This window comes from Pseudosulfitobacter pseudonitzschiae, assembly GCF_900129395.1.
Lineage (GTDB): Bacteria > Pseudomonadota > Alphaproteobacteria > Rhodobacterales > Rhodobacteraceae > Pseudosulfitobacter > Pseudosulfitobacter pseudonitzschiae.
In genome coordinates, this window is sequence record NZ_FQVP01000005.1 from 451,043 (window position 1) to 506,982 (window position 55,940).

A 55,940-nucleotide genomic window follows, 5' to 3' on the forward strand; every position below is an offset into this window, starting at 1 on the left:
GTCTGCGGGTGGACCCCAGCGATCCGCACGAAAATCTGGAAGGCGGCGCACGTTATCTCAGCCAGCAATACCGCACCTTTGGAAGCTGGCGGTTGGCGCTGGCTGCATATAACGCGGGTCCTGCGGCCGTGAAACGCCACAACGGCGTGCCACCCTATAAGGAAACCCAGAATTACGTCAAAGTGATCTGGGGCAGCTAAGCGGTATCTTCGGGACGCTTTGGTTGTGACGCGCTGCATTTCGGCGCGTGACGCCTGACGTGCGACACAGGCAGGTTCCCGCCGCCGTCAGAAATCACCGCTTTGTTGTCAGGAATGGGCTCATCCCTCGGGCTGGTTTCTGAAAAATCCTTTAGTTTCAGGTTTTTGAGCGCACTTCCGCTGGCGCTGCCCAGGGATCGCTGCCGTTTTGCCTCCCGCTTCGGAACCAAATCAACGCGCGGCCCGTTGTTCAGCACAACCTGGGCCATAACGGCCGTTGAAGGAGCAAGACCATGAAAACGACTTTTGCAAAACTGACTGCTGTGACCGCGCTCGCCCTGCTGCCAATTGGGGCTTTCGCCGAGACGCCGATTTCTGAAGTGAACGTTCATGCGAATTTGAATGAAAACGTCGACGCCAACGCGATGCAATATTATCCGCAGATCGAAACGGACGTTCAGCGCCTGATCGCCGAACGTCTGGACCTGACCGGCGACGCGGGCGATCCGATGATTGATGTCGAGATCAAGGGCGTGCTGCTGGATGGCGATTCCGTGCTGCCTGAAAGTGCTGAGTTCAACGAACTTCGCGCCACGATCAACTACACCGATGACAACAACGAGATCAACGCCGAGGCCTATCCCGTCTGGATCAAGGCATCGACAGGCGAAACACCGATGGACGGCGTGATCTATCTCGCACCCGGCCAGGATGATTTCTATGTTGCGATGATCTCGACGTTGGCCGACACGGTTGTCGACAACATCCCCGAGATTTCCCGCATCGATAAATCTAAATAATCGACGTACGTCAGTACCTTAAGGGCCGCAGTTCATGCTGCGGCCCTTTTCGTTATTCGGCGGCGATCTGGATCACGGGTTCCATTTCCGCAAATCTCTCTGCGCTCAGGTGGCATTTGACCTGATGTCCCGACGCCAGGTCCCGCAGGGGCGGCACCTCTGTTTCACACAAGTTCCCCGGCACCTGTGCCTTCCAGCCACACCGCGTCTGGAACGGGCAGCCGGACGGCGGGTTCATGGCCGAGGGAATTTCCCCTTCCAACACGATGTGTTTCTTTTTCACCTTGGTGTCCGCAATCGGCACGGCGGACAGCAGCGCCTCGGTATAGGGATGGTAGGGGGGCGCAAACACCTGCTCCGTGGTGCCCAGTTCGACCACATGGCCCAGGTACATCACCATGACGCGGTCCGCGAGGTATCGCACGATGCTCAGATCGTGGCTGATGAACAGCAGCGTTGTCTTTTGTTCGCGCTGGATCTCCATCAGCAGATCGGTCACCGCCGCCTGTACCGACACATCCAGCGCCGATACGGGTTCGTCCGCCACCACGATCCGCGCGTCGCCGGCAAAGGCGCGGGCGATGCCGACCCGCTGTTTTTGCCCACCCGACAGCTGTCGCGGCATCCGGTCGGCAAATTCGCGGGGCAGTTTGACCAGATCCAGCAGCTCTAGCATCCGCTGCCGTCTGTCGGCTGCGGTCTTGCCTATCTTGAAAATCTCCAGCGCCCGGATGATCTGGCGGCCCACGGTCATTGACGGGTTCAGCGTGTCAAAGGGGTTCTGGAACACCATCTGCACGTCGGCAACGGTCTGCGTGTCGCGCTTTTCAATCGGCGTGTCCTGAATGTCGTGGCCGTCCAGGGTGATCGTCCCCTCGGTCGCGGTCTCCAACCCCATCAGAACCTTGGCAAAGGTCGATTTCCCGCATCCGCTTTCCCCGACAATTGCCAGCGTTTCGGATTCGCGCGCCTCGAAGCTGAGCGTTTCGTTCGCCTTGACGACCCTGGTCGCAACACCACCGAACAGCGCGTTGGCGGCGACCTCGTAATATTTCTTGAGGTTGTCCATGCGCAGCACGACATTGCCGACCTCGCCCTTTTCCTTGACCTCGGCCTGCAGGGGCGGGGCCTGCCAGTCGATTTCCTGAAAGCGCAGGCAGCGGGTGTTGTGCACATCGTCGCCGGGCACGGGGAACATCGGGATATCGCCTTGGTCACAGCGCCCAGCCTGAAAATAGTCACAACGCGGGCCAAAGTTGCAGCCCTGGGGGCGTTCGTGGGGCAGGGGAAAATTGCCGGGGATGGCGATCAGGGGGCGCGTGTTCTTGTCGGCACCGGGCAGCGGGATCGAACGGAACAGCGCCTGCGTATAAGGGTGCTGCATTTCGTCAAAGACATCCTCGATGCTGCCGCGTTCGACGGCTTCGCCGGAATACATCACACAGATGCGGTCACAGGTCTCGAGCACCAGCCCGAGGTTGTGGCTGATGAACAGCATCGAGGTGCCATATTTCTTGCCCAGATCCTTAACCAGCTCCACCACCGCAGCCTCTACCGTCACGTCCAGCGCCGTGGTCGGCTCGTCCAGGATCAGCAGCGACGGCTCGGACATCAACGCCATGGCGATCACGATCCGTTGTTGCTGGCCGCCCGACAACTGGTGTGGATAGGCATCCAGTATCCGCTTGGGATCGGGCAGCTTTACATCCGTCACCACCTGCAGGGCCCGCGCGCGCGCCTCTTTCTCGCTCATGCCGGCGTGGATCATCGGCACTTCCATCAGCTGCCTGCCGATCTTCATCGCCGGGTTCAGAGAGGCCATCGGCTCCTGGTAGATCATCGCGATGTCCGACCCGCGAATGCGACGCAATTCCTTTTGTGACATGGTCCCCAGATCCTGGCCCTTGAACTTGATCGAGCCACCCACGACGCGCCCGTTCACGCCCAGGTCCTGCATGACCCCCAAGGCCACGGTGGATTTTCCGCATCCGCTTTCACCCACCAGCCCGACGGCCTCGCCCGGCTGGACGCTGAGGGAAAAGTCCATGACCGCAGGAATTTCACGCAGGCGGGTGAAAAACGAAATCGACAGCTTGTCGATTTCCAGAATGGGGCCGTCATATGCGTCTTTGACCATTGTCGTTCTCCCTCGCCTCAACGCCCTTTGGGGGCTTGTTTCGGCCTCAAATATCCCGGTGGGCGGGGCAGCGCCCCCGAACCCACCCTGTCCTCAATCGCGCAAGGATTCCTCGCGCAGCCCGTCCGCCAGCAGGTTCAGCCCCAACACCAGCGTCATCAGCGCAAAGGCCGGTGCCATGGCGGCATGGGGATAGATCGACAGCAATTGCCTGCCGGAATTGATCGTGGTGCCCCAATCCGGGCTTTCGCTCTCCAGCCCCAAGCCAAAGAACCCCAGCGTGCCCAAAAGGATCGTCGTGTAGCCGATGCGCAGGCAGAAATCGACAATCAGCGGTCCACGGGCATTGGGCAGGATTTCCCATAACATGATGTACCACGGACCTTCGCCTCGGGTCTGTGCGGCGGCCACATAGTCGCGTGTCTTGATGTCCAGCGCGAGGCCACGCACGATGCGAAACACCGTGGGTGCGTTGACAAAGACCACCGCCACAAAAACCGTCAGCAACCCGCTGCCCATGTCGATCCAGTCCAGCGCCGCGGGCAGCCCGGGAATGCGGTAGCTGTCATTGGCCACAATCGACCCGTTGTTCGAAATCAGCGCCAGATAGGTCCACACCAGCCCGCCCAGGACCACGATCAGCAACGGCGTGCGCAGGGCAGGTTGCGTGAAATAGCGCGCGTTCAGCAGCACCGCGCAGAAAATGATCGGAAAGGCAAAAAGCACGGCAGCCATGAAATTGGGTATGCCTGTTGCCACGATCTCGGGGGTGACCAGCAGGTAGAACAGCAAGATCACCGGAAAGGCGAGGATCAGGTTGGCGAGGAAGGACAGGAACGTGTCCAGCCGCCCGCCGTAATACCCTGCGGGCAGGCCCAGCGTGATGCCCACCATGAAGGCGAACAGCGTCGCCATCGGTGCGATCTTGACCACGATCCACGCGCCCTTGATCAGCCGCGAGAACACATCGCGCGCCAAGTTGTCGCCGCCCAGCAGGAACCACTGGTAATCCTGTTCTCCTGCACCGCTCAGGGGTGTGCCGGGCAGCTTGTTCTTCATGCCCGGGAACTGGCTCAGCGGGTCATGGGTGATCAGCATGTCAAATGCGCCGCCCATGATGCCGGTGACCACCCAGAACATCACCAGCGCAAAGCCGATCATGCCGATGGTGCTGTCAAAAAGCTTGCCGTAAAGCCCCAGCTTGCGCTTGAAGGTGATCGAGACGGCGAACAGCACGATCAGCACGATCCAGACAGGCAGCATGTTGCGCGCAAGCCCACCGACGATACCCGCGCGCGTGCCCAGGATCACACCGCCCAGCACATAGATCAACACCAGCGTCGCCAGCGCGGAGAAGCTGTAGCGTACGGCCTTGGACAGCACGCCGGTCACACCGACCGGTCCTGTCAGCGTGCCATCGCTGTTCACACCCGGCCGTGCGGCGGCGGGTCCGAACACCGCAAAAACCATGCGCGCAACGACCGACACGGCCAGCGCCGCCGCCACCGCGAAAAAGGCGACATTCAGACCGCTCAGGGTGCCTGTCCATATCAAGGGTTCCATGTCTCAGGCCTTCCTCATGAAATGCGTATGCGCGGGTTCAGGAGGACATAGCCGATGTCCGAGATCAGCTGTGTCAGCAGCACAACGATCACCGAAACGACCGACACGGCCAGCAACAGCTCGATGTCGTTGCCGCCTGCAGCTTGTACAAGAACCCAGCCGAAGCCTCTGTAATTGAACAGGGTTTCCACGATAACCACGCCATTCAACAGCCACGGTATCTGCAGCATGATCACCGTGAACGGTGCGATCAGCGCATTGCGCAGGGCGTGTTTCAGCACGATGTTGCCAAAGCTGACACCCTTGAGCCGCGCGGTTCGGATGTATTGCGTGGTCATCACCTCGGTCATCGACGCACGGGTCATGCGGGCGATGTACCCCATGCCGTAGAGCGCGATGGTCAGAACCGGCAGGGTGAAATTCTCGAAGGTAATATCCTCCATCGCCGATCTCGCTGACCCCTTGAACCATTTCAGCCCAAAGGCCGAGGACGAGAACACCGCGATAAAGATCACGCCCGAGACATATTCCGGCGTCGCCGTCGTGGCGATCGAGAATGTCGACAGCGACCGGTCCAGCGCCGACCCTTCGCGCATCCCCGCCAGCACGCCGACAATCAACGAGGCAGGCACCATGACCAGAAGGACAAAGCCCATCAGCGTGCCCGTCTTGCCCAGCCGGTCGAGCACAATGCTGCCGACGTCATCCTTGAACACGGTCGACTGGCCCCAATTGCCTTGCAGCACGCCGCAAAAGGTCGGGCGCTGTTCGGGCGGGGCATCTTTGGCAAAACAACGTCCCGTAACGGTGCCATCCGGGCTTTGGGTGACCCAACCGGGCACGACGCCCAGCCAGCGGCCGAATTTGACCGGCATGGGGTCCAGATAGCCGCGTTTGTCCAGAAAGCTGCTCACCGCTTCATCCGACATGCGCACGTTGCCTTGGGATTTGGCCAGCTTTTCAAGGTTCGGGTAAAGGTTTGTGAGGAAAAACACGATAAAGGTCAGGCACAGCGCCGTGACGATCATGACGCCCAATCTTCTGAGGATGAATAGTCCCATGGATGCCCCTGTTGGTAGGCTGCGACGGTGCGCTGCGTCGCGGATGGTGACCTGCCGTCTGGCGTGGCCGTTCTGATGCTGGATTGGCCTGTTGCGACCGTTTGCGCCGGATGGGTGGCGATCTGGCTCCCTGTTCGAATGCCCATTTTGCAGGTCGGCGTCGATCCGGCGACCGTGCGGTCATCAAGATGGCGCGCGGCGGGCAAATGGCAAATGTGTTCTGCCATCTGGCAACAATGAAAATCCGGGGTCAACGGAAGGTTTCGGATTTGACGGAATAAAAGCGACACGAAAGTTGCACGAAAGCGACATTCGCGGCGGCTGTGTCCCCGAGGGAGGCTCAGATCGCGCGTGGGTTCGCGGCCTTGCGCAACTGGCTTGGGGTCTTGCCGGTCTGCGTCTGGATATAGCGCGTGAAATAGGCCGCGCTGCCGAACCCAAGGTGGCGGGCGATGTCCTGCATCGGCACATCGGTGTCCTCAAGCGCTGCGCGTGCCGCGTGCAGGATGCGCTGGCTCAGCAGTTCGGCGGCGGTGTGGCCGGTTGCAGTCTTGCAGGCACGGGCCAGATGGGTGCCGGTCACGCCCAGGGCGTCGGCGTGTTCGCCCGAGCTCATACCGTTGGCATAGTCGCGGGCAATGCGGGCGCAATAGCGCGCAGACAGCCGCGCGCCGGCGTTCTGTTTTTGCGGCAGGTGGTCATCCTCGGCCATCTGGCGCCGCAGCCAAACGGACACCAGTGCCATATAGCCGTCCAGCGCGTCCTGCGTCAGGCTGCGTTTGGCTGTAGCCTCGCGCGCGGCAGCATCCAGAAAACCGGTCAGTTCCGTGATCGGGCCACTTTCGCGCAGGCGCAGCTGGCGCGGGGTCTGGGGCAGGCGCACTTCGGTGCCGACAGGGATCGTGGCCATCAGCCCGATGCTCTGGCGGCTCAGCTCCAGCGCGAACAATTCGCCCGCAGGCACAAAGATCGCATTGTGCGCGCCGACACCGCGCCGTGTGCCGTTCAACAACAGCCGACCCTGTCCGCGCGTGGTCCAGATCAAAAGGTGTTGGGGCAGGTCATGCACCAGCGTCCAACGCCAGTCGTGCGCCCCGCCTGCAGGGGTGAGCGTGGTGATACGGATGGCATCAAGGGTCATGGTGCCATCTATACGTGTTTGTTTGATAATTGCAATATTTCTGGCGGTTACCCCCTGAAATGCGGCAAGAATATGTTCAAAGTGAAAGCGTGTTCAACCTGCAGACGGGTCAACCCATTGCCAATGCGCCATTTTCGAGCGCTGCCATGTGCGTTGGCGCTTGGCGTATTGCCGCGTGGCGATCACCGCAGCCTCGCGGGCCTCGTCAAGGGTCGCATCCCCCTGCGCATAGGCCATCAGTTCGGGCACGCCAATCGCGCGACAGCTGGGCAAGGCGGGGTCATAGCGGTCGCGCATGGCGGCGACCTCGTCCAGCGCGCCGCCCGCCAGCATCATGTCGAACCGCTGCGCGATACGCGCGTTCAGCCAGTCGGGTGGACTGCTGAGCGCGATGCAGGTGGCGGCCCCTTCGGACAAGAGGGGCGGCGGCGTGTCGTCGTGCCATGCGGCCAGCCCGCGACCCGTGGCCTGCAGGACTTCCCACGCGCGCTGAACCCGCGCACGGTTGTTGGTGTCGATCCGCGCGACGGTCTCGGCGTCCAGCGCGGCCAGCAGGTCGGCAAGTGGGATCGCATCGCCGCGCTTGCGCACATGGTCCGGCGTTGCGGGTATCTCGGCCAGTCCCTTGGTCAGTGCGGTAAAATACAGCCCCGTGCCACCGACGATGATGGGCCGCGCGCCGTCCGACAACAGCGGTGCGACCTCGCGCAGCCAATGACCGGCAGAATAGGGCGCATCATAGGCCACATGCCCGTACAAAAGATGTGGCGCGCGCGCCAGATCGGCCGCGTCAGGCCGTGCGGTGACCACCTGCCAGCAATCGTAAACCTGGCTGGCATCGGCGTTCACGATCACACCGCCCTGCGCCTCGGCGATGGCCAGTGCCAGCCCGGATTTGCCCGAGGCCGTCGGCCCCGCGATCAGCACAGGGCGCCGGGGATCAACCAAAGACAGATCAAATGACCCCAAAGCGCCCATTTCTTGCCGATACCTTTGTGCAGTGCATTGAACTGAGCGGGGTTTTAGGACAGTTTGCGCCCAAACAAAACTGCCCAAAACCGGAGAACCCCATGAGCGAAGAGATCCAAGCTGCCTCGGATGTCACATTCAAACGTGTGATGCTGAAAATTTCCGGCGAGGCGCTCATGGGTGATCAGGGTTTTGGCCTGCATCCGCCCACCGTCGAACGCATTGCCCGCGAGGTGCAGTCGGTGCAGGAACTGGGCGTCGAAATCTGCATGGTCATCGGCGGCGGCAACATCTTTCGCGGCCTGCAAGGCTCGGCGCAGGGGATGGAGCGGACGACAGCGGATTACATGGGGATGCTGGCCACGGTGATGAATGCGCTGGCGATGCAATCCTCGCTGGAAAGCCTGGGCATTCACACGCGGGTGATTTCCGCGATCACCATGAACGAGGTGGCCGAACCCTATATCCGTCGCCGGGCCGTGCGCCACCTTGAGAAAAAGCGGGTCTGCATCTTTGCCGCGGGCACCGGCAACCCCTATTTCACCACCGACACTGCCGCCGCACTGCGGGCCAACGAAATGGCCTGCGAGGCGATTTTCATGGGCAAGAACGGTGTCGACGGGGTCTATGACAAGGACCCCAAGAAATACCCCGATGCCAAACGCTATGACGTGGTCAGCTATGACGACGTGTTGCAAAAGCGGCTTGGCGTCATGGACGCATCGGCCATTGCGCTGACGCGGGACAACAATCTGCCGATCATCGTTTTTTCGCTGGACGAGCCGGGTGGCTTCAAGGGTATCCTGGCAGGCAAGGGCACTCATACGCGCGTTCAGGGCTAGGCCCACTGCGCGCCATCACGCGAAAGCCTGCTGGCCTTTGGGCCGTGGGTTGATCTATACCCGCACCACGCCCGGGGAAGGGGCGCGCGACCAATAAGGGGAAAACCTCATGTCCGAAGACTTTATGCTGGATACCGACGATCTGAAGCGGCGCATGGACGGTGCCATTTCTGCGCTGAAAACCGAATTTGCCTCATTGCGCACGGGCCGCGGGTCGGCGTCGATGCTGGAACCTGTGATGGTCGAGGCCTATGGCCAGCGCACGCCGATCAACCAGGTCGGAACGGTCAACGTGCCCGAGCCGCGTATGGTCACGATCAACGTCTGGGACAAATCCATGGTCAATGCGGTGGAAAAGGCGATTCGCGAAAGCGGTCTGGGCATCAACCCGCAGCTGAACGGCACCATCATCATGCTGCCGATCCCCGAACTGAACGAAGAGCGCCGCCGCGAACTGTCGAAAGTCGCGGGGCAATACGCCGAACATGCCCGCGTCAGCATCCGCAACGTGCGCCGCGACGGTATGGACCAGATCAAGAAGGGCAAGGCTGACGGCCTGTCCGAGGACGACCAGAAGATCTGGGAAGGCGAAGTTCAGGATATGACCAACGCCTATATCAAGCAGATCGATGATGCGCTTGAGAACAAGCAGGCGGAGATCATGCAGGTCTGACCGGATCTGACTTGCGTCACTGCGGCACCGGGTCCGAACAGTGGCCATCGTTCACCTCGTCACTGCATTAGGAGCCTCGCCATCGCTGATCTGCCCCCAAACGGCCCGCGTCATGTTGCCATTATCATGGATGGCAACGGCCGTTGGGCAACCCAACGCGGGCGGCCGCGCCTGTTCGGTCACCGGGCCGGGGCAAAGCGCGTGCGCGAGGTGGTGGAAAGCTGCCCGGATGTCGGTGTCGAATATCTGACGATCTTCGCCTTCTCGACGGAAAACTGGCGCCGGACCCAGACCGAGGTGGCCGGGCTGATGAGCCTGTTTCGCATGTATATCAGCCGCGAGGCCCGCGCGCTGGACGAATTCGGGGCGCGGGTGCGGTTCATCGGCGACCGGGTCAAGCTGGACGCCAAGCTGGTCAAGCTGATGGACGACCTCGAGGTGCTGACCCAGAATAACACCTCGGTGCACCTGACCATCGCGCTGAACTACGGGGGGCGGGACGAAGTGGCCCGTGCGACCAAGCGGCTTGCACAGGATGTGGCCTCCGGGAACCTCAAGCCCGAGGACGTGGACGAGGAAACGCTGCCCAAATATCTGGACACCTGCGTGCTGCCCGATCCCGACCTGGTGATCCGCACATCGGGCGAGGCGCGGATTTCGAACTTTTTGCTGTGGCAGTCTGCCTATGCCGAATATGAATTTATCGATACGCTGTGGCCGGATTTCACCAAGGAGGAATTCGCGCGGTTGTGCGCCTCTTACGGGGGCCGCGACCGCCGGTTCGGAGGGGTAAAGACATGAACACGAGCGATACGAAATGGTCTGATCTGGCGGTGCGCATGGGGTCGGCAACGGTTCTGGTGATCGTGGGGCTGGCCGGTGTGGCCATTGGTGGACATGCGTTCAACGTGATGGTGGCTCTGATCTGCGGGCTGTCGGTCTGGGAACTGGTGCGGATGCTGACCCCACGCACCCCTGCGGTGGCATGGCAGCTGGCACTGTTGTCGGGTGTGGCGCTGTTGCTGTCGGGCTACCTGCCTGCGGGCTGGGCCTTGCCGGTGCTGCTGGCACCGATGATGGTGGGCTTTGGGCAACTGTCGCAGCATCGCACGATCTTTATGTCCTATGCGGTTCTGGTGCAGCTTGCGGGCTTTGGCATGATGTCGGTGCGCGACGAGCTTGGCTTTGGCTGGATGCTGTGGCTGGTGGTGGTCGTGGTGGTCACCGATGTTGTCGGTTATTTTGCAGGTCGGATGATCGGTGGGCCGAAATTCTGGCCGCGCGTCAGCCCGAAAAAGACATGGTCCGGCACCGCCGCGGGTTGGGTCGGGGCGGCTGTGGTCGGCTGGATCACCATGATCGTGACCGGCGCCACCAGCGAGTTGATCGGGATTTCCATCGCTATTTCAATGGCATCCCAGATGGGCGACATCGCGGAAAGCGCGATCAAGCGGCACATGGGCGTCAAGGACAGCAGCACGCTGATCCCCGGACACGGCGGTTTTCTCGACCGGTTTGACGGGATGATGGGGGCGTCGGTGTTCCTGCTGATCGTGGGACAGATCATCGGCTTCCCGCCCGGATTGGTCTGAGCCGGCATGACGCGCAGGCGTATCAGCATTCTGGGGGCCACAGGGTCCATCGGGCAGAACACCATTGACCTGATCAAACGGGATCTGGCGGCCTACGAGGTCGTGGCGCTGACGGGTGCAGGCAACATAGCGCAACTGGCGACCGACGCGCGGGCGTTGAGAGCGCAGGTGGCCGTGACTGCGGACGCGCACCGTCTGGACGATCTGCGCGCGGCCCTGGCCGGATCGGGGATCGAGGCGGCCGCGGGCCAGGCGGCCCTGTCCGAGGCCGCAGCGCGCCCTGCCGACTGGGTGATGTCCGCGATCGTCGGTGCAGCGGGGCTGGCCCCCGGCATGGCGGCGTTGGAACAGGGCGCAACACTGGCGCTGGCCAACAAGGAGTCGCTGGTCTGCGGGGGCACGTTGATCCTTGAGACCGCGCGCAAGCACAACGCGCGACTGCTGCCGGTCGACAGCGAACACAGCGCCGTGTTCCAGGCGCTGGTGGGCGAGGATATGGCAGCGGTTGAACGCATCGTCATCACCGCATCGGGCGGCGCCTTCAGCGACTGGCCGCTGGCCGACCTGCCCAATGCGACGCTGGCGCAGGCGTCGAGCCATCCCAATTGGGACATGGGCCAGCGGATCACCATCGACTCCGCGTCGATGTTCAACAAGGCCTTGGAAGTCATTGAAACGCGAGAGTATTTCGGCGTTGAACCTGACAAGATCGAAGTGCTGGTGCACCCCGAATCCATGATCCACGCGCTTGTCGGCTTTCACGACGGGGCGCTGATGGCGCATGTGGGGCCACCCGATATGCGCCATGCCATCGGCTATGCGTTGCACTGGCCTGAACGGCGCGCTCTGCCGGTCGAACGGCTGGACCTTGCGGCCATCGGCAGCCTGACCTTTCGCGCTCCGGACACGGCCCGCTGGCCTGCATTGCGGCTGGCGCGCGAGGTGATGGCGCGCGGCGGGCTGGCGGGGGCGGTGTTCAACGCCGCCAAGGAAACCGCGCTGGACGGATTTATCGCAGGCCATCTGAGTTTTACCGCCATGGCCGAAGTGGTCGAACAGGTGCTGACGCAGATGGACGCGGCGGGCGGTCACATTGACGCCCAAATGACACTTGATAACGTCGTCGCTGCTGACCATTTGGCACGCAGGACCGCGCGAAACATAATAGAAAAAAGAGCAGGGTAGAGTTTTGGACATTATCGGATTGCTTCCACAGGCCGGCGGGCTGATCTGGATCGTCGTCGCCTTTGTCGTGGCGCTGAGCATCATCGTGACGATCCATGAATATGGTCACTATATCGTCGGTCGCTGGTCGGGCATCCATGCCGATGTGTTTTCTTTGGGTTTTGGTCCGGTGATCTACAAACGCACCGACAAACGCGGGACCCAATGGCAAATCGCGGCGCTGCCCTTTGGGGGCTATGTCAAGTTTGCGGGCGACGCGAACGCAGCCTCGGGCAAGGACACGGACGCCATGCAGGCGGTGGAAGCCGATGCCGTGGCGCTGCGGCGGACCATGCATGGTGCACCGCTTTGGGCACGTGCCGCGACCGTGGCCGCGGGGCCTGTGTTCAACTTTGTCTTTTCGATCCTGTTGTTTGCTGCCCTGTTCCTGGGGTCGGGAACAACACGCGACCAACTGACGGTTGGTGAATTGCGCGCATTGCCGACCGAGGTGAACGAATTGCAGCCGGGCGACGAGATCCTGCAAATCGCAGGCAAATCGGTTCCCTTGATCAGCGAGGACAGCTTTGGGCCGTTCCTGAGCAGTGTGCCCAAGACAGAGCAACTGGACTACCGGGTCAGGCGCGATGGCGCGGAACTGGATGTTCAGGGGCCCCAGATCTTTCCGCCGCTGGTCGTCGGGCTTGTTCCGCGCAGTGCCGCCTATCAGGCGGACCTGGACGTGGGTGACGTGATCGTAGGCGTGAATGGCACGCCGATCTCCGTCTTTGATCAACTGAAAACCAATGTCGAGGCTTCGGACGGGGCGCCCGTGGCGCTGACAGTCTGGCGAGATGGGGCCATCCTGGACAAGACCCTGTCGGCCAAGCGTGTCGACGAACCGCAGGCCGATGGCAGTTACACAACCGAATGGCGTATCGGCATTGTCGGCGGCATGGCATTCGAACTGGCGACCGAGCCGATGGGCGTCTGGCGTGCGCTGAGTGACGGGGTCATCGAAACAGGCGGCATCATCACCGGCTCGCTGTCTGGCCTGGGTCATATCATCACCGGCGCAATCAGCACCTGTAACCTGTCAGGCCCCATCGGTATCGCGCAAACTTCGGGCGCGATGGCAAGCCAGGGCACGCAGTCGTTTTTGCGGTTCATCGCGGTGCTGAGCACGGCAGTAGGCTTGTTGAACCTGTTCCCGATCCCGGCGCTGGATGGCGGTCACCTGGTGTTTTACGCCTATGAGGCGGTGATGAAGCGTCCGCCCAGCGATGGTGCGCTGCGCATCCTGATGGGGATCGGTTTGACCCTGGTGCTGACGCTGATGATTTTTGCCCTTGGAAACGATATTTTCTGCCCCTGACGGGGCAGGTCGACAGGGGTGCCACAGTTTCGCCACATTCCGACAAACTGACGCCATAATGGCTGTTTATGCACGTTCCGAGAAAAAGGAATATGCATCATGCAAACACTGCAAAACGGTTACAAAGGCCTGAGCCTTTTGATGTTGCTGAACTGGGATCGTGCGCTTTGTCTGGGTACGATAGCGGTCGCGTTGGGCGTTGCCACTTATATTGCCGGCTGATTGCGGGCAACTTCATTACAACTTGTAACAGCCCGCCGTTCACGGCGGGCTTTGTCGTTTTGACAAGCCACCCCTTCTTGGGTACTCAGAAGATCAATGGGTGTCTAAAAGAATGGGTCAAAACCATGAGACTGGGGTTAGAGGGCGGTGCAGCCAAGCGACAAGGTCGTGCCTACATCGCGACTGGGCTTTTGCAAGCCTTCGTTTTTTGTGCAGCAACTGCAACAAGTTATACATATTTTACTGCCGAAGCACAGGCTCAGACCTATCGGTTTGACAGTGTGATTGTCGAAGGCAATGCGCGGATTGGCCAGTCGGCAATCCTCAGCCAGGCCGGAATCGCACGCGGACAAAACCTGTCTGCGGGGCAATTGAACGACGCTTATCAGCGTCTGGTGGCCAGCGGATTGTTTGAAAGTGTCGCAATTGCGCCTCAGGGCAACACATTGCGGATCACGGTGGTTGAACTGCCGACGATCAACCGCATCAGCTTTGAAGGCAACCGTCGCATCAAGGATGACGCGCTGACAGCATTGGTCAGTTCGTCCGAGCGCCGGGTGTTCAATCCCAGCCTTGCAGAAAAAGATGCCGCTGCCATCGCCGAGGCTTACTCGAACGAGGGCCGTTTGGCTGCCCGGGTCACCCCGCGCGTGATCAAGCGTCGCGACAACCGCGTCGATCTGGTGTTCGAAATCTTCGAAGGCGATATCGTCGAAGTGGAACGGCTGAGCTTTGTCGGCAACCGCGTGTTCTCGGACAGCCGTTTGCGTCGGGTTCTGGGCACAAAGCAGGCGGGCCTGTTCCGCACTCTGATCAAGGCCGACACATTTGTGGCGGACCGGATCGAAGCCGACAAGCAGATGCTGCGGGACTTCTACCTGTCGCGCGGCTATGTCGATTTCCGGATCAATTCGGTGAATGCAGAACTGACCCAGGAGCGTGACGGTTATTTCCTGGTCTTCAACGTGCAGGAAGGTCAGCAATTCAAATTCGGGCAGGTGACCACGGTTTCCGAAATGCCGGGCGTTGACGCGGATGAATACCAGGCGGTCACGAAGATTCGCCCCGGTGTTGTCTATTCGCCCGCGCTGGTCGAGCAGGAAATCTCGCGCATGGAGGCGCTGGCGATCCGCAACACGGTTGATTTCATGCGGGTCGAACCGCGCATCACCCGCAACGACCGTGACCTGACGCTGGACATCGAATTCGTGATCAGCCGTGGCCCGCGCGTCTTTGTTGAACGCATCGACATTGAAGGCAACACCACCACGCTGGATCGCGTGATCCGCCGTCAGTTCCCGGTCGCCGAGGGTGACCCGTTCAACCCGCGCGAAATCCGTGAAAGCGCGGAACGCATCCGGGCGCTGGACTATTTTGAAACCGCGCAAGTGAACGCCCGCGAAGGGTCCAGCCCCGAGCAGGTGATCGTTGACGTTGACGTGGCGGAGAAACCGACAGGTTCGCTGAGCTTTGGTGGGACATTCTCGACGGCCAACGGCTTTGGTCTTGCGATTTCCTTTGTGGAACGCAACTTTGTCGGCCGTGGTCAGTCGCTCAAGCTGGACTTTTCCTCTGCCGAAGAAGCAGAAACATACGGTATCAGCTTCCGCGAACCGGCCTTGTTGGGACGTGATCTGGGGTTCGGGTTGCAGTTGTCGTACAGTGAAAGCGAAAGCAGCAGCTATACCTTCGACACCGAAAGCCTCATTTTTCAACCCAGCCTTGATTTCCCGCTGAGCGAAAACGGGCGTCTGTCGGTACGCTATACGGCAGAAAGCATCGAGGTTCTGGGACGCGATCCATCTGAGAACGGTGTTATCATCGATGACGATATTGCCGCAGGTGCGCAATTCCGGTCGTCGGTCGGCTATACCTACACCTATGACACGCGCCGGTCCGGTCTGGACCCGACTGCGGGGGTTCTTCTGCAATTCGGCCAGGACTTTGCCGGTCTGGGAGGGGACAGCAAATTCATCCGTACGACGGGTAAGGTTGTCGGTCAAAAACGTATCTTCAACGACGAAGTCATCCTGAGCGCGACGCTGGAAGGTGGCGTGCTGAGCTGGTCGGAAGGCAACAACCGTGCGATTGACCGCTTTATCCTGGGGCCAAACATCATGCGCGGCTTTGAGCCGGGCGGCATCGGACCACGTGATGCGAACAACGGCGACGCCTTGGGCGGGAACATGTTCCTCTCGGCACGTTTCGAAGCGGAATTCCCCCTGGGTCTGCCGGAAGAATACGGCATTCGCGGCGCGGTCTTCTATGACGTTGGCAACCTTTGGGACCTCAGCGACGTGAACTTGAACGGGGGCTCAGTTCAGGGCGAAGACGGCTCGTTCCGTCACGTTCTGGGTCTTTCGATCCTGTGGGACACGCCCATTGGTCCGCTGCGGTTCAACTTTACCGATGCGATCAAGAAAGAGGACTTTGACCGCGATCAAAGCTTCGACCTGACCCTGTCGACCTCGTTCTGAGGAGTGTGATGCGACGTTTTGTGCGCATCTTTCTGACCCTGCTGGCCACTGTGCTGGCAGGGTCTTTTGTTGCGGCCCAGGAACCACCGGCGCCGACCGCACCCAGCGTGATGCAAAGCCCGATCCTGACCGTTGACACGGACCGCTTGTATTCGCAAAGCGCCTTTGGCCTGAGGGTCGCCAAGGAGATCGAGGAGCGCGGTGCCGACCTGGCCGCCGAGAACCGCAAGATCGAAGCGGAGCTGACCGCCGAAGAACAGGACCTGACCGACAAGCGTGCCAAGATGGACGCCGAAGCCTTCCGATCCCTCGCGGATGCATTCGACGAAAAAGTGCAAAGCACCCGGCGCGCTCAAGAGGCAAAGGGACGCGAGCTGTCGCAATTGCTGGAAAAGGAACAGATCGCCTTTTTGAACGCCGCAGCGCCGGTGTTGGAGACCCTGATGCGCGAGTCGGGCGCTGCGGTGATCCTGGAACGGCGCAGCGTGTTCCTCAGTGCCAATGTCATCGATATCACCGATGCCGCCATTGCGCGGATCGACGCCGCCCTGGGCGACGGAACCAAATAGCATCACAGGGCCGTTTGCTTGCCCCGCCGCGCGCGGCTTGGTACTCTAACAGCCTGTAACATCACCGAAAGAACAACCTATGACCTCCGAGCTTCTGAGTGCCGACATTGATCTGATCCAGCGTATCCTGCCGCACCGCTATCCGTTCCTGCTGGTGGACAAGGTCGTGGACATCGACGGCTATCAGACGGCGCGCGGCATCAAGAACGTGACGATGAACGAGCCACATTTTCAAGGTCATTTTCCAGGCAAGCCGATTATGCCGGGCGTGACCATTGTCGAGGCGATGGCGCAGACGGCGGCGGTGATGGTGGGCACCGCGCTGAACATGGCCGACCGCGACATGCTGGTTTATTTTATGGCCATTGAGGGCTGCAAGTTCCGCCGCATGGTCGTACCCGGCGATGTGCTGGAACTGAAACTGCAAACCGTGCGCGGCAAGCCGGGCGGCAAGGTCTGGAAATTCTCGGGCGTGGCCGAGGTCGACGGCGAAATGGCCTGCGAAGCGTCGTTCACCGCGATGATGGACCTGCCCAAGGACGTAGTGGCATGAGTGGCATCCACCCCTCTGCTGTCGTTGAAGACGGCGCACATATCGACCCCAGCGCGACGGTTGGTCCGTTCTGCCTGGTCGGTCCCGAGGTCGTGCTTGGCCCGAACGTCGAGCTGAAAAGCCATGTGGTTGTCACCGGGCGGACCACGGTGGGCGAAGGCACCGTGATCTTCTCCTTTGCCGTGATCGGTGAGATTCCGCAGGATCTGAAATTCAAGGGCGAAACCTCGGCGCTGGAAATCGGCAAGCGCAACCGCATCCGCGAACACGTCACGATGAACGGCGGCACCGAGGGCGGCGGCGGTGTGACCCGTGTTGGCGATGACGGGCTGTTCATGGCGGGCTGTCACATCGCGCATGACGCGCAGGTCGGCAACCGTGTGATCGTGGTCAACAACGCCGCTGTGGCGGGCCACTGTGTGCTTGAGGATGACGTGATCATCGGCGGGCTGTCGGGCATTCACCAGTTCGTCCGCATCGGGCAGGGCGCGATCATCGGGGCGGTCACCATGGTGACCAACGATGTGATTCCCTACGGTCTGGTACAGGCCCCGCGCGGCGATCTGGACGGGCTGAACCTGGTCGGGCTGAAACGCCGCGGTGTGAAACGTGCCGACATCACCGCGTTGCGGGCTGCCTTCCAGATGCTGGCACAGGGCGAGGGCACGTTCCACGACCGCGCCGAACGTCTGGGGGCCGAGACCGACAGCGACTATGTCAAACAGATCGTCGATTTCATCCTGGGTGAATCCGACCGGTCCTTCCTGACACCCAAGTGAGGCTTTGATGCTGGCACTGATCGCGGGAACGGGGCAGATGCCCAAGGTGGTGGCCGACGCGATGCCCCAGCCGCCGCTGGTCTGTATGCTGGCGGGCAATGCGCCGGACGGGCTGGAACCTGACCTGACATTCCGTCTGGAAACGCTCGGCTCTTTGTTGGTTGATCTTGGCACGCGTGGCGTGACCGATGTCTGCTTTGTCGGCGGCATTGCGCGGCCCACCCTGGACCCTGACGCTTTGGATGCCGAAACCGCGCCACTGGTGCCGCTGTTCCAGCAGGCATTGGAGCAGGGCGACGACGGGGCGCTGCGCATCGTCTTGGATATTTTCGAAAAGACCGGCTTTGCCGTGCGCGGCGTCGAAGATCTGGTGCCGTCCCTTCTGGCCGAGGGCGGTGTCTATGGTGACATATGGCCCGACGCGCAAATGCGCCGGGACGCAGAGGCCGGTGCCGCGCATATCGCCCGCGAAGGTGCGCGGGACATCGGACAGGCCTGTGTCGTGGCGAATGGCGCGGTGATCGGCATGGAGGATGCCGCAGGCACCGATGCGCTGATCGCGCGGATGGCAGGCAAGCCCAAAGACCGCGCCATCCTGTTCAAGGCCCCGAAGCCGGGGCAGGAACGGCGCATCGACCTGCCCACCATCGGCCCCGACACAATCACCGCCTGCGCCGCCGCAGGCTTTGCCGGTATCGTCATTGATGCCGGTGACGTTCTGGTGCTGGACCGCGACGCGTGTGTCGCGCTGGCCGACCGCTACGGGCTGGTCCTGTGGGCGCGGACGGGCGACTGATGCGGGTGTTCATCATCGCGGGCGAGCCGTCGGGCGACAAGCTGGGCGGCGCGCTGATGGCAGGGCTGAAAACGCTGGTGCCGGATGTCAGCTTTGACGGCGTCGGCGGTCCCGAGATGCAGGCGCAGGGGCTGGCCAGCCGCTTTGACATGTCCGAACTCAGCATCATGGGGATCATGGAGGTGCTGCCCAAGTACCGCCACCTGAAACGCCGCATCGCCCAGACCGCACAGGCCGTGATCGATACGGCACCGGATGTGATGATCACGATCGACAGCCCGGATTTCAGCCTGCGCGTCGCGCGGTTGGTCAAGGCGTCCAGCACCATTCGCACCGTGCATTACGTCGCCCCGACTGTCTGGGCGTGGCGTCCCAAGCGCGCGGATCACATGGCCGAGGTCATCGATCACGTGCTGGCCCTGTTCCCGTTCGAACCGCCCTATATGCAGGCCGCAGGCATGGACTGCGACTTCGTAGGGCACCCCGTGGTGTCAGAGCCGCAGCCCTCTTTGCAGGATGTGGCCCAATTCCGGGTGCAATACGGGATGGAACAGGCGGACCCGCTGCTGCTGGTGCTGCCCGGCTCGCGCAAGGGCGAGGTGTCGCGTCTGGCGCCGCGTCTGGGGGCCGCCTTGGCCCCCGTGCTGGCCGCGCACCCGGGCTTGCGCGTCGTGGTGCCCGCAGCGGCGCCTGTGGCCGAGATGGTGATTGCAGCCGTCGCAGACTGGCCGCTGGTGCCCAAGGTTCTGGACCCGCGCGGGCTGGATGTGGAAACGGCGGCACGGGCCAAACGGGTCGCCTTTGCCGCCGCCGATGCGGCGCTCGCGGCCTCTGGCACCGTAGCGCTTGAGCTTGCGGCGGCAGATACCCCGATGGTCAGCATCTATGACATGAACTGGCTCAGCCGCCGGATCGTGCAACGGATGATGCAGATAGATACGACCAATTTGATCAATATCGTATCGGATTCCCGCACCGTGCCCGAGTTCATCGGGGCGCAATGCCGGTCGGACCTGATTGCCCAAGGGATGTTGGATCTGCTGCAAGATCCCGAACCGCAGCGCGACGCGATGCGCACCACGATGGACCTGCTGGGACGCAATGGCGAAAACCCAGGCCTGCGCGCTGCACGTGCGGTGCTGGCGCGTCTATAGGGCCGGACGGCCCCCGGTTACCCTTTGTGAATCCAGCCGCCGCCAAAGATACGGCTGCTGTCGCGGTCATAGAACACGCAGGCCTGTCCGGGGCTGACGCCCTCTTCGGGCAGGGTCAGTTCCACAGTCGCCTCGGTGGCCGAGATCGGACGCAGGATCGCGTCGGTGGGTGGACGTGTCGAGCGGACGCGCACGGCAATCTTCCATGCGTCGCGCGACATCATCGGTTCATCGCCCAGCCAGTTGATCTCGCGGACCGGAACGGTGCGGGTGGCAAGCATCTCTTTGGGGCCGACCACCACGCGGGCGGTGTCGGCGTCCAGCTTGACCACATACAGCGGATCGGCCAGCCCGCCGATGCCCAGACCCCGGCGCTGACCGATGGTATAGTTGATCACACCATCATGGGTGCCCAGAACCGTGCCGTTCATATCCACAATCTCGCCCGGAGCCGCAGCTTCGGGGCGCAACTTGCGGATTACGCTGGCATAATCGCCATTCGGCACGAAGCAGATGTCCTGACTGTCCGGCTTGTCCGCCACGCTTAGCCCGTATTTCGCGGCCAATGCGCGGGTCGCGTCCTTGGACGGCAAGTGGCCCAGCGGAAAGCGCAGGTAATCCAGCTGCTCTGCGGTGGTCGAGAACAGGAAATAGCTTTGATCGCGCGCGGCATCGGTGGCGCAATGCAGCTCGGCCCCGTCGGCACCCATCTTGCGCTGGATATAGTGGCCTGTGGCCATGCAGTCGGCTTCCAGATCCTTGGCGGTTTCCAGCAGGTCCTTGAACTTCACCCGTTCGTTGCAGCGGATGCAGGGCACAGGCGTCGCGCCGCCAAGGTAGCTGTCGGCAAACTCGTCGATCACCGCGTCCTTGAACACGTTTTCATAGTCCAGAACATAGTGGGGAAAGCCCATTTCCTCGGCCACGCGGCGGGCATCGTGAATGTCGCGACCCGCACAGCACGCGCCCTTTTTCGCCAGCGCAGCACCGTGGTCGTACAACTGCAAGGTGACGCCGACCACGTCATAGCCTTCTTCGGCCAGTTGGGCGGCCACGACCGAGCTGTCGACGCCGCCGGACATGGCAACGACGACCCGTGTTTCTGCGGGCGGCTTGGCAAAACCCAGCGAATTCAGCGGGTGTGCAGTATCAAGTGGCATGACGAACTCCGACGGTGTCAGGCGATATATAGGAAAATCCTAATTACTCTCAAGAGGCGGCTTCACCGAACCTTAAGACCGAAACGCGCAGTTGGACCTGTAAAGGCGCTACACGAGACAGTCATGTATCTGAAAAAAGTCGACGGTCCAAGGGCAGTCACATTGCTGGACGGGTCTGTGATGACGCAGGCCGATCTGCCCGACGCGGGCACGCGGCGCTGGGTGGCCTCGCGCAAGGCAGCGGTGGTGCGGGGGGTGCTGTACGGTCTGATCGGGCAGGCGGCGGCGCTGCAACGTTATGACATCAGCGCCGAAGAGTTCGCGGAATGGGTCCGCGCGGTCAGCCTGCACGGTGAAGAGGCGCTAAAAGCCACGGCTTTACAACGGTTTCGACGGCCAAAAGCCGGATCGTGACAAGTTTAATGTTAGCAACCTGCAGTTGCCTGTTGTAACCTCGGTTTCAGTAACGTGTGATTAACCTTTTTTGTACAGTGTGTGATCACTGCCTTATTCTTGACGTGATCCGGAGACTGATAATGCGTGTTCTGCTTGTTGAAGATGATCCGACGACCTCGAAAAGCATCGAATTGATGCTGACCCATGCCAACTTGAACGTCTATGCGACGGATCTGGGTGAAGAGGGGATCGATCTGGCCAAGCTTTATGACTACGACCTGATCCTTCTGGACCTGGATCTGCCGGATATGAACGGCCACGAGGTGTTGCGGCAATTGCGTTTGTCACGGATCGAAACGCCTATTCTGATCCTTTCGGGGGCGGACGACACCGAGAACAAGATCAGGGGTTTCGGGTTCGGCGCGGACGATTACCTGACAAAACCCTTCCACCGCGAAGAGCTGGTCGCGCGCATTCATGCCATAATTCGACGGTCCAAGGGGCATTCGCAGTCGGTCATCGAAACGGGCATGATTTCGGTTAACCTGGATGCGAAAACTGTCAGCGTGGACAACAAATCCGTGCATCTGACGGGCAAGGAATACCAGATGCTCGAACTGCTGAGCCTTCGCAAGGGGACCACCCTGACCAAGGAAATGTTCCTGAACCATCTTTATGGCGGCATGGACGAACCCGAGTTGAAGATCATCGACGTTTTCATCTGCAAGCTGCGCAAAAAGCTGAGCACGGCAACGGGTGGTCAGAATTATATCGAAACCGTGTGGGGGCGTGGATATGTGCTGTGCGACCCTGAACCCGGCGTGCTTTCGGGGGACGACAACCAGCGACTGGCGATCGGCGCTTAACATCGGGGTCTGCCCCAAGGTTTCGGGGCGGATGGCAAACGACCACCACTCACACAGACTTTCTGGCCGGATTGAACTGGACCTGTCCCTGTCACGCTTCTATCTCTAGGGCGCGACATCACGAAAGAGGCAGGTCTGTGTCTGACACCATAAATATCTCTGACATGACCGAAGCGCAGGCGCGCGAGGAATTGGCTCGGCTGGCGGATGTGCTGGCGCGCGCAAACCGCGCCTATCATACCGAAGACGCGCCACAGATCACGGATGCCGATTACGACGCCTTGAAACGGCGCAATGCGGACATCGAGGCGCGCTTTCCACACCTCAAGCGCGATGACAGTCCCAGCGAGCAGGTGGGCGCCGAGACAGCCGAGGGATTCTCTAAGATACGGCACGCGGTGTCGATGCTGTCGCTGTCCAACGCTTTCGAGGCGGAAGAGGTCGAGGAATTCGACGGGCGGGTCCGCAAATACCTTGGGTTGGGGGCAGACGCACCGCTGCAATACACGGCAGAGCCCAAGATCGACGGGTTGTCGCTGTCGCTGCGCTATGAGAACGGAACGCTGGTGTCGGCGGCCACGCGGGGCGACGGGCAGGTCGGCGAGAATGTGACCGCCAACGCGCGGACCATCGACGACATTCCGCAAAACATCGAAAACGCCCCCGCCGTTCTGGAAGTGCGCGGCGAAGTCTACATGAGCCACGCTGATTTCGAGGCGCTGAACGCACGTCACTCCGAACGCGGCGGCAAAACCTTTGCCAACCCGCGCAACGCGGCTGCGGGATCGCTGCGCCAACTGGATGCGTCGATCACCCGTGCGCGCCCGCTGAAGTTTTTCGCCTACACTTGGGGCGAGATTTCCGAACCGCTGGCAGACACCCAAATGGCCGCCATCGACCGTCTGTCGCAAATGGGATTCCAGACCAATCCGCTGACGCAACTGTGTGACGGGCCCGCCGAGATGCTGGTCCATTACGCCAAGATCGAACAGATGCGCAGCGAACTGGGCTATGACATTGACGGCGTCGTCTACAAGGTGAACGACCTGGCGCTGCAAGGGCGGCTGGGCTTCCGGTCAACCACGCCCCGCTGGGCCACCGCGCATAAATTCCCGGCCGAACTGGCCTGGACACGGCTTGAGGCCATCGACATCCAGGTGGGCCGCACCGGCGCGCTCAGCCCCGTAGCGCGGCTTGCCCCGGTCACGGTTGGCGGTGTCGTCGTGTCGAACGCCACGCTGCACAACGAGGATTACATCGCGGGCCGCGACTCAAAAGGCGGAGAGATCCGCGCGGGCAAGGACATCCGCGTCGGTGACTGGGTTCAGGTGTATCGCGCAGGCGACGTGATCCCCAAAGTGGCGGATGTGGACCTGGACAAACGTCCCGACGATGCGGTGCCCTATGTGTTCCCGCAGATCTGCCCCCAGTGCGGCAGCGACGCCATCCGCGAGCCGGGCGACGCCATCCGTCGCTGTTCGGGCGGTATGATCTGCCCCGCGCAGGCTGTTGAAAAGCTGAAACATTTTGTCTCGCGCAGTGCCTTTGACATTGACGGTCTGGGCGCGAAACAGGTCGAACAATTCCACGCCGACGGCTGGATCGCCGAGCCTGCGGACATCTTCACCCTGCGCGACCGCTACGGCAGCGGCCTGCAACAGCTGAAAAACCGCGAAGGCTGGGGGGAAAAATCCGCCAGCAACCTTTTCGACGCCATCGACGACCGCCGCCAGATCGCACTGTCGCGCCTGATCTTTGGTCTTGGCATCCGCCATGTGGGGGAATCGGCTTCGAACTTGCTGGCCTTGCACTATGGCACGTGGGACGCTTTTGCCGCTGCCATGGACGCCGCCGCCGATACTGAAAGCGAGGCCTGGGCCGACCTCACGGGCATCGACGGCGTGGGCGGGGTCATGGCGGGATCGCTGACCGCGACCTTTGCCCAAGAGACCGAGCGCGCCGCCATCGACCGGCTGATCGCCCATTTGGACGTGCAAGCCGCCGAGCGCCCCGACACTTCGGGCAGCCCTGTGGCAGGCAAAACGGTGGTCTTTACCGGCACGCTTGAAAAAATGACCCGCGCCGAGGCCAAGGCGCGAGCAGAATCCCTGGGCGCGAAAGTGTCCGGATCGGTCAGCGCCAAGACCGATATTCTGGTCGCGGGACCGGGCGCGGGTTCAAAGGCGAAAAAAGCCGCCGAATTGGGCATCGAAACCCTGGACGAAGACGGCTGGCTGGCCCTGATCGAGGGCGCATGAGCGGGCGTCCAGAACAGCTTTTCCCGCTTTTCGCCGAAGCGCAGACGCTTGACGGGATCGGCCCGAAAACCGCCGACCTGCTGGCCGCGACCGGCATCACCACGCCGCGTGACCTGCTGTTCACCCTGCCGCACACCGGCATCGACCGCACCCCGCGCGCGACATTGAAAGATGCCGTTTTGCCCGGCACATACACGGTGATTGTCACCGTGGGCCGTCACCAGCCCCCGCGCAACAAGGGCGGCGCCTATCGCATCACGGTCGAAGACGCCGAGACCGCCTTTCAGATCGTGTTTTTCCGTGGGCGCGCCGATTTCCTGTTGGCGCAACTGCCCGAGGGATCGCGGCGCGTGGTGTCCGGCAAGGTCGAAATGTTCGACGGGATGGCCCAGATGCTGCACCCCGATCATATCCTGCCCGAGGCCGAAGCCGCAGACATTCCCGCGTTCGAACCGGTCTATCCGTTGACCGCAGGTGTCACGCAAAAAGTGATGTGGAAAGCGACCCGCGGCGCGCTGGCCCGGGTGCCGGAGCTGGCCGAATGGATTGATCCGGGCCAGATGGCGCAGGCGAACTGGCCCAGTTTTGGCGAGGCGGTGGCGCAGGCACATGCCCCGCAGTCGCTTCGTGACATCGCAATGACATCACCGGCGCGCGAACGGCTGGCCTATGACGAGCTGATCGCGCACCAGATCACGCTGGCGCTGGCCCGTGCCGCGGAACGACGCAAGCCGGGCCGCGAAACCGTCGCAACGGGGGCCTTGCAACGCAAGGTCCTGGCCGCGTTGCCCTATCGGCCCACCAACGCGCAGGAACGCGCGATTGCCGAGATCACGGACGACATGGCACGGCCGCAACGGATGAATCGCCTGTTGCAGGGCGACGTGGGCGCGGGCAAGACCCTGGTCGCCTTCATGGCGCTGCTGGTCGCGGTCGAGGCAGGCGGGCAGGGCGTGCTGATGGCACCGACAGAAATCCTTGCGCGTCAACACCTTGAAGGGTTGCAGCCGCTGGCCGAGGACGCGGGCGTCGTGTTGGAACTGCTCACGGGCCGCGACAAGGGGAGCGAACGCAAGGCAAAGCTGGCCGCATTGGCGGATGGGCGCATTCAGATCCTGGTGGGCACCCATGCCGTGTTTCAAAAGGATGTGGAATTCCGCGATTTGCGGCTGGCGATCATTGACGAACAGCACCGCTTTGGCGTGCGCCAACGTCTGGCCCTGGGCGCCAAAGGCGCGCGTGCGGATGTGATGGTGATGACCGCAACGCCGATCCCGCGGTCGCTGTCGCTGGCGCAATATGGCGATATGGACGTTTCGGTGCTGGATGAAAAACCACCGGGGCGCAAACCGATCCGCACGGCGCTGGTCAGCAGCGGGCGCATGGACGAGGTGATCGACCGGTTGCGTGCGGCGATTGCCAAGGGGCAGCAATGTTATTGGGTCTGCCCGCTGGTCGAGGAAAGCGAAGTCGTGGACCTGACCTCGGCGGGTGAGCGGTTCAAACGGTTGCGCGCGGCCTTGGGCGAAGGGGTGGTTGGGCTGGTGCACGGTCAGATGCCGCCTGCCGAAAAGGATGCTGCCATGGCGGCGTTCCAGGCCGGTGAAACCTCGGTTCTGGTGGCGACAACGGTGATCGAGGTGGGGGTGAATGTGCCCAACGCGACGATCATGGTGATCGAGCGGGCCGAGATTTTTGGCCTCGCCCAGTTGCACCAGTTGCGCGGACGGGTGGGGCGGGGCGATGCGGCCTCGACCTGTTTGCTGATGTATCAGGCCCCGCTGAGCGATACGGGGCAGAAGCGGCTGGAAGTGCTGCGCGAAACCGAAGACGGGTTCGTGATTGCCGAGACCGATTTGCAGATGCGTGGGGCAGGCGATGTGATTGGCACAGCGCAATCCGGTCTGCCCCGGTTCGCCGTTGCCGACCTTGAACGGCAGGCCGGATTGATGGCCATCGCCCAAAGTGATGCCCGCAAGCTGCTGGCCGATGACCCAAAGCTGGAAACACCGCGTGGCAAGGCGGCGCGGGTGCTGTTGTGGCTGATGCGGCAGGACGAAGCCATTCGTTTGATTTCAGTCGGTTAGGTGTAATCCCCGCGTTGATGTTCCAATAAGTTCACAAATGTTCTCATAAAGTTCTTTACAGGTCGTAAAGGATGTGAGAACAAAGGGGCAACAGAGGAACGGGAGATGCAAAGATGACCACCATGCGACTGATCAAATCCATCGCCACCCGCGCAGAAAGCACATTGTTGCAGGATGCGGTGGGCGCTGCGGCCTTGATGGTGATGCTGGTTGTCGGCCTGCACCTGCCTGCCTTTGTCTGATTTTCTGCCTGCGATGTCGTGCCGGCTGTCTGGCGCATCCGTCCCAAATTGATGCGCTTTAACGGGATTGCCTGTCCCGCGTTAACCAAGGTCCCCCTTGGCCGGACAGTCCGGGTCCCACACGACAAACGCTTTTCCTGCGCCGCCATCCCGAACCGGATGTGCGGCGCTTTTTTTATGGGGGTGGTTTCAGAACCGATAGGCCAGCCGCAAGCCGCCCCAAAGCGTGCCGTTGATGAATATCGGGGCTGACAGATCCTTCATCATGGCAAATTCGCCGCCGCCCATGTCGCGGCGATAGACCTGCAACAGGAACGGATCGGTGTTGCGCCCCGCCTTCAGTCCCACGCGGTCGTCAAAGATACGCCTGTTTCGGCAGTTGGCCATATTCCACACCGGATCAGGCCCCTGAGGTTGCGAGAATTTGCGATTGTGGGTGGGCAGATACCCGTTCACATCGACAGCGGCACAAAAGACGACGCGGTCGTCGAAACTCAATGCAGGTTCCTGTATTTCAGGCATCACCTGATCCATGAGCCGGGTAAAACCGGTCACAACCTGTTCTGGATTGCTGCCGGGCACGGGGCGATAGGTGCGGTCGAACATCTGTGCTTGTGTGATCTGCCCCGTGGCAATCGCCTGTTCCAGCCGCGCACCGGCGGTTGCAGCCAGTTGACGCACATAATCGATCATCGGCGCGTCCTTTGTCGTACCACCCAGGGCCGCACTGGATTGCACGATCTGTTCCGACCGGTCGATCAGGCGGTTGATGCGGTCGTGCGTGGACTTGATCCCGTTGGTGGTGTGCGTCACCGCCGCCTCGATCCCTGCAAGGTTCGGCGAGAAGCTGGCCATCGCCGCACCCACCACCTGTGTGCGGTCCGCAATCCGCGCGACCTGGTCAAAGGCCTGCTGCATCGAGCTTTCGATCTGCATCAGAGCGCTGTCGCTTGCCCCGGTCAGGTCGATCACGGTTTCCGCGGTGCTGGAAATCGTCTGTGCTTCGTTGTCCAGCAGCGAAATCCACTCGGTCAGCGATTCGATATTGCGGGTGATACGGGTGGCGGCATCCTTGGTTTTCTGGCTCAGCGCGTTGATCGCCTCGGCCACCACGGCAAAACCGCGCCCGGCGTCGCCCGCACGCGCGGCCTCGATCTTGGCGTTGATGGCCAGCGTGTTCACCTGCATCGCAATGGCCGCGATTTGCGTGTTGTTGTCCTTGACCGCGTCCAGCGTGCCGCCGATGGATTGCGTGCGCTCGCGCAGGTCCTGAACCCATCCCGCCACCGTGGTGGTTTGCGTGCCCAGCCCGCGAATGGTGTCTGCCGATGTTTTGACATCCCGCACCGCGTCGCGGGTACTCCCGGTCAAGGCATCTGTCACCTCGCGCATGTCGGCGTTGGCCGTCTCAACCTTGTTCGCCGATTGGGTCAGTGCGGCCAGGGCCGTGCGCTGTTCACGCGATTGGGTTTCGACCACGTCCAGAAACCCGGCCAGATCGACAATTTCATAGCCCAGTTCCGACGCGCGCGCGGCCAGCCGGTTGATCTGTTGAAGTTCGGCAATTTCGGAATGTGCAGTCATCTCGCCCCGCCAGTTGTCGGACAATGGCTAGCGCAGATTCGTTCACAAGTTCCTAATGCGATTGCATCAAGCGCAGTTGGCTTGCAGGGCCTGCTGCATGGCTTCGGCGGTGGCTTCGATGCTCAGCAGGATCGAGGCATGCCGGTTGCGATAATCGCGGGCGGGTTCTAGCACCTTGAACCCGTCAAAAGGCGCATCCGGCACCGGTCCGCCGTCCTTGAGCATGGCGCGCAGCTGGTCGCGGGCGGTTTCAATCTCGGCCAGCGTGCGCCCGATCACCGCCCCTCCGACAACAGCCGCCGACGCCTGTCCCAGCGCACAGGCTTTCACATCCTGTCCAAAGTCCGAAATCATCCCGTCCTGCACGCTGACATCCACGGTCACAGTTGACCCGCACAGGGGCGCGCGTTTCTTGACCGTGGCACCGGGGGCGGCCAGCCGTTCGCGGTGCGGAATATCCGTGGCCAGCGCCAGAATCTGGCCCGAGTAAAGTTTGATCAGGTCGCTGTCAGCCATGTCCGCTTTCCTTTCGGTCTTGTCTGATACATAAGCGCCCCGGCCCGAGATGCAAAAAGGTTTTGTGAAATGTCCGACCAAAGGTTCGATCCCGCAACGCTGACCTACAACGACGCCGGGCTGATCCCCGCCATCGCGCAGGATGCCACCAGCGGCGAGGTGTTGATGATGGCGTGGATGAATGCCGACGCGGTGGCCCGTACGTTGGCAACCGGCAATGTCACCTATTGGTCGCGCTCCCGCCAGGCGTTCTGGATCAAGGGCGAGACCTCGGGCAATGTGCAGGAACTGGTCGATTTCCGCTTTGATTGCGACAGCGATTGCCTGTTGGTGGTGGTCAACCAGTCGGGGCCCGCTTGCCACACCGGGCGGCAGAACTGCTTTTACCGCGCGGTGCGGGGCGGTGAGGTGGTCGAGCTGGAAGCTGCGCCTTAACCCGGCAATCCGACCATCGCGCGGATGTCGCCGGGCGTGGCCCCGTCAGCCCGGTATTTGGCGATGGCACGCGCGTCATCGCGTTTGGCCAGCCGTTTGCCCGCATCATCACGGATCAGCCGGTGATGATGGTAAACAGGCGTCGGCAACCCCAACAACCGCTGCAGCACCACGTGTATCCGCGTCGCCTCGGCCAGATCGGCGCCGCGCACCACGTGGGTGATGCCTTGGGCGGCGTCGTCCAGGACCACGGACAAATGGTAAGAGGTGCCCATATCGCGGCGCGCCAACACAATGTCACCCAGCGTTTGGGTGAGATCCTCGGCGCTGAAATCAATCATGCCAGCGTCGGTGCCCGTTTCTGTATAGCGCAAATCATCAAGCATAGGCCGCACGCGGACCATGTTCAGGCGCAACGCGGCGGTGTCGGGGATGGGCATATCCGGGGTGGGCACATGGCGGCAGGTGCCGGGATAGATCGGGCCGTCGGGCCCCGTCAGGATCGCACCTTCCTGCGGAGCAGACAGGGCCGCCTGAATGTCGCGCCGATTGCAGGTGCAGGGGTAAATCAATCCTGATTTCCAAAGTTTTTCAATAGCCTGTCGGTAAAAGCTCATGTTGTCCGACTGGCGCAATACAGGGGTTTCCCACGTCAGGCCCAGCCATGCCAGATCGTCGTATATCTGCGCCTCAAACGCAGGACGCGCGCGCGACGTATCGATATCCTCGATCCGCAAAAGGAACCGCCCGCCCTGGGCCTGCGCCATGTCATGTGCCAGCATCGCGGAATAAGCGTGCCCCAGATGCAGCGGTCCCGTCGGCGATGGCGCAAAACGTGTTGTGAATGTCACGCTTTTTCAATCACATATACGGTGGCGTTCAAGTTTATGCCCGGCAGGTGCGGACCGTCCTCGCGAAACAGCAAACGGGCGGCGCCGCAGTCGGTCCATTCGGACAGGGCGCCCCTGAACGCAGGGTCTTTCAGGGTGTGGTCGTTCTGCGTGAGGACCAGCTTGCCACCTTTGGGCAGCTTGCGCATCAACGTGTGCAGCGCGCCCGCCGGGGCTGCGCCTGCGCCTATCACCCCCACGGCGGCCATCAACGCATAGGCGCCATCGGCAAAGGGCAATGCCTGTCCGGGTTCGATCTGTGTCAGGGAGCGATAGACGTCTTTGGCTTGCGCCTCGGCCAGCATCGCCGCGGACAGATCCACGCCGTCGATGACCGTGAAACCGGCATCTTTCAGCGCCTGGCCTGCCAGCCCCGTGCCACAACCGAAATCCAGAACCGGCGCGTTGGTCTCGCCTGCGTATTTCCGCAAGGCGGCCGCACAGCGGGCAGGGGTTGCATAGCCCAGGGCCGTGATCTCGGCCTCGTAGCTGGAGGCCCAGTCGTCATAAAAGGTGCGGGTTTCCGCAGAATCACGCGCTGTGAAGGCTTTGCTCAGGAATGAAGACATGCTCCGAAACTAGGGCCAAGCGGTGCGTGCGTCCAGCCTGTCGTCAGGCAATCGCAGCCTGCGGGGCAAGCCATGCCTGCCAATCGGTCTTGGCGCGGTCTGTATAGGCTTTGTAACGGTCCTTGCGACCGCGACGGCCCGATTTCAATCCGTCTACGGGCGGGAACAGGCCAAAGTTCACGTTCATCGGCTGGAACGTCTTTGCATCGGCACCGCCCGAGATATGCGTGATCAGCGCGCCCATCGCGGTGGTGGCCGGCGGCGTGTCCAGCGAACCGCCTAGCAGCTCGGCGGCGGCCATACGACCGGCCAACAGGCCCATGGCTGCGGATTCCACATAGCCTTCGACACCGGTGATCTGACCGGCAAAGCGCACATTGGGCCGCGAGCGCAGGCGCATCTGGCCGTCCAGCAGCGTGGGACTGTTCAGGAAAGTGTTGCGGTGGATGCCGCCCAGACGGGCAAAGCTGGCGTTTTCCAAGCCCGGGATCATCTTGAAGACTTCGGTCTGCGCGCCGTATTTCATTTTCGTCTGAAAGCCGACGATATTGTAGAGCGTGCCCAGCTTGTTATCCCGGCGCAACTGGACGACGGCGTGCGCCTTGACGTCAGGCTGGTGCGGATTGGTCAGGCCCACCGGTTTCATCGGCCCATGGCGCAGGGTCTCGCGGCCGCGTTCGGCCATCACCTCGATGGGCAGGCAACCGTCGAAATAGCCCGCGGTTTCGCCCTCGTGAAACTCGGTCTTGTCGGCGGCCAGCAGGGCATCGATGAAGGCGTCGTATTGCGCCTTGTCCATCGGGCAGTTCAGATAGGCGGTGCGCTCTTCCTCGGTCTCGCCCTTGTCATAGCGCGACTGCATCCAGGCACGCTCCATGTCGATGCTGTCGTAGTAAACGATGGGCGCAATGGCGTCGAAAAACGCCAGCGCCTCGGCGCCGGTTTCGGCGGCAATCGCCTGACCCAATGTCGACGAGGTCAGCGGACCGGTGGCAAAGATCCAGCTGCCGCTCTGGGGCAGTTCGGTGATCTCGCCGTATTCCACGGAAATATTCGGGTGCTCCATCAGCGTATCGGTGACAGTCTGGGCAAAGGGATCGCGGTCCACGGCCAGCGCGCCACCGGCCGGCAGGCGGTGCTTGTCGGCGGTTGCCATGATCAGCCCGTTCGCGGCGCGCATTTCCCAATGCAGCAAGCCCACGGCGTTCTGTTCGCTGTCGTCCGAGCGGAACGAGTTGGAGCACACCATCTCGCCCAGCAACCCGGTCTGGTGGGCAAAGGTGCCGACCTGGGGGCGCATTTCATGGATCACGACCTGCACGCCCATGTTGGCGGCTTGCCATGCGGCTTCGGACCCGGCCATGCCACCGCCCACGATATGAAGTGTATCTGTCATGGGCCTGATGTAGGGCAGGGCGCGGATATGCGCAACGGGGCGCAGACAGGCTTGTGCTGCGGGGCGCGTTTAGAGCTTTTGCATTTTGGGGGATATTTTGGGGTCGCCGTGGCGGGAACGGTCGGTCAGAGAGAGCTGACCTGGAGGGACCTTCCGCCGACGGCGACCCAAAATCTTCTGGGCCATCTGGCTTGTCGCGTTTGTGACACAGTAATGCCCGATTTGCCAGTGATTCCGTTGATACAATCAAACTCACATTGGAAACAATCGGCGAATTCAGGCGTTTAGGCGATAAAACTCATTTATTTACAACCGCCTACACAGTCCGGTGATTTTCCGCCTACTGTTCCCAACGCGGATCGCGCTTGTCCAGAAACGCCGCAATTCCTTCTTCGGTGTCCCGGTGCAACATGTTCTCGACCATGACATTCCCGGTGTGGGCATAGGCGGCATCGGTGGTCATCGACAATTGGTCATAAAACGCCTGCTTGCCGATCTTGACCGCCGATCCCAGCTTGGACGCAACCGTATTCGCCAGCTCTTGCGTTTCCGCCGCCAGATGTTCGGGCAACACCGCGCGGTTGATCAGCCCCAGCGCCTCGGCGCGGTCGGCTTCGATGAACTGGCCGGTGGTCAGCATCTCGAATGCCTGCTTGCGCGGAATGTTGCGGGTCAGCGCCACCATGGGTGTCGAACAGAACAGGCCGATGTTCACGCCGTTGACGCCAAAGCGTGTGCCCTGCGCCGCAATCGCCATGTCGCAGGTGGCAACCAGCTGACAGCCCGCGGCGGTGGCAATGCCGTGCACCTGTGCGATCACCGGCTGGGGCAGGGATTGCACCCGTGCCATCATCGACGCACAGCGATTGAACAGATCAGCGAAATACCCGCGTCCGCCGTCGGGTTTCTGGCGTCCTTCGGTCATTTGTTTCAGATCGTGGCCCGCGCAGAATGCCTTGCCACTGCCGGACAGGATCACCGCGCGGATGCTGCGCGTTTCGGCGATGTCGTCCAGCGTGCTGTGCAGCGCCAGAATCATCTCGTCCGAGAGCGCGTTCAGCCGCTCGGGTGCGTTCATGGTCAGGTGGGCCACGCCGTCCGTGACCCGACGTTCAAGAATTGCCATCTTGCCCTCCGGATGTTTGACAGGAACCTTAGGTCAGGGATGGACAGAGGGAAAGCCATGCAAACGGTGATGAGCGCAGAAGATCTGATGGCCTTTTTGGTGGTCGAATTCGATCAGGTTGCGAATGATTTCGTGGTCGAAGAGGTGGGGGGCGGCAAGATTCGGGTCCGTCTGGTGGTGGATGAACGCCACTTGCGGCCCGGTGGCACGGTGTCAGGGCCGTCGATGTTCGCGCTGGCCGATGTGGCGGCCTATCTGGCGACGCTGGCTTTGGTCGGCCCCAAGGCGCTGGCGGTGACCACGAATTGTTCCATCGACTTCATGCGCAAACCGGCGGCGGGCGTCGATCTGGTGGCCAGTGCCACGGTTTTAAAGCTGGGCAAGCTGCTGTCGGTCACGGATGTATTGATACATTCGCACGGTATGGACGCGCCGGTGGCCCGTGCCAGCCTGACCTACGCGATCCCGCAAAAATAGCGATCAGAAATGAAAAGACCGCCGGGGCGAACCCGGCGGCAAGGAAGAGGTCTGTCGTGCGTCACAGGGAAGTTACGCGCGCCAGAAAACCCGACGTGACTCAGTATATGCCACGTGCGGGGTCAGCCCCACATCGTTCAGCTGCTGTTGCGTCAACTGGCCCAAAGCCAGGCGCGTGCGGCGGCGAGTGGCCCATTTCGACAGGACAACGGCCAGATTGATCGCAACAACAGAGATGACCGGCAGCGTGCGCGTATCGCGCAGGTGGGCCAGGGCGTCGGCGGACAGGGCAGTTGTCTGTGTCATGGGAAATCTCCTTTGGTTCTTCCGATGAATTGTATTGACACAATTTGGCGTTATTGCCATGATTATTGATACAAAAGCGGGTACAAAGAATCTATGGAAACATTGTAATGGATACAATTTGGCCGGATACGCTCGCGACAGAAGCGGGCCCCAAGTATAAGGCGGTGGCGCAGATCATCCGCGCGGCCGTGGCCGAGGGGACGCTGACCCAGGGTACGCGGCTGCCTCCGGTGCGCGATCTTGCCTGGCAACTCAAGATTACACCGGGCACCGTGGCGCGGGCCTATACGATCCTGACCGACGAAGGATTGCTGAACGCCGAAGTCGGGCGCGGCACCTTTGTGGCACCGCCCGTGGATGACGATGCGCTGTTCGCACCGCCAATCGAGGTCGACAGCGCCGCCCACAACCGCGAGGCGCAGGACTGGCGGGTGAACATGGTGTCACCGCATCTGCCCAGCGTCGGGCAGGCGCAGTTGATCCGCAACTTGCTGGCCGACATTGCCCGCGATCCACCGTCCGGCATGATGCACTATCCCGACCGCACCAACGCCCGTCCTGCACGCGAAGCGGTGGTGAAATGGCTGGCAGGGGCGCAGTTGGGCCATATGGATCAGGGCGATGTGGTGCTGGCCAACGGGGGACAAAGCGCCATCGTGCTGCTCATGCAAGCCCTGTTGAAAGGGCGCAAGCCCGTGGTGCTGGTCGAAGAGCTGTCCTATCCCGGTTTCCGCCGCGCCGCCGATCTGGTGCGCGCCGATGTGGTGCCGGTCGCGATGGACGCGCATGGTGTCATCCCCGAGGCGCTGGCCCGTGCCGCCGCCCAGCACGACGCCCAGATTTTCTGCACCTCGCCCGAAGTGCACAACCCGACATGTTTGTTCACACCGCTACAGCGTCGGCTGGAACTGGTCGAAGTGGCCCGCGCACACGATCTGCAAATCATCGACGACGATTGCTATCAGATCGCGGCGGCCAAGGCGCCGTCCTACCGCAAGCTGGCTCCAGAGCGCGGCTGGTATGTCTCGTCGATCTCGAAATCGCTGACGCCGGCCTTGCGGGTGGGGATGGCCATTGCCCCGCATGGACGTGCGGCCCCGCTGCGCCGTGCGGCGGAACATGCGTTCTTTGGCTTGCCGACACCGATCCTGGACCTGACTGCGGCCTTGCTGACCCATCCGCAATTGCCCGCTCTGACCGCACAGGTACAGGCCGGTATCAACCAGTATGTGCAGGCGGCGGTGAACATTCTGGGCCGCTACGACCTGCGTTGGAGCGAGAACGTGCCCTTTGTCTGGCTGCCGCTGCCCGAAGGCTGGCGCGCCACCGCATTTTGCCAAGCCGCCGAGGCGCAGGGCGTGCAAGTGCGCGCGGGCGAGGAATTCGCCTGTCGTGACGCGCGCAGCCCCCATGCGGTGCGTTTTGCCATCAATGCAGGTGTGCGGCTGGAGACTTTCAGAGACGCCGCGGGACGTTTGCGCATGTTGCTGGACAATCCGCCCGAGCAAATCAACGTCTGAACTGTGGGGTATAATAATACCTTATTTGTAAGTATTTGATTTGCAATGGTTATAAAAGATTTGCGCCGCTTGACCGTGCCTGCGCGTGCTATATAACCCGCCCATCGCATATCAGGGACACGTGCTGCGTGGCCCGCAACAGCAAACAGGAAACTCCTGCAATGAAAACCTTTACCGCAACACCTGCGGACATCGACAAGAAATGGATCCTGATCGACGCCGAAGGCATCGTTCTGGGCCGTCTTGCCTCGATCGTCGCAAGCCGCCTGCGCGGCAAGCACAAGCCGTCGTTCACACCGCACATGGACATGGGCGACAACGTGATCATCATCAACGCTGAAAAAGTGCAACTGACTGGCAAGAAGCGCCAGGAAGAGCATTTCTGGCACACCGGTCACCCCGGTGGGATCAAGTCGCGCACGAAAGAGCAGATCCTCGAAGGTGCACACCCCGAACGCGTGGTCACGCTGGCTGTCAAGCGGATGCTGCCCGGCAACCGTCTGAGCCGTCAGGTCATGACCAACCTGCGCGTCTATGCTGGCGGTGAACACCCGCACGAAGCGCAAAACCCCGAAGTTCTCGACGTCAAGTCGATGAACAAGAAAAACACGCGGAGCGCATGAGCATGGCCGACGAAATCAACACACTCGAAGATCTGCAAGCTGCAGTGACCGACAATGTCGGCGGCGTGCAAGGCACCGAAACCGACCTGACCCCGCGCGAGCCGGTCCGTGACGAATTCGGCCGGTCCTATGCCACAGGCAAACGGAAAGATGCGGTTGCCCGCGTCTGGATCAAACCCGGTTCGGGCAAGGTCACCGTGAACGGCAAGGAAATGAACGCATATTTCGCCCGTCCCGTTCTGCAAATGATCCTGGCACAGCCGTTTTCGGTTGCCGGTGTCGAAGGCCAGTTCGACGTTGTCGCAACGGTCAAGGGCGGCGGTCTGTCCGGCCAGGCCGGCGCGGTCAAGCACGGCGTGTCCAAGGCGTTGCAACTGTACGATCCCTCGCTGCGTGGCGCATTGAAAGCCGCAGGCTTCCTGACACGCGACAGCCGCGTTGTGGAACGTAAGAAATACGGTAAGGCGAAAGCGCGTAAGAGCTTCCAGTTCTCCAAGCGTTAATCCGGCTTACACCGCGAATATTCGGAAAAACCCGCGCCACGGCGCGGGTTTTTTCGTTTTCGGAATTTACGTACAAAAAGGCGCGCAATCTGTACAAGATCACGCGCCAATTGTCTGTCAAGTGGTGGCTGGATCAGCCGCCGAATTCATAGGACACGGTAAAGCCCAGCAGGCCGCCGCTGTCGTTGGTGTCTTCGTACAGAACCTGGAACGCGGTACTGTCGTTGATCGCATAGACCGCACCCAGTTCGCCGTAAACGTTGTCGTCACGGTCCGAGTTGCCAACCAGACCCACCAGCGACCAGCGGTCGTTCAGCGGTGCCTCAAAGGCGAATTCCTGATCGCTCTTGCCGGTGTCCGGGTCGACGATCACGGCAAAGGCCCCATCAATGCTGTCGGTGACGGGGAAGGCCAGCGTGGCGGTGATCTCTTCGCTGTGGCCATCGGTGTTGTTCAGCCAGATATAGCCATAGGTCAGATCCCACGACATGCCATTGCCGAATTCCGCGCCGTAGCCAAGGTTGGCTTCGTATTCCACGTCATCCGCCGGGTCCTGGTAAAGCGTGGTGATGGTCAGCCCGCCGTGAAAGCCGGAATAGGCCAGTTCGACAAAGCCTTCGACTTCGTTTTCGGCATGGTCGAAATCATCCGACGTGGCGAACCGTGCAGTGGCGGCAATGCCTATGGTCCACGACAGGCCGGGGCGGTCCTGAACCGGATCAAAGATCGGGTCGGCGCCAACGGCGATGTTGTCTTGGGCATAGGCGGCACCGGCAAGCAGCGTCGCGGAGAGGCCCGCGCCGAGGAGGGTTTTAGTGGTCATGATTGTGCTTTCAGTGGGAGGTCCCTGGCTGGTCTGGCGACTTGCTAGGACTGGTTTTGAGTGAGTCTTTTACTAAGGTACTGAAATGCATCATGCAATGCGAAACCCCGTCATCCTTGTGTGACAAGGATAGATCAAGGTCATAGCGCCCTAATTCAGTGCAGATTCTCAGCTGCGCGCATCAGCTCTGACGTACCAATCATCAAAGCGCGATACGTCTTCCAATACGCGCGCATAGCCTTTTGAAGTCAGCAGGGCATGGATGTCTTCGCGTTGCGGGGCAAAGTTGTGCTCGACCGTCAAAATGCGGAACGACCAGCGGTCAAAGTCCAGCGCGTTCAGTATGTCGAATTCACTGCCTTCGGTGTCGACTGACAGATAGTCGACCACCTCAGGCGCGCCATGTTCCGCAAGCAGATCGTTCAGCGAAATCGTCGTGACATCGTAGGAAGTGCCGCGCAATTTGCGAGACTTTGACACAAAGGTAGAAATCGCCGAATTTTCGCCACGGGGGGCTTCGGTGAATTGCAACGTTTCGCCCGAGGCGCGCCAGACACAGCGCTTTTCGATCTTGCATGCGCGGTTGGCGGTCAGTTCGGCCTGCCAGTTGCGGGCGGGTTCAGCCAAGATGCCGGTCCAGCCGAATGCGGTTTCCATCAACCAGGTGTTGTTCAGATCAACGCCGTTTGTGGCTCCGAATTCGACGAAGAAACCGTTCTTTTTGAAATCTAGTCGCGCCAGCGAAAACAGATCTTGTCGCAGTTGCGATTTGGACTGGTCCAACAGGTCTATGCAGGCGCTGCGATGTTCCGGCGTGACGGATTTGATGAATTTCAGATCGAAGTAACCTAGCTCACGCCGTTTCAGGTCGCGTAGGCGATCCTTGCGGGTGATCGTGGCGTTGGAAAAGATATTGGTCATGCTAAAGAGAACTCACTAAAATGTGTTTCTCCCTAAGGTTGATAGGTTGGAAACCTTTTTTTCACAAGGATTTACTTTGTGGGGTCACCTATCCGGCGCCACCAGGCCCAAACCGCGCAAGTATATGCCGATACCGCTTTCCAGCAGGTCCTCGGGCGGGAAGGGGCTGGCGCGGCCGGGGCTGTTGCGGGCGAAGAGTTCGACGACGCCGTGGCTCATTGCCCAGATGTGGGCGCTGAACATCGACGCGGGGGGGCGTTTGTCGGCGGGGATGTGTTGCGACAGATCGGCGGCCGCTTTTTCCAGAACGCCGTTGGCACGGTTGGCAGCAGCGGCCAGTTCAGGGGTGCGGTTGATCGAGATGCCGCTTTCGAACATCGAGATGTAATGGCCCGGATGTTTGCGCGCAAAGGCCAGATAGGCGCGCCCCGTCGCCTCGAATGCTGCCAGCGCCGAAGGTTGGCCGGACTGATAGGCATAGTCCATCAGGTCGGCGAACATTTCGTACCCTTGCAGGGCCGCTTCTGCGATCAGGTCTTCGCGCCCCTCAAAGTGGCGGTAGACGGCGGCGGGGGTCACGCCGGCCTGCTTTGCCGCCTCCGACAGGGTAAAGCCGGTCGGACCCCTGAGTTCGATCAGCTCAAGTGCCGCATCGACCAGCGCCTGTCGGAGGTTGCCGTGATGATAACCGCGTTTAGGCATCCCAGATGTCCGGTCCGCCACAGATTTTTTCGTCAATTTCGCCAATGGCCTGGGCGTCCTTGTTGGTATAGTCCAGCCCATGCAGCACACAGCGGATCGCAGCCAGCCGCGCGCGCCGCTTGTCGTCCGAGCGCACGATGGTCCACGGCGCATGGTCCGAATGGCTGCGGTCCAGCGTTTCGCGGATGGCGGTGGAATAGTCGTCCCATTTCTTCAGGCCCTCGACGTCGATCCAGCTGAGCTTCCATTGCTTCAGCGGATCGGCCTCGCGGTCCATCATCCGGCGCAACTGTTCTTCACGACCCACGTTCAGCCAGAACTTGAACAGGTGAATGCCGTCTTCGACCAGCATCTCCTCGAACGGCTGGACCTGTTGAAAGAAATGGGCGCGCTGTGCGTCGGTGCAAAAGCCGAACACCTTTTCCACGACGCCGCGGTTGTACCAGCTTCGGTCAAAGAACGACAGGTTGCCCGCACTGGGCAGACGTCTGATGTAGCGTTGGAAATACCACTCTCCGGCCTCTTTTTCGGTGGGCTTGGGCAGGGCGACCACCTGTGCGCTGCGCGGGTTCAGGTTCTCGCGGAACCGTTTGATCGTGCCGCCTTTGCCCGCGGCATCCCGGCCTTCGAACACACAAGCCACGCGCGCGCCGCTTTCCTGTACCCAGGCCTGCATCTTGACCAGTTCGATCTGCAACCGCTCCATCTGCTTGTCATAGGCTTTGCCCGACATGCGTTCGGAATGGGGATAGCTGTCGGACAGCATATCGTCCTTGTCGGCCCGCGCGATGGTCTTGCGAATATGCTCGGGGGCTTCGCTTTCGGCAAAGGCGCTGATGGCGCCGTCAAAGGGTTTGGTCACGCGGCGTGCTCCCGTGAAGTGATTTCCATTAACATCAATATGGTGCGGCGTGACGATTAACGCAAACCCGCACGTTGCGCAGCACGGTCGATCGCATCGACCACGGCCTGCGGATCGACGTGGTGTGGCATATGTCCAACACCGGGCAGCACGGTCAGATTGGCGCCGGGCACCTGCTGCGACAGCGGGATCGAGTGGACCTCCAGCGGCACGGTGTCGTCGGCATCGCCGTGCACGATTTCCATCGGCATGGTCAGGGTCGGCAGCTGCGGTTTCATCGCGACCATATGCGGGCGCAGCGTGTTCACCTGGCGCACATTGGCGCGCAATGTGGTGCGGCGCATGGACAGACCTGCGCCGATATAGTCAGCGTATCCTTCGGGCGCGGTCTGCGGGGCAAAGATGCTGTCGATCCGGTCCTTGACGTATGGGCGCGGGGTAAAGGCGGTGATCAGCGGCACGACCAGCGCGCCACCCCATGGCGCGCCCAGAACGGTGTAGAACGGCCCCAGATCGCCCGGCCACGGCTGTGCGACGCCCGCGACCATCACGACGGCGGCGGTATCCTCGGGCCGCGCCAGCGCCCAGGCCAGCGCGACAGAGCCACCAAAGCTGTGGCCCAGCACGATGGGATTGCGCACGCCCAACTGGTCGGCGGCGGCCTGCAGCAGGGCGGCCTGTGCCTGGGGAGATGTGCCTTGCGACGCCCACGCGCCGCTGGCGGCATCATCGGGCAGGTCGGTCCAGCCCAGCCCGGGGCGGTCAAAGAGGATCACGCGGTAGCGGTCGGTCAGCCGCTCGGCGAAATCAAAGGTAAAGTCGCGCAGGTTGCCGCCGGCGCCATGGATCAGCACCAGATCGGGGCCCTGGCCCCTCACCATTGCTTGCACCTGCGTGCCGTTCACGTCCAGCATCTGTCCGATGGGCGGATGCGTCCGCGCGGCCCGTGCCTCGCGGTAGCCCGCGGCGATTTGCACGGTGACCACCATGGCCAGCGCAAGAACGGCAATGATTATCAACGCCTTACGTCCCAATTTTGGCCAGATCAAAGGGTGTGGACTGGTAGATTTCGTTGATCCAGTTTCCGTATAAAAGATGTGCGTGACTGCGCCAGCGGTTCTGTGGTGGCTGGCTTGGGTCGTCGTTGGGATAGTAGTTCAGCGGCACGTTGATCTCGGTGCCCGAGGCCACGTCACGGTCGTATTCCTGTTTCAGCGTGTCACTGTCGTATTCAAAGTGGTTGAAGATATAAAGGGCGCGGTGGTCCACATCTTCGACCAGACAGGGGCCGACCTCGTCGCTGCCCAGCAGTGTGCGCAAGGCGGGCACGCTGTCGACCTCGGCCTGACGCATTTCGGTCCAGCGGCTGACGGGGATCACGCAGTCGTCCGAGAACCCGCGCAGATAGGGCGAGGCAGGTGCAAGGTTGCGATGCCGGAAACAGCCGAACGCCTTTTTCTCGAGGATATGTTTTTGCACGCCATGGAAATGGTTGATCATGGCCATCCCGCCCCAGCACACACCAAAGGTCGAATGCACGTTGGTCTGGGTCCAGTCCATCACGCGCTGCAATTCGTCCCAATAGCCGACCTCTTCAAAGTCGAGGTGCTCAATCGGTGCGCCGGTGATGATCAGCCCGTCGAATTTTTCATCCGCCACTTCGGACACGGGGCGGTAAAACGCCTCCATATGTTCGGCGGCGGTGTTGCGGGTGTTGTGGTCGGTCATGCGCAGCAAGCTCAGCTCGATCTGCAAGGGCGTGGCGCCGATCAGGCGGGCGAACTGGTTTTCCGTCTGGATTTTCTTGGGCATCAGGTTCAGCAGCGCGATGCGCAGCGGGCGGATGTCCTGACTGGCGGCCAGTTCCTCGTCCAGCACCATGACACCCTCGCGGGTCAGCACGTCGTAAGCGGGCAGGGTGGCGGGGATCTTGATGGGCATTGGCTTGGGTCCGGTCTTGTTCAGAGAAAGGTCAGATAGGGTTTTGTGTGCGTCGCTCAAGGGCTGTGGCGATCAGGTCGGTGAAATCCGCAGGGGTTTTCATGGCGGCCACCTCGTCAGCGGTCACAGTGACACCCCAGCGCGCCATGGCTTCATAGCGGGGCTGACGATGGGCCAGCGCGCGGGCATAGGTCCAGCGGATAAAGGTGTCAGGGTTCACCTGATGTTCGGACAACCCTGATTCCGCAAGGTATTCCTCCCAGCACTGCTTGAGGAAGGCAGGCAGATAGGCCATCGGTTTTGGGGCCTTGTCAAAGCGGCGGATCAGCTCGGCGGTGTGCGCCTCGCTGCCCTTGATCCACACGGGCAGGCAGCTGGCCGACAGTTCGGTCATCAGCGGATCGTGATCATCGTCGGCATCGACCCATTCGCAGATCGATCCGCCGGTGTCGCAGATGAAATGCGGATAACCATACAGCGCACGGCCCCTGTCCGCGAAATAGGCGGTGTCGCGCAGGGCGTTGATCTCGGCCTTGCGGAACTGTTCCTGGCGGCGGGTGTATTCGTCGATGGTCAGCCCGCCCATGGCCGGATTGCCCGGCTTGCCCAGGTAGGTGGCGACGGGCGACAGGTTGTCGAAAGTGATGTTCGAGCCGATGTAGATGCTGTCAGTCATCAGCAGATCGCGCAGGAAGGGCACTTTCATCGCCTCGGCCTTGGCGTTGTCGGCGATGTATTCGCCCATGTAGCGGGTGCCGATGCGGTAGTCGATCGAGTAGTGGAACCAGTCGCCCGAGGCACGCAGCAGGGTCGACATATGGGTTTTGCCCAGGCCTGACATGCCATAGACAAGCACACGTTTTTCCTTGGCGTTCCGCCAGCTTGCGGCATCGGGGTATAGCATCGATCGGGGTCCGTTATCTGTTTGACCACGTTCCTAACCGAGCGCCGGACAAGACGCCAGTTCAGGCTGTTGTCCCACGAAAAAACCCGCAGCCCGTGTGGGCTGCGGGCTTCAGGGCATTCCCGAGGAAGTCGGATCAGAACGTGTAGCCGACTTTCACGCCGATGGCGACGGCGTGGTTGTCCTCGAAGTTCGATGCAGGCGCAAAGCCGGGGATCGCGGTCTGGGCGTCACCGATATTGATGTAACGGATGCCGGTGGTGATCTTCATGTTGTCCTTGGTATAGACTGCCGCCAGCGCAACACTTTTGAAGCCGTCGGTGGGACCAAGGTTGCTGGCAAAGCCTCCGTTGGATTTTTCGTAGCCGACCGAAGCCGACACCGACCAGTTTTCGTTCAGCCGCCGGCCGACGCCAAGCGTGTAGGTGAACACATCGTTGTCGTAGCTGACCAGGGACGCGCCGCCTGTGGCCCCCTGATAGCCGATGGGCGTGATGTCGAATTCCGACCATTCGGCCCAGCGGATGCCACCGAACAGCAAGGTATCCTGGGCGATGCCGGTCTGGAAATCCAGATTGACCGATTGGGGCGTCTCGATCTCGGTGTTCGAACCCGGAATGGGGACGCCACCAAAGCTTTCGGATGTTTGCACATCGTGCTTGATGCCCGAGTTATAGGTCAGCGCCACGCGCAGCGCGATGTCGGGTCGCTCATAGGCGCCACCGATGACATAGCCGACCCCGATGTCCCGGTCCCCGCTGACACGGTAGCCGGCGACGAAAGGCACCGCGGCAGTTGCCTCGACGCTTTGAACACGAAGACCGCCGTGAACGCTGAAGTTATTCTGGAACTTGTAACGCAACAGGCCGGTGATTGCGTGGGATTCGAATTCGGCTTGGGAGCCGGCCGCGAAATAGCCCGTGCCGGTGGGATAATCCACATCCGCGCCAAAGGGCTGGTCATAGATGATGGCATAGGAGAGCCGGTCGTTGATGTCGGCCTTGTAGGCCGCGCCCAGTTGCAAAAAGCTGGATGTCATGTCGCCCGACCCGAAACCACCCAAGGCTGCCACGGCATTGCCCGAGGTGTCGGGGGATACGGACCCAAGGCTGAATTCGGCGTAACGCCCGCTTTCAAACAAGGCCAGAATGGATTGGCCCGAACGGTCGATGCCGCCCGCTTGCGCCGTGCAAGCCGAGCCGAGAAGCGCCGCAATGGCGATGGTCTTTACTGTCATGTCACTCCTCCCCAGAAGTTGCTTCGCGAAAAACATTTGGCGAAGACAAATGAAATTAAGCGTAGAGAACGGCGTTGCGTCAATGTTGACGCGTGGGCAAGATTGGTTGCCTGACGCAAGGTTAATCTGCCGCAGACTTAGGGCGTGAACGTCGGTCCGAACCTTGGAATAATGCTATCTATGCGGGAGTCTTCGGTCAACCAGCCGCGCATGTATCGCGCGCCAGGTGCGGCCATCCAGCACCACCAACCCCAAGGCAAGCAAGGCAAAGCCGACATAGGCCTGCGGCCCGAGCGTTTCGCTGCGCACCCACGCGCCCAGGGTGATGGCAACGGGCGGGATCAACAATGTCACGACCATCAGGTTGCCGCTGCCCGCCATCTGCAGGATGCGGTAATACAGCAGATAGGCACCGGCCGTTGCGATGATCGCGTAATAGGCGATGGCGACCAGCGTATCGGGCGCCAACGCCAGCGTGATCGGCCCCTCGACCTGCCAGGCCAAGGGCAGGGTGATCAGGCTGGACCCGGTCAGCATTCCCGCAGCGGCCAGCACGGGATGCAAGCCGCCCAGATGCTTGCGCGCCCAGACACCGGCCAGCGCATAGCTGGCGGCCCCCCCGAGGACCGCAAGCTGGGCCAGGCTTTGCAGATCGAAATTGTGCAGGCTGTCCAGACCGATGGCTGTTGCAACGCCCGCAAAGCCAAGGGTGACGCCGATGGCGCGACGCGCGGTCATACGTTCGTCCGCAAAGAACACCGCCGCTGCCACAACCCCAAAGATCGCCGTCGCCGCGTTAAAGATCGAGGTCAGGCCACTGGCGATGTGCAGCTGTCCCCAGGCCATCAGGCCAAAGGGGATCACGTTGTTCAGCAGGCCCATGATCACGAAGGCGCCCCAGACCTTCGGGTCGTGCGGCACCGGAATACGGCGCAGCAGAACCACGATCCACAGCACGACCATCGCCCAACCGGTGCGATGTGCCACAGCGGTCAACGGGCCGATTTCATCCAGTGCAACGCGGATCGACAGGAACGACCCGCCCCAGATCAACCCCAGCAGCAGCATTTCAGCCCATGCGCGGCCTGATATCGATTTTTGTTCAGTCATGATCCCGGACCTAGCAACAAGGCCATGCGCGCACGATCCGAAAGCTGCGCAATCAGCGGCGGCGGGTTTCGAACCAGATGTTCAGATAGTTGCCTGCAAAGATCACCGCAGCACCGACAAACACCCAGATATCAATGCTTTCTTTATACAGCAGCATTCCCACCACAGCGATGGTCGGCAGGCGGATAAAGTCGATGGGGACAACCACGGTGGCCGGTGCGATTTTCAGCGCATTGGTCAGGCAAAAGTGCGCCAGCAGACCGGCCAGCCCGATCAGCACCAGCCAGGGCAGCGTGGTCGCTGAGGGCAGCATCACATCGCCGTCGTATCCGGCCATGACCAGCCCCATGACCAGTTGCATCGTGGTCAGCCAGAACAGGATACAGGTGATCGACTGCGTGCGGGTCAGGCGTTTGGTGAACATGATGGTCAGCGCGAAAAAGATCGCGGCGCTGGCTGCGGTCACCACGCCTGCGTTGATCGCGCCCACGTCGGGGCGCGCCACGATCAGGATGCCGACAAATCCCAAAAGCGCCGCCAGTACGCGCATCGACGTCAGCCGTTCGCCAAGGATCAGAGGGGACAGGACGATCACCCAGATCGGCGAGGTGAACTCTAATGCAAAGACCTGCGCCAACGGGATCAACGTCACCGCGTAGAACCACAGGTTCTGTCCGGTGAAATGCGCCGCGTTGCGGATCAGATGCGTGCCCATCTGTTGGGTGTTGACCTGTCGCCACGTGCCGGTCACCCCTGCCACCAGACAGACGATCACCACACCCACAAGGCTACGGTACATCATGATTTCAAAGGTATCGAGCTGCGCGGCCACTTCGCGCCCGGCCACGGCCATCGCGGAAAACGACGCAATCGACCCGCTCATCCAGAGGGCGGCCTTGAGGATGGGGTTCATGGGATCAGCGCCTTGAGCTTGATGGAAAAGACGGGGCCGTCGATGTGTTTATTCCCACTCGATGGTGCCCGGAGGTTTCGAGGTGATGTCATAGGTCACCCGGTTGATTCCCGGCACTTCGTTGATGATCCGCGTGGCGGTTTCGCCAAGGAAATCATGGGTAAAGGGGTAATAGTCGGCTGTCATGCCGTCCACGGATGTCACCGCCCGCAGTGCACAGGCAAAATCATAGGTGCGCCCGTCGCCCATCACGCCGACGGTGCGCACGGGAAGGATGGCGACAAAGGCCTGCCAGATTTCATCGTACAGCCCGTGCTTGCGGATCTGGTCGATATAGACGGCATCCGCCTCGCGCAGGATGTCCAGCTTGGCGCGGGTGATCTCGCCGGGGCAACGGATGGCCAGACCCGGACCGGGAAAGGGGTGACGCCCGATAAAACTGTCGGGCAGTCCCAGCTCACGACCCAGCGCGCGCACCTCGTCCTTGAACAGTTCGCGCAGCGGCTCGACCAGCTTCATGTTCATCCGCTCGGGCAGGCCGCCGACGTTGTGGTGCGATTTGATGGTGACCGAGGGGCCGCCGGAAAACGACACGCTTTCAATGACATCGGGGTAAAGTGTGCCTTGTGCCAGAAAATCCGCGCCGCCGATCTGCTTGGCGTATTTCTCGAACACGTCGATGAACAGGCCGCCGATGATCTTGCGCTTGGTCTCGGGGTCGCTGACACCCTCAAGTTTGCCCAGGAACAGTTCGGATTCGTCGGCATGGATCAGCGGCAGGTTGTAGTGTTCGCGGAACATGCCGACGACCTGTTCGCTTTCGTTTTTGCGCATCAGCCCGTGATCGACATAGACGCATGTCAGCTGCTCGCCGATGGCCTCGTGGATCAGCACGGCGGCGACCGAACTGTCGACGCCACCGGACAGCGCGCAGATCACCTTGCCGTCCCCGACCTGTTCGCGGATGCGCGCGATGGCCTCCTCGCGGTAGGCGTCCATGGTCCAGTCGCCCTGAAAACCTGCCAGTTTGACAAAGTTCTGGTACAGCGTCTTGCCGTTGGGTGTGTGGTGCACCTCGGGGTGGAACTGCACGGCAAAGAAATTGCGGTCGGTGTCCGCCGTGATCGCAAAGGGTGCGTTGGGCGATGTGCCGTAAACTTCAAAGCCGGGTGCCAGCGCGCTGACGTGGTCGCCGTGGCTCATCCAGACCTGTTCGCGGTCTTCCAGGAACCAGCCGTTCAGCCAGTCCAGTGGCTTGGCGCCCTTGCTGACATAGGCGCGGCCAAACTCGGCGGTGCCGTGGCCGCGTTCGACCTTGCCGCCCAGGCAATGCATCATCACCTGCTGGCCGTAGCAAATGCCAAGGATCGGCACGCCCAGGTCAAAGACCGACATGGGCGGCATCGGCGCACCCTCGGCAAACACGGACGACGGCCCGCCCGAGAAGATCACGGCCTTGGGCGCGAAGTCTTCCAGAAAGGCATCCGTCACGGCGTTGAACGGGTGGATTTCGCAATAGACATTCAGTTCGCGCAGGCGACGCGCAATCAGCTGCGTTACCTGGCTGCCGAAGTCGATGATCAGGAGGCGGTCATGGGAGCTTTGTTTCATGCAGACCTGTTAAGGCTGCACGCCGCCTGTGGCAAGCGTCTGACGGGCTGTGGCGGCGCGGGGCGGTGTAAAATTTGCGCCCGAATGCGGTCACAGCGCGCGTTATGTCGCTTTTTGCCCTTGGCTGCCGTTCAGGGCGTGCGTTCGGGCATGGTGCTGGGCTAATCAGCGGGTCAAGACAAGCACCCGCACAGACGAGGGAATGGAATCATGACGGATACAGAAGCACGTGGACGGCGCGGACGCGGTGGTGGCGGGGCTGCGCGGCGCGCAGAACGCAGCGCAGTGTCGTTCGAGACAGCCAAGTATATCGAACGCAACATTCCCAACCTGGAAATTCTGAACGAAGAAGCGTTGCAGATCATCGAGGCCAATGCCGAGACGATCCTGGAAGAGATCGGCGTGAACTTTCCCGACAACCCGGCTGCGCTGCAGCGCTGGCGCGATGCCGGTGCGCAAGTGGACGGCGAACGGGTGCGTATCCCCAAGGGGCTGGCACGTGAACTGTGCAAGACCGCGCCCAGCGAATACACCCAGCACGCCCGCAACCCCGAGCGCAATGTCGTGGTCGGTGGTCGCAATCTGGTTCTGGCGCCGGTCTACGGCCCGCCTTTCGTGCGCGATGCCGCAGGTGGCCGTCGTTATGCGACGCTGAGTGATTTCCAGAAGTTTGTGAAGCTGGCCTATATGTCGAAATGGCTGCACCATTCGGGCGGCACCGTGTGCGAACCCACCGACATTCCGGTGAACAAGCGTCACCTGGACATGCTGTATGCCCACATGACCCTGTCGGACAAACCGTTCATGGGCTCGGTCACCGAACCCAGCCGTGCGCAGGATTCGGTGGATATGTGCGGGGTACTGTTCGGTGATGACTTTGTTCAGCAGAACACGGTGATGACATCGCTGATCAACATCAACTCGCCCATGACATTCGACGATGTCATGATGGGCGCGTTGGAAGTCTATGCGCAGAACAATCAGGCCTGCATCATCTCGCCGTTTATCGTGGGCGGTGCCATGGCGCCGGTGTCGGTGATGGGCACGCTGACGCAAGTGCTGGCCGAGGTTCTGGCGGGCATCGCCTATAGCCAGCTGTGCCGCAAGGGCGCGCCGGTGATCTTTGGGGCCTTCGTGACCTCGATCGACATGAACTCGGGCGCGCCGACCTTTGGCACACCCGAAGCGGCGCACATCACTTATGGGGCCGGGCAGCTGGCACGGCGCATGGGGCTGCCGTTCCGCTCGGCGGGATCGTTCTGCGGGTCCAAGCTGCCGGATGCACAGGCGGCTTATGAAACGTCGAACTCGCTGAACATGGGGCTGCTGTCGGGCGTGAACTTCATGCTGCATGCCTGCGGCTGGCTCGAAGGCGGTCTGGTGTCTTCCTTTGAGAAATTTGTGATGGACGCCGACCAGTTGGGCACGCTGCATCATCTGGCCAAGGGCGTTCAGATTGACGAAAACGCCCAAGCCATGGACGCGATCCGCGAAGTCGGCCCGGGTGGTCATTATCTGGGCTGCGCCCATACGCAGGCGAATTTCAAATCCGCCTTCTGGAAGTCCGATCTGCTGGACTACAAACCCTTCGAGACATGGCAGGACGAAGGCGCGCGCGATACGCAGGCGCTGGCGACTGTACGTGTCGAGAAGATGCTGAACGATTACCAGCAGCCGCCGATCGATCCCGCGATTGTCGAGGCGCTGGATGCCTTTGTGGCCAAACGCAAGGCAGCCGAGCCCGATTCGTTCATGTAAGCCTTCCGCGCATCGCCCTAGCCTTGGGCGGTGCGCATGATCCGCGCCTCGGCAACGATGGCGATCAGAACTTCGATGTGCCGCGTCAGGCAATAGGCGGCATCATCCCCCTTGCGTTGGGTATTCAGCGCCGATTCCATTTCCATCAACTGTATCAGCGCGGCCCCGTAACGGGGCAGTTTGCCGTAGCCCAACAGGCGCGGCAGATGGACCTCGCGGCGATAGTCCTGGGCGCCGAAACGTGCGGCCCGCATCAACAGGCGCGGGCGGTGAATGGCGGAGAGCATCGACAGGATATCTTGCATGGGGTGGCTCCTTTGCAATGGCAGAACATCGGGCCGGGGTCTGACCGGCAGGTCGCCACAGTGGCACAGCCTGAACGGGTGTTGCGCGTTGTGCCGAAGCACCGTTCGGCCTCTTCACCACAGTTTATCTTTTGGAAACAATGATTGTTTAACCGGCAGTTTGTTAAGGAATGAGTAAGAACTGCACCCCAAGGTTGTGGGGATAAGTCTGTGGATAACCAAGCAGACGTCGCTCAGGGGAACGTTATGAGGATGGACCGATTTTCGGATCAACAATCGCGTATTGCCGACACTCCGGGTTGGGTGCCCAAGGCTGCGCGGACTTATTTGGCACATACAGAAGCAGGGCTGACCATCAGGGAACTGGCGCGCATTTCGGGGTGCCACGCGTCGACGGTGTTGCGGCAGGTCAGGCGGTTGGAAAGCCGTCGTGACGATCCTTTGGTCGATGCGGCCCTGCAGACCCTGGGCGCCCGGTTCTTCCGGCGGCAGGCTTCCAGGGAGATTGCCAGAATTGCCGTCGAACAATGTGATGTTGAACATGAGGACGCCCCGAAGATGAACCAGATCTACAGGAAACCCGACACGCCCGACGCCGACCCGCTGACGCAGGATGCGCGTCGTGTACTGCGGCGCATGTGTGAAAAAGGCGCGGTACTGGCCGTTGCCGGTGACATGGACAAGGCCGTCGTGGTGCGGGACGGAACCACGCGCACGGCGGTGGTGGACCGGACGGTCGCCGAAGCGATGGCGCTGAAGGACTGGATCGCACCGGACGGGCAGGGGCGGATCATACGATACCGGATCACGGCGGTGGGGCGTCAGGCCCTGACACGTATGATCCGCGCGGCAGGCGAGGAAGAGGGGGCCGAAGGCTTTGCCGAAATGCCGACGGCTTTTGCAGGGGCAAGCCGGGTGCCGGACGACACGGCGCTGAACGATGACAGCAGCGGCGGAGCATCGCGGCGGATGCGTTACGGCCTGTCGGAATCGCCCCTCACGGCCTTGGCGCGGCGGCGTGACAAGGATGGCACGCAATTTCTGGGCAACGATCTGGTGCGCGCGGGCGAGCGGCTGCGCGAGGATTTCGAGCTGGCCAATATGGGGCCGAACGTCACGCAGAACTGGGAAAGGTTCCTGACCGCCGGCGTGCGGGGCAGCGGCGCGTCAGACGGCGGCACAGGCCCCGAGGCGGCGCGCAGACGGGTGTCGGCGGCATTGGCCGAACTGGGGCCGGGGTTGTCGGATGTCGTGCTGCGCTGTTGTTGTTATCTGGAAGGTCTGGAGACTGCGGAAAAGCGGCTTGGCTGGTCGGCGCGGTCGGGCAAAATCGTGCTGCGGATCGCGTTGATGCGGCTGAAGCGGCATTATGATGCGGTCTCAGGTGCAGGCGGCGGGCTGATCGGTTAGGCCGCGCCAGTCGTCGGTCGGGGTGCCTTTTGGGGGCCAGCCCCCGCGCCTTGCGGCGCTCCCCCGGAGTTTATCTGGCAAGATGAAGCCGAAGTGCCATGAGAAAAGGGCGCCCCGGTGGTGAATCGGAACGCCCCATGATTGCGGTGGTGGTGATCAGGCCAGATCGAAACGGTCGGCGTTCATCACCTTTGTCCACGCGGCGATAAAGTCCCGCACGAAACGCGGGCCTGCGTCGTCCTGGCCGTAGATTTCCGCCAACGCGCGCAGTTGCGCGTGCGAGCCGAACACCAGATCGGCGCGGGTGCCGGTCCAGACAACCTCACCGCTGTTTGCATCCGTGCCTTCAAAGGCGGATTGCGCGTCGTTCGAAGCGTTCCAGCGGATGTTCATGTCCAGCAGGTTGACAAAGAAGTCGTTGGTCAACTGGCCGGGACGGTCTGTCATCACGCCCGCTTTGCTGTCGCCGTGGTTGGCACCCAGCACCCGCAGGCCGCCGATCAGAACGGTCATCTCGGGCGCTGTCAGGTTCAGCAACTGCGTGCGGTCGATCAACAGCTTTTCCGCCTTAACCGTGATGCCGTCGGCCACATAGTTGCGATAGCCGTCGGCCATCGGTTCCAGCAGGTTCATACCGTCAATGTCGGTCTGTTCCTGTGTCGCGTCGACACGGCCGGGCGTGAAGGGCACCGCGACCTTGTGGCCCGCGTCGGCTGCGGCCTTTTCAATCGCAGCCACACCGCCCAGCACGATCAGATCGGCCATCGAGACGCCCTTGTCGCCACTGTTGAACGCCGACTGTACGCCTTCCAGCGCGTCCAGCACCTTGGACAGTTTCGCAGGCTCGTTGACGGTCCAGTCCTTCTGGGGCGCCAGACGGATGCGCGCGCCGTTTGCACCGCCACGATGGTCCGACCCGCGATAGGTCGAGGCCGAAGCCCAGGCAACGGACACCAGTTCCGACACCGACAGGCCGGTGGCCAGAATGTCCGATTTCAGCTTGGCGATATCGGCCTCGCCCAGCGGCGCAAAGGTCGCGGCGGGCAGGGGGTCCTGCCAGATCAGGTCTTCGGCAGGCACATCGGGTCCCAGATAGCGTGCCTTGGGGCCCATGTCGCGGTGCGTCAGCTTGAACCATGCGCGGGCAAAAGCGTCGGCGAACAGTTCGGGGTCGGCGTGGAAGCGGCGCGAGATGGCGGCAAAGCCTTCGTCCATCTTCATCGACATATCCGCGGTGGTCATCATCGGCGGGTGTTTCTTGGACGGGTCGTGGGCGTCGACGACCATATCGGCCTCTTCGACGTCAATGGGGGTCCATTGCTGTGCGCCTGCGGGGCTCTTGGTCAGTTTCCATTCGTATTTGAACAGGACGTCGAAATAGCCCATGTCCCAAGTGGTCGGGTTGGGTTTCCACGCGCCCTCGATGCCGGATGTGGTTGCATGACCGCCAATCCCGGTTTCGTGGCTGTTGATCCAGCCCAGACCCATCTGGTGCATGTCACCGGCTTCGGGTTCGGGACCGACATAGATCGGATCGCCTGCGCCGTGCGCCTTGCCAAAGGTGTGACCACCGGCAACCAGTGCTACGGTTTCGTCGTCTTCCATGCCCATGCGGCGGAAGGTGTCGCGCACGTCAAAGCCGGATGCGACGGGATCGGGGTTTCCGTCCGGGCCTTCGGGGTTCACATAGATCAGGCCCATCTGTACCGCGGCCAGCGGGTTGTCCAACTGGCGGCCTTCGGAATAGCGGCTGCCCGGCTTGTCCGAGGTGGCCAGCCATTCGGTCTCGGCCCCCCAGTGGATGTCTTCTTCGGGTTCGTAGATGTCCGCGCGACCGCCGCCAAAGCCGAACACCTTGCCGCCCATCGATTCGATGGCGCAGTTGCCGGCCAGGATCATCAGGTCGGCCCAGGACAGGGCGTTGCCGTATTTCTTCTTGATCGGCCACAGCAGGCGGCGCGCCTTGTCCAGGTTGCCGTTGTCAGGCCAGGAGTTCAGCGGCGCAAACCGCTGGTTGCCGGTCGAGGCACCGCCACGGCCATCGGCCGAACGATAGGTGCCTGCGCTGTGCCACGCCATGCGGATGAACAGCGGGCCATAGTGACCATAGTCCGCAGGCCACCACGGCTGACTGTCGGTCATCAGCGCGAACAGGTCCTGTTTGACCGCTTCCAGATCCAGCGTGCCAAAGGCGGCGGCATAATCAAACTCTTCGCCCAGCGGGTTCACCAGAGCGGAATGCTGGCTCAGCACCTTGAGGTTCAGCCCATCCGGCCACCAATCGCGGTTGGTGATTTGTTTCTTGCTGTTGAAAGGGCATTTCATTTCGCCGTCCATGGTGCAGTCTCCGATCTGTTTCGAGCTTTGTCGTTTTGTGATGCGACCCGACAGGCGATGCGGGCCTTTCTAGAATCAATCTAAACTAACGGCGTGCGGGGTGAAATACCTCAGGCGGGATATCCCACTAAAATAATCGTGTTTTTGCGTGGCCCGTTGAAAAATCGGGAAAATCTGCGCGTGCCAACGGCGCAATAATGCACTTTGCACATTAACATAGCTGCCATGCGCAGGCTGGTGTTCATTCCACAATCCCTTATGTTATAGACTGTTCAACGTTAAACCATCTGCCGAAAGCGATGTCTGATGCGCGATCTGAAAATTCCCGAGCAACGCCACCCTGAAAAGGCGCGTCGCCCCGACAATCCGCAGCCGAAGAAACCGGACTGGATTCGCGTCAAGGCGCCGGGCGGCAAGGGCTATGCCGAGACGCGCAAGATCATGCGCGACAACAACCTGACCACGGTCTGCGAAGAGGCGGGATGCCCCAACGTCGGCGAATGCTGGTCACAGGGCCACGCCACCATGATGATCATGGGCGAGGTCTGTACCCGCGCGTGCACGTTCTGCAACATCGCCACCGGCAAACCGCCCGAGGCGCTGGACGCCTTCGAGCCGGGCCGCGTGGCCCATGCGGTCGAGAAACTGGGCCTGAACCACGTGGTCATCACCAGCGTGGACCGCGATGACGTGACCGATGGCGGGGCGGATCACTTTGCCCAGACCATCCGCGCCATCCGCCACCGCAGCCCCGGCACCACCATCGAGATCCTGACGCCGGACTTTATCCGCTGCGATCCGTCCGTCTTGGAAGTCGTGGTCGAGGCGCGCCCCGATGTGTTCAACCACAACCTTGAAACCGTGCCGGGCCTGTACCCCGAGGTGCGCCCCGGTGCGCGCTATTTCCACAGTCTGCGCCTGTTGCAGCGGGTCAAGGAACTGGACCCGACCATGTTCACCAAATCGGGCATCATGGTGGGCCTGGGCGAGGATCGTCAGGCCGTGATGCAGGTCATGGAAGACATGCGCGCAGCCGACATCGACTTTTTGACCATCGGGCAATATTTGCAGCCCACGCCCAAACACCACCGCGTGGACCGCTTCGTGCATCCTGATGAGTTCGCTGCCTATGAAAAGGCGGCTTATGGCAAGGGGTTCCTGATGGTATCGGCCACGCCGCTTACACGCTCGTCCTACCATGCGGGCGACGATTTTGCGCGGCTGCGTGCGGCGCGGCTGGCCAAGTTTGGATAACTCCGAAGGTGCTGCGGCACGGGTTCGGCTGATCGGGGTTCTCTTCGGTCTGTCCGCTGTTGTGATGTGGGCGCTGTATTTCGTCTATGCCCGGCAGGCGGCGCAGGCGGGTTTGCTGCCCATCGACGTGATCGTGCTGCGTTATGGCGTGGCCGGGCTGATCCTGCTGCCATGGCTCTTGCGCAAAGGGCTGGGCGATCTGGGCGGTATCGGCTGGGGGCGGGGCGTTGTGCTGGCGATCATCGTTGGACCGCTGTTCCTGATGTTCGGCGCGGGCGGATTTTTGTTCGCGCCGCTGGCCCATGGGGCCGTGATCCAGCCTTCGACGGCGGCCCTTGTGGCCACGGCTGTGGCGATCCTGTTTCTGGGGGAAAAGCTGCACGCGGCCCGGATTGCGGGCATCGCCATGGTGCTGGGCGGCATCGCGCTGATTGCGCTTGCGGGGGCCAGCGCCAGCGAGCCTGACGCGTGGAAGGGGCACCTGATGTTCATGGCCGCGGGCGGCTGCTGGGCAGGCTTCACGATTCTGCTGCGCCTGTGGCAACTGGGCGCGATTGCGGCGACGGCGGTGGCCTCGGTGCTGTCGGCGGTGGTGGTTGTGCCCGGTGTGTTGCTGTTTGGCACCTTTGACCGCCTGGCTGCATTGCCCACCGAAACCCTGATCCTGCAAATCGTGGTGCACGGTGTGATGGCGGGCGTTCTGGCGATGGTCGCCTACGCGCGGTCGGTGGCGCTGCTGGGCGTCGGCTCTGCCGCGCTGTTTCCTGCCGTTGTGCCCGCCGTGGCGCTGATCATGGGCATTCCGCTGGCGGGCGAGGTTCCCACGGCTCC

At 61.6% G+C, this 55,940-nt stretch carries 55 protein-coding genes (2 of these 55 running past the window's edge); 29 read left to right on the plus strand and 26 right to left on the minus strand.

The annotated features are described in order from the left end of the window. Together BUC08_RS16815 and BUC08_RS16825 are read left to right on the plus strand one after the other, a co-directional pair. Nucleotides 1–200: the 3' portion of a lytic transglycosylase domain-containing protein gene (locus BUC08_RS16815; RefSeq protein WP_051694582.1), read on the plus strand. It extends 385 nt beyond the left edge of the window; 200 of the gene's 585 nt are visible here — the last part of the coding sequence; its start codon lies beyond the left edge, outside the window; its stop codon occupies nucleotides 198–200. A 293-nt stretch (nucleotides 201–493) separates the two neighbouring features. Beyond that, complete coding sequence (locus tag BUC08_RS16825) at nucleotides 494–1,000, plus strand: hypothetical protein (protein ID WP_037928879.1); 507 nt, start codon at nucleotides 494–496, stop codon at nucleotides 998–1,000. A gap of 52 nt (nucleotides 1,001–1,052) precedes the next feature. On the opposite strand, the gene BUC08_RS16830 is transcribed toward BUC08_RS16825, so the two are convergent. From BUC08_RS16830 to miaA, 5 genes are all read right to left on the minus strand, one after another. Further along, nucleotides 1,053–3,137 (minus strand): ABC transporter ATP-binding protein, encoded by a 2,085-nt coding sequence (locus BUC08_RS16830; RefSeq protein ID WP_037928874.1) that lies wholly within the window; start codon nucleotides 3,135–3,137, stop codon nucleotides 1,053–1,055. Between the two features lie 93 nt (nucleotides 3,138–3,230). Continuing rightward, on the minus strand, nucleotides 3,231–4,700 hold the full coding sequence (locus BUC08_RS16835) for an ABC transporter permease (RefSeq protein ID WP_037928872.1): 1,470 nt from the start codon (nucleotides 4,698–4,700) through the stop codon (nucleotides 3,231–3,233). 14 nt (nucleotides 4,701–4,714) lie between these two features. Next, nucleotides 4,715–5,761 carry an ABC transporter permease gene (locus tag BUC08_RS16840; RefSeq protein ID WP_037928870.1) on the minus strand — a complete coding sequence of 349 codons (1,047 nt, stop codon included), beginning with the start codon at nucleotides 5,759–5,761 and terminating at the stop codon, nucleotides 4,715–4,717. Between the two features lie 340 nt (nucleotides 5,762–6,101). Beyond that, nucleotides 6,102–6,902: a helix-turn-helix transcriptional regulator gene (locus BUC08_RS16845; protein WP_037928867.1), complete on the minus strand. Its 801-nt coding sequence runs from the start codon at nucleotides 6,900–6,902 to the stop codon at nucleotides 6,102–6,104. A gap of 93 nt (nucleotides 6,903–6,995) precedes the next feature. Continuing rightward, complete coding sequence (gene miaA / locus BUC08_RS16850; protein ID WP_051694576.1) at nucleotides 6,996–7,880, minus strand: tRNA (adenosine(37)-N6)-dimethylallyltransferase MiaA; 885 nt, start codon at nucleotides 7,878–7,880, stop codon at nucleotides 6,996–6,998. A gap of 92 nt (nucleotides 7,881–7,972) precedes the next feature. On the opposite strand from miaA, the gene pyrH reads away from it, so the two are divergent. The 13 genes from pyrH (at nucleotide 7,973) to lpxB (ending at nucleotide 20,067) form a co-directional block, all read left to right on the plus strand. Then, the gene (gene pyrH, locus BUC08_RS16855) at nucleotides 7,973–8,713 is read left to right on the plus strand and encodes a UMP kinase (RefSeq protein WP_037928864.1); all 741 of its coding nucleotides are present in this window, start codon (nucleotides 7,973–7,975) and stop codon (nucleotides 8,711–8,713) included. Between the two features lie 109 nt (nucleotides 8,714–8,822). Further along, a complete protein-coding gene (gene frr, locus BUC08_RS16860) occupies nucleotides 8,823–9,386 on the plus strand; it encodes a ribosome recycling factor (protein WP_037928861.1) in 564 nt (187 codons plus the stop codon). Nucleotides 9,387–9,467: 81 nt separating this feature from the next. Further along, entirely contained in the window at nucleotides 9,468–10,187 is a 720-nt protein-coding gene (gene uppS / locus BUC08_RS16865; RefSeq protein ID WP_037928859.1) for a polyprenyl diphosphate synthase, read from the plus strand. Further along, nucleotides 10,184–10,978 (plus strand): phosphatidate cytidylyltransferase, encoded by a 795-nt coding sequence (locus BUC08_RS16870; protein ID WP_037928857.1) that lies wholly within the window; start codon nucleotides 10,184–10,186, stop codon nucleotides 10,976–10,978. Before uppS ends, BUC08_RS16870 begins: the two co-directional genes overlap by 4 nt. 6 nt (nucleotides 10,979–10,984) lie before the next feature. Next, a complete protein-coding gene (gene dxr / locus BUC08_RS16875) occupies nucleotides 10,985–12,163 on the plus strand; it encodes a 1-deoxy-D-xylulose-5-phosphate reductoisomerase (protein ID WP_037928855.1) in 1,179 nt (392 codons plus the stop codon). 4 nt (nucleotides 12,164–12,167) lie between these two features. Next, on the plus strand, nucleotides 12,168–13,517 hold the full coding sequence (gene rseP / locus BUC08_RS16880) for an RIP metalloprotease RseP (RefSeq protein WP_037928853.1): 1,350 nt from the start codon (nucleotides 12,168–12,170) through the stop codon (nucleotides 13,515–13,517). A 99-nt stretch (nucleotides 13,518–13,616) separates the two neighbouring features. Next, a complete protein-coding gene (locus tag BUC08_RS25130) occupies nucleotides 13,617–13,739 on the plus strand; it encodes a hypothetical protein (protein ID WP_263481011.1) in 123 nt (40 codons plus the stop codon). Nucleotides 13,740–13,864: 125 nt separating this feature from the next. Continuing rightward, nucleotides 13,865–16,216, plus strand: a complete 2,352-nt coding sequence (gene bamA / locus BUC08_RS16885) for an outer membrane protein assembly factor BamA (RefSeq protein ID WP_037928851.1) — start codon at nucleotides 13,865–13,867, stop codon at nucleotides 16,214–16,216. Between the two features lie 8 nt (nucleotides 16,217–16,224). After that, nucleotides 16,225–16,785, plus strand: a complete 561-nt coding sequence (locus BUC08_RS16890; protein ID WP_037928849.1) for an OmpH/Skp family outer membrane protein — start codon at nucleotides 16,225–16,227, stop codon at nucleotides 16,783–16,785. Nucleotides 16,786–16,864: 79 nt separating this feature from the next. Further along, nucleotides 16,865–17,338: a 3-hydroxyacyl-ACP dehydratase FabZ gene (fabZ, locus tag BUC08_RS16895; RefSeq protein ID WP_037928846.1), complete on the plus strand. Its 474-nt coding sequence runs from the start codon at nucleotides 16,865–16,867 to the stop codon at nucleotides 17,336–17,338. After that, nucleotides 17,335–18,117, plus strand: coding sequence for an acyl-ACP--UDP-N-acetylglucosamine O-acyltransferase (gene lpxA / locus BUC08_RS16900; protein WP_037928843.1), 783 nt, complete (start codon nucleotides 17,335–17,337; stop codon nucleotides 18,115–18,117). The genes fabZ and lpxA overlap by 4 nt, the downstream gene beginning before the upstream one ends. A 7-nt stretch (nucleotides 18,118–18,124) precedes the next feature. Further along, nucleotides 18,125–18,913: an LpxI family protein gene (locus tag BUC08_RS16905; RefSeq protein WP_037928840.1), complete on the plus strand. Its 789-nt coding sequence runs from the start codon at nucleotides 18,125–18,127 to the stop codon at nucleotides 18,911–18,913. Then, a complete protein-coding gene (gene lpxB, locus BUC08_RS16910) occupies nucleotides 18,913–20,067 on the plus strand; it encodes a lipid-A-disaccharide synthase (RefSeq protein ID WP_037928837.1) in 1,155 nt (384 codons plus the stop codon). The genes BUC08_RS16905 and lpxB overlap by 1 nt, the downstream gene beginning before the upstream one ends. A 17-nt stretch (nucleotides 20,068–20,084) precedes the next feature. Here the strand turns inward: lpxB and mnmA are convergent, their stop codons facing one another. Then, nucleotides 20,085–21,227, minus strand: coding sequence for a tRNA 2-thiouridine(34) synthase MnmA (gene mnmA / locus BUC08_RS16915; RefSeq protein ID WP_037928834.1), 1,143 nt, complete (start codon nucleotides 21,225–21,227; stop codon nucleotides 20,085–20,087). 123 nt (nucleotides 21,228–21,350) lie between these two features. Here mnmA and sciP point away from each other — a divergent pair, with 123 nt between their 5' ends. The 5 genes from sciP (at nucleotide 21,351) to BUC08_RS25135 (ending at nucleotide 27,076) form a co-directional block, all read left to right on the plus strand. Continuing rightward, nucleotides 21,351–21,641 carry a CtrA inhibitor SciP gene (gene sciP / locus BUC08_RS16920; protein ID WP_037928831.1) on the plus strand — a complete coding sequence of 97 codons (291 nt, stop codon included), beginning with the start codon at nucleotides 21,351–21,353 and terminating at the stop codon, nucleotides 21,639–21,641. Between the two features lie 122 nt (nucleotides 21,642–21,763). Next, the gene (ctrA, locus tag BUC08_RS16925; RefSeq protein ID WP_037928828.1) at nucleotides 21,764–22,489 is read left to right on the plus strand and encodes a response regulator transcription factor CtrA; all 726 of its coding nucleotides are present in this window, start codon (nucleotides 21,764–21,766) and stop codon (nucleotides 22,487–22,489) included. A gap of 164 nt (nucleotides 22,490–22,653) precedes the next feature. After that, complete coding sequence (gene ligA / locus BUC08_RS16930; RefSeq protein WP_174861758.1) at nucleotides 22,654–24,747, plus strand: NAD-dependent DNA ligase LigA; 2,094 nt, start codon at nucleotides 22,654–22,656, stop codon at nucleotides 24,745–24,747. Further along, nucleotides 24,744–26,834 carry an ATP-dependent DNA helicase RecG gene (gene recG, locus BUC08_RS16935; RefSeq protein WP_037928821.1) on the plus strand — a complete coding sequence of 697 codons (2,091 nt, stop codon included), beginning with the start codon at nucleotides 24,744–24,746 and terminating at the stop codon, nucleotides 26,832–26,834. The genes ligA and recG overlap by 4 nt, the downstream gene beginning before the upstream one ends. 113 nt (nucleotides 26,835–26,947) lie before the next feature. Then, nucleotides 26,948–27,076: a hypothetical protein gene (locus BUC08_RS25135; protein ID WP_263481018.1), complete on the plus strand. Its 129-nt coding sequence runs from the start codon at nucleotides 26,948–26,950 to the stop codon at nucleotides 27,074–27,076. 189 nt (nucleotides 27,077–27,265) lie between these two features. Here BUC08_RS25135 and BUC08_RS16940 read toward each other — a convergent pair whose 3' ends face one another. Both BUC08_RS16940 and BUC08_RS16945 read right to left on the minus strand, forming a co-directional pair. Further along, nucleotides 27,266–28,660, minus strand: a complete 1,395-nt coding sequence (locus BUC08_RS16940) for a methyl-accepting chemotaxis protein (protein ID WP_037928818.1) — start codon at nucleotides 28,658–28,660, stop codon at nucleotides 27,266–27,268. Between the two features lie 66 nt (nucleotides 28,661–28,726). After that, nucleotides 28,727–29,176, minus strand: a complete 450-nt coding sequence (locus BUC08_RS16945) for an iron-sulfur cluster assembly scaffold protein (protein ID WP_037928815.1) — start codon at nucleotides 29,174–29,176, stop codon at nucleotides 28,727–28,729. A 69-nt stretch (nucleotides 29,177–29,245) separates the two neighbouring features. On the opposite strand from BUC08_RS16945, the gene hisI reads away from it, so the two are divergent. After that, complete coding sequence (gene hisI, locus BUC08_RS16950) at nucleotides 29,246–29,611, plus strand: phosphoribosyl-AMP cyclohydrolase (protein WP_037928812.1); 366 nt, start codon at nucleotides 29,246–29,248, stop codon at nucleotides 29,609–29,611. Here the strand turns inward: hisI and gluQRS are convergent. The 4 genes from gluQRS to BUC08_RS16970 form a co-directional block, all read right to left on the minus strand. After that, nucleotides 29,608–30,462, minus strand: a complete 855-nt coding sequence (gene gluQRS, locus BUC08_RS16955) for a tRNA glutamyl-Q(34) synthetase GluQRS (RefSeq protein ID WP_037928809.1) — start codon at nucleotides 30,460–30,462, stop codon at nucleotides 29,608–29,610. The genes hisI and gluQRS overlap by 4 nt on opposite strands. After that, nucleotides 30,459–31,070, minus strand: coding sequence for a class I SAM-dependent DNA methyltransferase (locus BUC08_RS16960; protein WP_051694574.1), 612 nt, complete (start codon nucleotides 31,068–31,070; stop codon nucleotides 30,459–30,461). Before BUC08_RS16960 ends, gluQRS begins: the two co-directional genes overlap by 4 nt. Nucleotides 31,071–31,113: 43 nt before the next feature. After that, nucleotides 31,114–32,466, minus strand: a complete 1,353-nt coding sequence (gene trmFO / locus BUC08_RS16965) for a methylenetetrahydrofolate--tRNA-(uracil(54)-C(5))-methyltransferase (FADH(2)-oxidizing) TrmFO (RefSeq protein WP_037928806.1) — start codon at nucleotides 32,464–32,466, stop codon at nucleotides 31,114–31,116. Between the two features lie 340 nt (nucleotides 32,467–32,806). Next, complete coding sequence (locus tag BUC08_RS16970; RefSeq protein WP_037928803.1) at nucleotides 32,807–33,592, minus strand: enoyl-CoA hydratase; 786 nt, start codon at nucleotides 33,590–33,592, stop codon at nucleotides 32,807–32,809. Between the two features lie 57 nt (nucleotides 33,593–33,649). Here BUC08_RS16970 and BUC08_RS16975 point away from each other — a divergent pair, with 57 nt between their 5' ends. Then, the gene (locus BUC08_RS16975) at nucleotides 33,650–34,069 is read left to right on the plus strand and encodes a PaaI family thioesterase (RefSeq protein WP_037928800.1); all 420 of its coding nucleotides are present in this window, start codon (nucleotides 33,650–33,652) and stop codon (nucleotides 34,067–34,069) included. 72 nt (nucleotides 34,070–34,141) lie between these two features. Here BUC08_RS16975 and BUC08_RS16980 read toward each other — a convergent pair whose 3' ends face one another. Next, complete coding sequence (locus tag BUC08_RS16980) at nucleotides 34,142–34,375, minus strand: DUF1127 domain-containing protein (RefSeq protein ID WP_037928799.1); 234 nt, start codon at nucleotides 34,373–34,375, stop codon at nucleotides 34,142–34,144. 107 nt (nucleotides 34,376–34,482) lie between these two features. On the opposite strand from BUC08_RS16980, the gene BUC08_RS16985 reads away from it, so the two are divergent. The 3 genes from BUC08_RS16985 to rpsI all read left to right on the plus strand — a co-directional run bounded on the left by BUC08_RS16985 (nucleotide 34,483) and on the right by rpsI (nucleotide 37,021). Then, complete coding sequence (locus tag BUC08_RS16985) at nucleotides 34,483–35,895, plus strand: aminotransferase-like domain-containing protein (RefSeq protein WP_037928798.1); 1,413 nt, start codon at nucleotides 34,483–34,485, stop codon at nucleotides 35,893–35,895. Nucleotides 35,896–36,056: 161 nt separating this feature from the next. Continuing rightward, the gene (rplM, locus tag BUC08_RS16990; RefSeq protein ID WP_028957350.1) at nucleotides 36,057–36,518 is read left to right on the plus strand and encodes a 50S ribosomal protein L13; all 462 of its coding nucleotides are present in this window, start codon (nucleotides 36,057–36,059) and stop codon (nucleotides 36,516–36,518) included. Between the two features lie 2 nt (nucleotides 36,519–36,520). After that, nucleotides 36,521–37,021 (plus strand): 30S ribosomal protein S9, encoded by a 501-nt coding sequence (gene rpsI, locus BUC08_RS16995; protein WP_028957351.1) that lies wholly within the window; start codon nucleotides 36,521–36,523, stop codon nucleotides 37,019–37,021. 133 nt (nucleotides 37,022–37,154) lie between these two features. Here the strand turns inward: rpsI and BUC08_RS17000 are convergent, their stop codons facing one another. The 11 genes from BUC08_RS17000 to guaA form a co-directional block, all read right to left on the minus strand. Next, the gene (locus BUC08_RS17000) at nucleotides 37,155–37,844 is read right to left on the minus strand and encodes a hypothetical protein (RefSeq protein ID WP_037928797.1); all 690 of its coding nucleotides are present in this window, start codon (nucleotides 37,842–37,844) and stop codon (nucleotides 37,155–37,157) included. Between the two features lie 168 nt (nucleotides 37,845–38,012). Continuing rightward, nucleotides 38,013–38,765 (minus strand): FkbM family methyltransferase, encoded by a 753-nt coding sequence (locus BUC08_RS17005; RefSeq protein WP_037928794.1) that lies wholly within the window; start codon nucleotides 38,763–38,765, stop codon nucleotides 38,013–38,015. Nucleotides 38,766–38,849: 84 nt separating this feature from the next. Beyond that, nucleotides 38,850–39,467, minus strand: coding sequence for a TetR/AcrR family transcriptional regulator (locus tag BUC08_RS17010; protein WP_037928790.1), 618 nt, complete (start codon nucleotides 39,465–39,467; stop codon nucleotides 38,850–38,852). Then, nucleotides 39,460–40,329, minus strand: coding sequence for a polyphosphate kinase 2 (gene ppk2 / locus BUC08_RS17015; protein WP_037928788.1), 870 nt, complete (start codon nucleotides 40,327–40,329; stop codon nucleotides 39,460–39,462). Before ppk2 ends, BUC08_RS17010 begins: the two co-directional genes overlap by 8 nt. 56 nt (nucleotides 40,330–40,385) lie before the next feature. After that, nucleotides 40,386–41,318, minus strand: coding sequence for an alpha/beta fold hydrolase (locus tag BUC08_RS17020; RefSeq protein ID WP_051694580.1), 933 nt, complete (start codon nucleotides 41,316–41,318; stop codon nucleotides 40,386–40,388). Between the two features lie 34 nt (nucleotides 41,319–41,352). After that, nucleotides 41,353–42,270, minus strand: coding sequence for a homoserine O-acetyltransferase MetA (metA, locus tag BUC08_RS17025; protein WP_037928786.1), 918 nt, complete (start codon nucleotides 42,268–42,270; stop codon nucleotides 41,353–41,355). A gap of 31 nt (nucleotides 42,271–42,301) precedes the next feature. Continuing rightward, a complete protein-coding gene (locus BUC08_RS17030; RefSeq protein ID WP_037928784.1) occupies nucleotides 42,302–43,174 on the minus strand; it encodes a hypothetical protein in 873 nt (290 codons plus the stop codon). A 136-nt stretch (nucleotides 43,175–43,310) separates the two neighbouring features. Continuing rightward, on the minus strand, nucleotides 43,311–44,411 hold the full coding sequence (locus tag BUC08_RS17035; protein WP_037928782.1) for an OmpP1/FadL family transporter: 1,101 nt from the start codon (nucleotides 44,409–44,411) through the stop codon (nucleotides 43,311–43,313). A gap of 174 nt (nucleotides 44,412–44,585) precedes the next feature. Further along, complete coding sequence (locus BUC08_RS17040) at nucleotides 44,586–45,521, minus strand: DMT family transporter (protein WP_037928780.1); 936 nt, start codon at nucleotides 45,519–45,521, stop codon at nucleotides 44,586–44,588. A gap of 52 nt (nucleotides 45,522–45,573) precedes the next feature. Then, nucleotides 45,574–46,434 carry a DMT family transporter gene (locus tag BUC08_RS17045; RefSeq protein ID WP_037928778.1) on the minus strand — a complete coding sequence of 287 codons (861 nt, stop codon included), beginning with the start codon at nucleotides 46,432–46,434 and terminating at the stop codon, nucleotides 45,574–45,576. A 48-nt stretch (nucleotides 46,435–46,482) separates the two neighbouring features. Next, nucleotides 46,483–48,045 carry a glutamine-hydrolyzing GMP synthase gene (guaA, locus tag BUC08_RS17050; protein WP_037928775.1) on the minus strand — a complete coding sequence of 521 codons (1,563 nt, stop codon included), beginning with the start codon at nucleotides 48,043–48,045 and terminating at the stop codon, nucleotides 46,483–46,485. A gap of 210 nt (nucleotides 48,046–48,255) precedes the next feature. Here guaA and BUC08_RS17055 point away from each other — a divergent pair, with 210 nt between their 5' ends. Continuing rightward, nucleotides 48,256–49,803: a trimethylamine methyltransferase family protein gene (locus tag BUC08_RS17055; RefSeq protein ID WP_037928771.1), complete on the plus strand. Its 1,548-nt coding sequence runs from the start codon at nucleotides 48,256–48,258 to the stop codon at nucleotides 49,801–49,803. A 17-nt stretch (nucleotides 49,804–49,820) separates the two neighbouring features. On the opposite strand, the gene BUC08_RS17060 is transcribed toward BUC08_RS17055, so the two are convergent. Then, a complete protein-coding gene (locus tag BUC08_RS17060) occupies nucleotides 49,821–50,108 on the minus strand; it encodes a DUF6477 family protein (protein WP_037928769.1) in 288 nt (95 codons plus the stop codon). A 252-nt stretch (nucleotides 50,109–50,360) separates the two neighbouring features. Between BUC08_RS17060 and BUC08_RS17065 the strand changes: the two genes are divergently transcribed. Continuing rightward, nucleotides 50,361–51,518 (plus strand): DUF6456 domain-containing protein, encoded by a 1,158-nt coding sequence (locus BUC08_RS17065; RefSeq protein WP_051694573.1) that lies wholly within the window; start codon nucleotides 50,361–50,363, stop codon nucleotides 51,516–51,518. A gap of 156 nt (nucleotides 51,519–51,674) precedes the next feature. On the opposite strand, the gene katG is transcribed toward BUC08_RS17065, so the two are convergent. Continuing rightward, nucleotides 51,675–53,855: a catalase/peroxidase HPI gene (gene katG, locus BUC08_RS17070; protein WP_037928768.1), complete on the minus strand. Its 2,181-nt coding sequence runs from the start codon at nucleotides 53,853–53,855 to the stop codon at nucleotides 51,675–51,677. 306 nt (nucleotides 53,856–54,161) lie between these two features. On the opposite strand from katG, the gene lipA reads away from it, so the two are divergent. Continuing rightward, complete coding sequence (gene lipA, locus BUC08_RS17075; RefSeq protein WP_028957367.1) at nucleotides 54,162–55,109, plus strand: lipoyl synthase; 948 nt, start codon at nucleotides 54,162–54,164, stop codon at nucleotides 55,107–55,109. Then, nucleotides 55,102–55,940, plus strand: the 5' portion of a protein-coding gene (locus BUC08_RS17080; protein ID WP_073194303.1) for a DMT family transporter. The gene runs 85 nt beyond the window's last position; only the first 839 of its 924 coding nucleotides appear in the window; it begins with the start codon at nucleotides 55,102–55,104; its stop codon lies beyond the right edge, outside the window. The genes lipA and BUC08_RS17080 overlap by 8 nt, the downstream gene beginning before the upstream one ends.

Coding starts and splice junctions, on each gene's coding strand:
- BUC08_RS16945 (WP_037928815.1), bottom strand. CDS start 29,176: ATGGCTGACAGCGACCTGATCAAACTTTACTCGGGCCAGATTCTGGCG.
- BUC08_RS17010 (WP_037928790.1), bottom strand. CDS start 39,467: ATGCCTAAACGCGGTTATCATCACGGCAACCTCCGACAGGCGCTGGTC.
- BUC08_RS17020 (WP_051694580.1), bottom strand. CDS start 41,318: ATGGTGGTCACCGTGCAAATCGCCGCGGGCTACCGCGAGGCACGGGCC.
- BUC08_RS16905 (WP_037928840.1), top strand. CDS start 18,125: ATGCTGGCACTGATCGCGGGAACGGGGCAGATGCCCAAGGTGGTGGCC.
- pyrH (WP_037928864.1), top strand. CDS start 7,973: ATGAGCGAAGAGATCCAAGCTGCCTCGGATGTCACATTCAAACGTGTG.
- BUC08_RS16890 (WP_037928849.1), top strand. CDS start 16,225: ATGCGACGTTTTGTGCGCATCTTTCTGACCCTGCTGGCCACTGTGCTG.
- trmFO (WP_037928806.1), bottom strand. CDS start 32,466: ATGACAGATACACTTCATATCGTGGGCGGTGGCATGGCCGGGTCCGAA.
- BUC08_RS17055 (WP_037928771.1), top strand. CDS start 48,256: ATGACGGATACAGAAGCACGTGGACGGCGCGGACGCGGTGGTGGCGGG.
- miaA (WP_051694576.1), bottom strand. CDS start 7,880: ATGGGCGCTTTGGGGTCATTTGATCTGTCTTTGGTTGATCCCCGGCGC.
- BUC08_RS16835 (WP_037928872.1), bottom strand. CDS start 4,700: ATGGAACCCTTGATATGGACAGGCACCCTGAGCGGTCTGAATGTCGCC.
- katG (WP_037928768.1), bottom strand. CDS start 53,855: ATGGACGGCGAAATGAAATGCCCTTTCAACAGCAAGAAACAAATCACC.
- fabZ (WP_037928846.1), top strand. CDS start 16,865: ATGACCTCCGAGCTTCTGAGTGCCGACATTGATCTGATCCAGCGTATC.
- BUC08_RS17005 (WP_037928794.1), bottom strand. CDS start 38,765: ATGACCAATATCTTTTCCAACGCCACGATCACCCGCAAGGATCGCCTA.
- BUC08_RS16870 (WP_037928857.1), top strand. CDS start 10,184: ATGAACACGAGCGATACGAAATGGTCTGATCTGGCGGTGCGCATGGGG.
- BUC08_RS17045 (WP_037928778.1), bottom strand. CDS start 46,434: ATGAACCCCATCCTCAAGGCCGCCCTCTGGATGAGCGGGTCGATTGCG.
- dxr (WP_037928855.1), top strand. CDS start 10,985: ATGACGCGCAGGCGTATCAGCATTCTGGGGGCCACAGGGTCCATCGGG.
- BUC08_RS17065 (WP_051694573.1), top strand. CDS start 50,361: ATGGACCGATTTTCGGATCAACAATCGCGTATTGCCGACACTCCGGGT.
- hisI (WP_037928812.1), top strand. CDS start 29,246: ATGTCCGACCAAAGGTTCGATCCCGCAACGCTGACCTACAACGACGCC.
- lipA (WP_028957367.1), top strand. CDS start 54,162: ATGCGCGATCTGAAAATTCCCGAGCAACGCCACCCTGAAAAGGCGCGT.
- BUC08_RS25135 (WP_263481018.1), top strand. CDS start 26,948: ATGACCACCATGCGACTGATCAAATCCATCGCCACCCGCGCAGAAAGC.
- bamA (WP_037928851.1), top strand. CDS start 13,865: ATGAGACTGGGGTTAGAGGGCGGTGCAGCCAAGCGACAAGGTCGTGCC.
- BUC08_RS16970 (WP_037928803.1), bottom strand. CDS start 33,592: ATGGCAATTCTTGAACGTCGGGTCACGGACGGCGTGGCCCACCTGACC.
- BUC08_RS16980 (WP_037928799.1), bottom strand. CDS start 34,375: ATGACACAGACAACTGCCCTGTCCGCCGACGCCCTGGCCCACCTGCGC.
- BUC08_RS17035 (WP_037928782.1), bottom strand. CDS start 44,411: ATGACAGTAAAGACCATCGCCATTGCGGCGCTTCTCGGCTCGGCTTGC.
- guaA (WP_037928775.1), bottom strand. CDS start 48,045: ATGAAACAAAGCTCCCATGACCGCCTCCTGATCATCGACTTCGGCAGC.
- ligA (WP_174861758.1), top strand. CDS start 22,654: ATGACCGAAGCGCAGGCGCGCGAGGAATTGGCTCGGCTGGCGGATGTG.
- BUC08_RS17030 (WP_037928784.1), bottom strand. CDS start 43,174: ATGCTATACCCCGATGCCGCAAGCTGGCGGAACGCCAAGGAAAAACGT.
- lpxA (WP_037928843.1), top strand. CDS start 17,335: ATGAGTGGCATCCACCCCTCTGCTGTCGTTGAAGACGGCGCACATATC.
- BUC08_RS16845 (WP_037928867.1), bottom strand. CDS start 6,902: ATGACCCTTGATGCCATCCGTATCACCACGCTCACCCCTGCAGGCGGG.
- BUC08_RS16985 (WP_037928798.1), top strand. CDS start 34,483: ATGGATACAATTTGGCCGGATACGCTCGCGACAGAAGCGGGCCCCAAG.
- BUC08_RS17040 (WP_037928780.1), bottom strand. CDS start 45,521: ATGACTGAACAAAAATCGATATCAGGCCGCGCATGGGCTGAAATGCTG.
- recG (WP_037928821.1), top strand. CDS start 24,744: ATGAGCGGGCGTCCAGAACAGCTTTTCCCGCTTTTCGCCGAAGCGCAG.
- BUC08_RS25130 (WP_263481011.1), top strand. CDS start 13,617: ATGCAAACACTGCAAAACGGTTACAAAGGCCTGAGCCTTTTGATGTTG.
- metA (WP_037928786.1), bottom strand. CDS start 42,270: ATGCCCATCAAGATCCCCGCCACCCTGCCCGCTTACGACGTGCTGACC.
- mnmA (WP_037928834.1), bottom strand. CDS start 21,227: ATGCCACTTGATACTGCACACCCGCTGAATTCGCTGGGTTTTGCCAAG.
- lpxB (WP_037928837.1), top strand. CDS start 18,913: ATGCGGGTGTTCATCATCGCGGGCGAGCCGTCGGGCGACAAGCTGGGC.
- sciP (WP_037928831.1), top strand. CDS start 21,351: ATGTATCTGAAAAAAGTCGACGGTCCAAGGGCAGTCACATTGCTGGAC.
- BUC08_RS16840 (WP_037928870.1), bottom strand. CDS start 5,761: ATGGGACTATTCATCCTCAGAAGATTGGGCGTCATGATCGTCACGGCG.
- BUC08_RS16975 (WP_037928800.1), top strand. CDS start 33,650: ATGCAAACGGTGATGAGCGCAGAAGATCTGATGGCCTTTTTGGTGGTC.
- BUC08_RS16960 (WP_051694574.1), bottom strand. CDS start 31,070: ATGTCTTCATTCCTGAGCAAAGCCTTCACAGCGCGTGATTCTGCGGAA.
- BUC08_RS16825 (WP_037928879.1), top strand. CDS start 494: ATGAAAACGACTTTTGCAAAACTGACTGCTGTGACCGCGCTCGCCCTG.
- BUC08_RS17000 (WP_037928797.1), bottom strand. CDS start 37,844: ATGACCACTAAAACCCTCCTCGGCGCGGGCCTCTCCGCGACGCTGCTT.
- rpsI (WP_028957351.1), top strand. CDS start 36,521: ATGGCCGACGAAATCAACACACTCGAAGATCTGCAAGCTGCAGTGACC.
- BUC08_RS17060 (WP_037928769.1), bottom strand. CDS start 50,108: ATGCAAGATATCCTGTCGATGCTCTCCGCCATTCACCGCCCGCGCCTG.
- frr (WP_037928861.1), top strand. CDS start 8,823: ATGTCCGAAGACTTTATGCTGGATACCGACGATCTGAAGCGGCGCATG.
- BUC08_RS16830 (WP_037928874.1), bottom strand. CDS start 3,137: ATGGTCAAAGACGCATATGACGGCCCCATTCTGGAAATCGACAAGCTG.
- ctrA (WP_037928828.1), top strand. CDS start 21,764: ATGCGTGTTCTGCTTGTTGAAGATGATCCGACGACCTCGAAAAGCATC.
- BUC08_RS16940 (WP_037928818.1), bottom strand. CDS start 28,660: ATGACTGCACATTCCGAAATTGCCGAACTTCAACAGATCAACCGGCTG.
- rplM (WP_028957350.1), top strand. CDS start 36,057: ATGAAAACCTTTACCGCAACACCTGCGGACATCGACAAGAAATGGATC.